The sequence below is a fragment of the Castellaniella sp. genome (assembly GCF_049650445.1).
Lineage (GTDB): Bacteria > Pseudomonadota > Gammaproteobacteria > Burkholderiales > Burkholderiaceae_B > Castellaniella.
This window is the reverse complement of record NZ_JBASAD010000026.1, coordinates 1-56,658: the sequence shown is the minus strand read 5'-3', so window position 1 is coordinate 56,658 and position 56,658 is coordinate 1. Positions and strand designations below refer to the sequence as shown.

General features: G+C 65.9%; 54 protein-coding genes (1 of these 54 only partly in view). 16 read left to right on the top strand and 38 right to left on the bottom strand.

Translation table 11 applies throughout. The annotated features are described in order from the left end of the window. A protein-coding gene (kdsA, locus tag WA983_RS09230) for a 3-deoxy-8-phosphooctulonate synthase (protein ID WP_424311939.1) crosses the window boundary here: on the bottom strand, positions 1-606 show its 5' portion. It extends 249 nt beyond the left edge of the window; the window shows 606 of its 855 coding nt (coding positions 1-606); its start codon is at positions 604-606; its stop codon lies beyond the left edge, outside the window. Between the two features lie 24 nt (positions 607-630). Next, entirely contained in the window at positions 631-2,298 is a 1,668-nt protein-coding gene (locus WA983_RS09225; protein ID WP_424247518.1) for a CTP synthase, read from the bottom strand. Between the two features lie 174 nt (positions 2,299-2,472). On the opposite strand from WA983_RS09225, the gene yghX reads away from it, so the two are divergent. Next, the gene (yghX, locus tag WA983_RS09220) at positions 2,473-3,360 is read left to right on the top strand and encodes a YghX family hydrolase (protein ID WP_424247520.1); all 888 of its coding nucleotides are present in this window, start codon (positions 2,473-2,475) and stop codon (positions 3,358-3,360) included. Between the two features lie 14 nt (positions 3,361-3,374). Here yghX and WA983_RS09215 read toward each other — a convergent pair whose 3' ends face one another. The 4 genes from WA983_RS09215 to WA983_RS09200 are packed head-to-tail and all read right to left on the bottom strand — an operon-like array spanning position 3,375 to position 7,033. Next, complete coding sequence (locus WA983_RS09215; protein WP_424311938.1) at positions 3,375-5,183, bottom strand: aminopeptidase P family protein; 1,809 nt, start codon at positions 5,181-5,183, stop codon at positions 3,375-3,377. Between the two features lie 11 nt (positions 5,184-5,194). Further along, on the bottom strand, positions 5,195-5,848 hold the full coding sequence (locus WA983_RS09210; protein WP_424251338.1) for a CoA transferase subunit B: 654 nt from the start codon (positions 5,846-5,848) through the stop codon (positions 5,195-5,197). Positions 5,849-5,859: 11 nt separating this feature from the next. After that, positions 5,860-6,555 (bottom strand): CoA transferase subunit A, encoded by a 696-nt coding sequence (locus WA983_RS09205; protein ID WP_424251336.1) that lies wholly within the window; start codon positions 6,553-6,555, stop codon positions 5,860-5,862. 40 nt (positions 6,556-6,595) lie between these two features. Then, positions 6,596-7,033 carry an acyl-CoA thioesterase gene (locus WA983_RS09200; RefSeq protein WP_424251334.1) on the bottom strand — a complete coding sequence of 146 codons (438 nt, stop codon included), beginning with the start codon at positions 7,031-7,033 and terminating at the stop codon, positions 6,596-6,598. 132 nt (positions 7,034-7,165) lie between these two features. Here WA983_RS09200 and WA983_RS09195 point away from each other — a divergent pair, with 132 nt between their 5' ends. Continuing rightward, the gene (locus tag WA983_RS09195) at positions 7,166-8,812 is read left to right on the top strand and encodes an electron transfer flavoprotein-ubiquinone oxidoreductase (RefSeq protein WP_424251332.1); all 1,647 of its coding nucleotides are present in this window, start codon (positions 7,166-7,168) and stop codon (positions 8,810-8,812) included. A 77-nt stretch (positions 8,813-8,889) separates the two neighbouring features. Further along, positions 8,890-9,546 (top strand): MarC family protein, encoded by a 657-nt coding sequence (locus WA983_RS09190; protein ID WP_424251330.1) that lies wholly within the window; start codon positions 8,890-8,892, stop codon positions 9,544-9,546. 226 nt (positions 9,547-9,772) lie between these two features. Here WA983_RS09190 and acs read toward each other — a convergent pair whose 3' ends face one another. From acs to WA983_RS09175, 3 genes are all read right to left on the bottom strand, one after another. Beyond that, the gene (gene acs / locus WA983_RS09185; protein ID WP_424251328.1) at positions 9,773-11,752 is read right to left on the bottom strand and encodes an acetate--CoA ligase; all 1,980 of its coding nucleotides are present in this window, start codon (positions 11,750-11,752) and stop codon (positions 9,773-9,775) included. A 77-nt stretch (positions 11,753-11,829) separates the two neighbouring features. Then, positions 11,830-13,134 carry an MFS transporter gene (locus tag WA983_RS09180; protein WP_424251326.1) on the bottom strand — a complete coding sequence of 435 codons (1,305 nt, stop codon included), beginning with the start codon at positions 13,132-13,134 and terminating at the stop codon, positions 11,830-11,832. A 14-nt stretch (positions 13,135-13,148) separates the two neighbouring features. Next, positions 13,149-15,035, bottom strand: a complete 1,887-nt coding sequence (locus tag WA983_RS09175) for a propionate--CoA ligase (RefSeq protein WP_424311937.1) — start codon at positions 15,033-15,035, stop codon at positions 13,149-13,151. A gap of 379 nt (positions 15,036-15,414) precedes the next feature. On the opposite strand from WA983_RS09175, the gene WA983_RS09170 reads away from it, so the two are divergent. Next, positions 15,415-16,263, top strand: a complete 849-nt coding sequence (locus WA983_RS09170; RefSeq protein WP_424311936.1) for an NlpC/P60 family protein — start codon at positions 15,415-15,417, stop codon at positions 16,261-16,263. A 22-nt stretch (positions 16,264-16,285) separates the two neighbouring features. Here WA983_RS09170 and WA983_RS09165 read toward each other — a convergent pair whose 3' ends face one another. Beyond that, entirely contained in the window at positions 16,286-16,684 is a 399-nt protein-coding gene (locus WA983_RS09165) for a DUF2325 domain-containing protein (protein ID WP_424246882.1), read from the bottom strand. Positions 16,685-16,930: 246 nt separating this feature from the next. On the opposite strand from WA983_RS09165, the gene WA983_RS09160 reads away from it, so the two are divergent. The 5 genes from WA983_RS09160 to WA983_RS09140 are packed head-to-tail and all read left to right on the top strand — an operon-like array spanning position 16,931 to position 21,514. After that, positions 16,931-18,148, top strand: a complete 1,218-nt coding sequence (locus WA983_RS09160; RefSeq protein WP_424246884.1) for an amino acid ABC transporter substrate-binding protein — start codon at positions 16,931-16,933, stop codon at positions 18,146-18,148. A gap of 30 nt (positions 18,149-18,178) precedes the next feature. Beyond that, positions 18,179-19,042, top strand: coding sequence for a branched-chain amino acid ABC transporter permease (locus WA983_RS09155; protein WP_424246886.1), 864 nt, complete (start codon positions 18,179-18,181; stop codon positions 19,040-19,042). Then, positions 19,039-19,986: a branched-chain amino acid ABC transporter permease gene (locus tag WA983_RS09150; protein WP_424311935.1), complete on the top strand. Its 948-nt coding sequence runs from the start codon at positions 19,039-19,041 to the stop codon at positions 19,984-19,986. Before WA983_RS09155 ends, WA983_RS09150 begins: the two co-directional genes overlap by 4 nt. Before the next feature lie 50 nt (positions 19,987-20,036). Continuing rightward, positions 20,037-20,771: an ABC transporter ATP-binding protein gene (locus WA983_RS09145; RefSeq protein ID WP_424246897.1), complete on the top strand. Its 735-nt coding sequence runs from the start codon at positions 20,037-20,039 to the stop codon at positions 20,769-20,771. After that, a complete protein-coding gene (locus WA983_RS09140) occupies positions 20,768-21,514 on the top strand; it encodes an ABC transporter ATP-binding protein (protein WP_424246889.1) in 747 nt (248 codons plus the stop codon). Before WA983_RS09145 ends, WA983_RS09140 begins: the two co-directional genes overlap by 4 nt. On the opposite strand, the gene WA983_RS09135 is transcribed toward WA983_RS09140, so the two are convergent. From WA983_RS09135 to WA983_RS09125, 3 genes are all read right to left on the bottom strand, one after another. After that, a complete protein-coding gene (locus WA983_RS09135) occupies positions 21,511-22,473 on the bottom strand; it encodes a CysB family HTH-type transcriptional regulator (RefSeq protein ID WP_424246891.1) in 963 nt (320 codons plus the stop codon). The genes WA983_RS09140 and WA983_RS09135 overlap by 4 nt on opposite strands. 183 nt (positions 22,474-22,656) lie before the next feature. Next, entirely contained in the window at positions 22,657-24,150 is a 1,494-nt protein-coding gene (locus WA983_RS09130; protein WP_424246893.1) for a CoA-acylating methylmalonate-semialdehyde dehydrogenase, read from the bottom strand. A gap of 41 nt (positions 24,151-24,191) precedes the next feature. Then, complete coding sequence (locus WA983_RS09125; RefSeq protein WP_424246899.1) at positions 24,192-25,352, bottom strand: ABC transporter substrate-binding protein; 1,161 nt, start codon at positions 25,350-25,352, stop codon at positions 24,192-24,194. A gap of 192 nt (positions 25,353-25,544) precedes the next feature. Between WA983_RS09125 and WA983_RS09120 the strand changes: the two genes are divergently transcribed. Further along, positions 25,545-26,528, top strand: a complete 984-nt coding sequence (locus WA983_RS09120; protein ID WP_424246895.1) for a LysR family transcriptional regulator — start codon at positions 25,545-25,547, stop codon at positions 26,526-26,528. 16 nt (positions 26,529-26,544) lie between these two features. Here the strand turns inward: WA983_RS09120 and lptF are convergent, their stop codons facing one another. Next, the gene (lptF, locus tag WA983_RS09115; protein WP_424311934.1) at positions 26,545-27,669 is read right to left on the bottom strand and encodes an LPS export ABC transporter permease LptF; all 1,125 of its coding nucleotides are present in this window, start codon (positions 27,667-27,669) and stop codon (positions 26,545-26,547) included. 72 nt (positions 27,670-27,741) lie between these two features. On the opposite strand from lptF, the gene WA983_RS09110 reads away from it, so the two are divergent. The 3 genes from WA983_RS09110 (at position 27,742) to WA983_RS09100 (ending at position 30,579) form a co-directional block, all read left to right on the top strand. Next, a complete protein-coding gene (locus WA983_RS09110) occupies positions 27,742-29,247 on the top strand; it encodes a leucyl aminopeptidase (protein ID WP_424311933.1) in 1,506 nt (501 codons plus the stop codon). A 1-nt stretch (position 29,248) separates the two neighbouring features. Continuing rightward, on the top strand, positions 29,249-29,710 hold the full coding sequence (locus WA983_RS09105; RefSeq protein WP_424311932.1) for a DNA polymerase III subunit chi: 462 nt from the start codon (positions 29,249-29,251) through the stop codon (positions 29,708-29,710). 167 nt (positions 29,711-29,877) lie between these two features. Continuing rightward, positions 29,878-30,579 carry a Bax inhibitor-1/YccA family protein gene (locus WA983_RS09100; protein WP_424251564.1) on the top strand — a complete coding sequence of 234 codons (702 nt, stop codon included), beginning with the start codon at positions 29,878-29,880 and terminating at the stop codon, positions 30,577-30,579. A gap of 39 nt (positions 30,580-30,618) precedes the next feature. Here WA983_RS09100 and rarD read toward each other — a convergent pair whose 3' ends face one another. The 20 genes from rarD to WA983_RS09000 form a co-directional block, all read right to left on the bottom strand. Further along, positions 30,619-31,530, bottom strand: coding sequence for an EamA family transporter RarD (gene rarD / locus WA983_RS09095; protein ID WP_424251566.1), 912 nt, complete (start codon positions 31,528-31,530; stop codon positions 30,619-30,621). A gap of 17 nt (positions 31,531-31,547) precedes the next feature. Then, a complete protein-coding gene (recO, locus tag WA983_RS09090; RefSeq protein WP_424251568.1) occupies positions 31,548-32,138 on the bottom strand; it encodes a DNA repair protein RecO in 591 nt (196 codons plus the stop codon). Further along, positions 32,131-33,030 (bottom strand): GTPase Era, encoded by a 900-nt coding sequence (gene era, locus WA983_RS09085; RefSeq protein ID WP_424251570.1) that lies wholly within the window; start codon positions 33,028-33,030, stop codon positions 32,131-32,133. Before era ends, recO begins: the two co-directional genes overlap by 8 nt. Next, complete coding sequence (gene rnc / locus WA983_RS09080) at positions 33,027-33,803, bottom strand: ribonuclease III (RefSeq protein WP_424311931.1); 777 nt, start codon at positions 33,801-33,803, stop codon at positions 33,027-33,029. The genes era and rnc overlap by 4 nt, the downstream gene beginning before the upstream one ends. After that, a complete protein-coding gene (gene lepB / locus WA983_RS09075) occupies positions 33,803-34,690 on the bottom strand; it encodes a signal peptidase I (protein WP_424249822.1) in 888 nt (295 codons plus the stop codon). Before lepB ends, rnc begins: the two co-directional genes overlap by 1 nt. Positions 34,691-34,732: 42 nt before the next feature. Continuing rightward, positions 34,733-36,526 carry a translation elongation factor 4 gene (lepA, locus tag WA983_RS09070; RefSeq protein ID WP_424249820.1) on the bottom strand — a complete coding sequence of 598 codons (1,794 nt, stop codon included), beginning with the start codon at positions 36,524-36,526 and terminating at the stop codon, positions 34,733-34,735. Between the two features lie 73 nt (positions 36,527-36,599). After that, positions 36,600-38,087: a DegQ family serine endoprotease gene (locus WA983_RS09065; RefSeq protein WP_424249818.1), complete on the bottom strand. Its 1,488-nt coding sequence runs from the start codon at positions 38,085-38,087 to the stop codon at positions 36,600-36,602. 26 nt (positions 38,088-38,113) lie between these two features. Beyond that, positions 38,114-39,097 carry a MucB/RseB C-terminal domain-containing protein gene (locus tag WA983_RS09060; RefSeq protein ID WP_424249816.1) on the bottom strand — a complete coding sequence of 328 codons (984 nt, stop codon included), beginning with the start codon at positions 39,095-39,097 and terminating at the stop codon, positions 38,114-38,116. Then, positions 39,097-39,603: a sigma-E factor negative regulatory protein gene (locus WA983_RS09055; RefSeq protein WP_424249815.1), complete on the bottom strand. Its 507-nt coding sequence runs from the start codon at positions 39,601-39,603 to the stop codon at positions 39,097-39,099. The genes WA983_RS09060 and WA983_RS09055 overlap by 1 nt, the downstream gene beginning before the upstream one ends. Before the next feature lie 9 nt (positions 39,604-39,612). Then, complete coding sequence (rpoE, locus tag WA983_RS09050; RefSeq protein ID WP_424249813.1) at positions 39,613-40,212, bottom strand: RNA polymerase sigma factor RpoE; 600 nt, start codon at positions 40,210-40,212, stop codon at positions 39,613-39,615. Between the two features lie 15 nt (positions 40,213-40,227). Then, positions 40,228-41,457 carry a beta-ketoacyl-ACP synthase II gene (gene fabF / locus WA983_RS09045; RefSeq protein WP_424249811.1) on the bottom strand — a complete coding sequence of 410 codons (1,230 nt, stop codon included), beginning with the start codon at positions 41,455-41,457 and terminating at the stop codon, positions 40,228-40,230. A gap of 253 nt (positions 41,458-41,710) precedes the next feature. Next, on the bottom strand, positions 41,711-41,950 hold the full coding sequence (gene acpP, locus WA983_RS09040) for an acyl carrier protein (protein ID WP_043680887.1): 240 nt from the start codon (positions 41,948-41,950) through the stop codon (positions 41,711-41,713). A 187-nt stretch (positions 41,951-42,137) separates the two neighbouring features. Further along, a complete protein-coding gene (gene fabG, locus WA983_RS09035) occupies positions 42,138-42,878 on the bottom strand; it encodes a 3-oxoacyl-ACP reductase FabG (RefSeq protein ID WP_424249809.1) in 741 nt (246 codons plus the stop codon). 1 nt (position 42,879) lies between these two features. After that, positions 42,880-43,812: an ACP S-malonyltransferase gene (fabD, locus tag WA983_RS09030; RefSeq protein WP_424249807.1), complete on the bottom strand. Its 933-nt coding sequence runs from the start codon at positions 43,810-43,812 to the stop codon at positions 42,880-42,882. Positions 43,813-43,822: 10 nt separating this feature from the next. Further along, positions 43,823-44,797: a beta-ketoacyl-ACP synthase III gene (locus tag WA983_RS09025; protein ID WP_424249805.1), complete on the bottom strand. Its 975-nt coding sequence runs from the start codon at positions 44,795-44,797 to the stop codon at positions 43,823-43,825. 22 nt (positions 44,798-44,819) lie between these two features. Further along, entirely contained in the window at positions 44,820-45,857 is a 1,038-nt protein-coding gene (gene plsX, locus WA983_RS09020; RefSeq protein ID WP_424249803.1) for a phosphate acyltransferase PlsX, read from the bottom strand. A gap of 31 nt (positions 45,858-45,888) precedes the next feature. Then, positions 45,889-46,071, bottom strand: a complete 183-nt coding sequence (gene rpmF, locus WA983_RS09015; RefSeq protein ID WP_376812810.1) for a 50S ribosomal protein L32 — start codon at positions 46,069-46,071, stop codon at positions 45,889-45,891. A 66-nt stretch (positions 46,072-46,137) separates the two neighbouring features. Further along, the gene (locus tag WA983_RS09010) at positions 46,138-46,638 is read right to left on the bottom strand and encodes a YceD family protein (protein WP_424249801.1); all 501 of its coding nucleotides are present in this window, start codon (positions 46,636-46,638) and stop codon (positions 46,138-46,140) included. A gap of 94 nt (positions 46,639-46,732) precedes the next feature. Further along, positions 46,733-48,604, bottom strand: a complete 1,872-nt coding sequence (locus tag WA983_RS09005; RefSeq protein ID WP_424311930.1) for a sensor histidine kinase — start codon at positions 48,602-48,604, stop codon at positions 46,733-46,735. 112 nt (positions 48,605-48,716) lie between these two features. Next, positions 48,717-49,451: a response regulator gene (locus tag WA983_RS09000; RefSeq protein ID WP_424311929.1), complete on the bottom strand. Its 735-nt coding sequence runs from the start codon at positions 49,449-49,451 to the stop codon at positions 48,717-48,719. 197 nt (positions 49,452-49,648) lie between these two features. Here WA983_RS09000 and WA983_RS08995 point away from each other — a divergent pair, with 197 nt between their 5' ends. Then, positions 49,649-50,251 (top strand): Maf family nucleotide pyrophosphatase, encoded by a 603-nt coding sequence (locus WA983_RS08995; RefSeq protein WP_424249795.1) that lies wholly within the window; start codon positions 49,649-49,651, stop codon positions 50,249-50,251. Next, a complete protein-coding gene (locus WA983_RS08990; protein WP_424249793.1) occupies positions 50,248-50,958 on the top strand; it encodes an SAM-dependent methyltransferase in 711 nt (236 codons plus the stop codon). The genes WA983_RS08995 and WA983_RS08990 overlap by 4 nt, the downstream gene beginning before the upstream one ends. Before the next feature lie 91 nt (positions 50,959-51,049). On the opposite strand, the gene WA983_RS08985 is transcribed toward WA983_RS08990, so the two are convergent. Genes WA983_RS08985 through WA983_RS08970 form a run of 4 tightly spaced genes read right to left on the bottom strand, consistent with a single transcriptional unit; the run spans position 51,050 to position 54,404 of the window. Beyond that, positions 51,050-51,700, bottom strand: a complete 651-nt coding sequence (locus WA983_RS08985) for a sulfite oxidase heme-binding subunit YedZ (protein ID WP_424249791.1) — start codon at positions 51,698-51,700, stop codon at positions 51,050-51,052. Next, complete coding sequence (gene msrP / locus WA983_RS08980) at positions 51,700-52,662, bottom strand: protein-methionine-sulfoxide reductase catalytic subunit MsrP (protein WP_424249789.1); 963 nt, start codon at positions 52,660-52,662, stop codon at positions 51,700-51,702. The genes WA983_RS08985 and msrP overlap by 1 nt, the downstream gene beginning before the upstream one ends. 57 nt (positions 52,663-52,719) lie before the next feature. Further along, positions 52,720-53,448 (bottom strand): HAD family hydrolase, encoded by a 729-nt coding sequence (locus tag WA983_RS08975; protein WP_424249787.1) that lies wholly within the window; start codon positions 53,446-53,448, stop codon positions 52,720-52,722. Further along, entirely contained in the window at positions 53,445-54,404 is a 960-nt protein-coding gene (locus tag WA983_RS08970) for an RluA family pseudouridine synthase (RefSeq protein WP_424249785.1), read from the bottom strand. The genes WA983_RS08975 and WA983_RS08970 overlap by 4 nt, the downstream gene beginning before the upstream one ends. A gap of 483 nt (positions 54,405-54,887) precedes the next feature. Between WA983_RS08970 and WA983_RS08965 the strand changes: the two genes are divergently transcribed. Further along, the coding region (locus WA983_RS08965; protein WP_424311928.1) for an Rne/Rng family ribonuclease at positions 54,888-56,658 on the top strand (1,771 nt) is incomplete at its 3' end.

The following is a 56,658-nucleotide window of genomic DNA, read 5'->3' as shown; positions in this document are numbered from 1 at the left end:
CGAATGGGTGGCGTCGAACACCACCGGGCAGCCCGTGCCGCGCATGATCGCCAGCGAACGCATGTCCGACACCAGGTTGTGATAGCCAAAGGATGCGCCGCGTTCGCAGACCAGGATGTTGCTGCCGTCGCCGCCGGCCTCCAGGGCCGCCGCACGCGCCTTGGTCACGACCTGGACCATGTCTTCCGGCGCCAGAAACTGGCCCTTCTTGATGTTGACCGGTTTCAACGTGGCCGCGCAGGCCTGGATGAAATCCGTCTGACGGCACAGAAAGGCCGGCGTCTGCAGCACGTCGACCACGGCGGCGACCTCGCGGGCCTGACCGGTCTCGTGCACGTCGGTCAGGACCGGCACGCCCAGTTGGCGACGCACGTCGTCCAGAATCTTCAGGCCCTCGTCCATGCCCGGCCCCCGGAACGAAGTGCCGGAACTGCGGTTGGCCTTGTCGAAGGAGCTTTTATAGATGAAGGGAATCCCCAGCGCCCGGGTCATTTCCTGCAGCACCCCCGCCGTCTCGAAAGCCAGTTCGCGCGATTCGATGACGCAGGGGCCGGCGATCAGGAACAGGGGGTGTTCGATACCGGCCTGGAAATGACACAGTTGCATGGGGACTCCTTGAATGGGCCGGACTCAGGCCTGTTTCGTCTGGGGCAGTTCCGACTGGCGCCGCTGATAAGCCAGCGCGGCCTGAACGTAGCTGGTGAACAGCGGATGCCCGTCGCGCGGCGTGGACGTGAATTCCGGGTGGAACTGCACCCCCATGAACCACGGATGCGCGGGAATCTCCATGATTTCCGGCAGGTTTTCCGTGGGCGTGCGGGCGCTGATCACCAGACCGGCTTCTTCCAGGCGGTGGACGTAGACGTTGTTGACCTCGTAGCGGTGGCGGTGACGTTCGTTGACCTCTGCGCCGTAGATCTCAAAGGCGCGCGTGCCCGGCTTGACGGGGCAGCGCTGGGCGCCCTTGCGCATGGTGCCGCCCAGATCGGAGCCCGAGTCGCGTTTTTCGACCTTGCCCTCGCGGTCCTGCCATTCGGTGATCAGCGCCACCACCGGGTGTGCCGCCGAAGGATCGAATTCCGTGCTGTTGGCCCCGCCCAGACCGGCGACGTGGCGGGCGAATTCCACCACCGCCAGTTGCATGCCCAGGCAGATGCCCAGGTAGGGGATGCCGTTCTCGCGAGCGTAGCGGATCGCCTTGATCTTGCCCTCGGTGCCGCGCTTGCCGAAACCGCCCGGCACCAGGATGGCGTCCAGACCGGCCAGGCAGGCCGTGCCCTGGCTCTCGATTTCCTCGGAATCCAGGTATTCTATGTGGACCCGCGCATGCGTGTGGATGCCCGCGTGGACCAGGGCCTCGGACAGGGACTTGTAGGATTCTGTCAGATCGACGTATTTGCCCACCATGCCGATGGTGATGGCGTCGCGCGGGTTTTCCAGATCGTGCACCAGGCGGTCCCAGACCGTCAGGTCGGCCGGCGGCGGGGTCAGGGCGAGCGCATCGCAGACCAGGCTGTCCAGGCCCTGCTGGTGCAGCATGGCGGGGATCTTGTAGATCGAATCCGCGTCCCAGACCGAGATCACGGCATCCAGGGGCACGTTGGAGAACAGCGAAATCTTGGCGCGTTCGTCGTCGGGGATCGGCCGGTCGGCGCGGCACAGCAGCGCGTTCGGGTAGATGCCGATTTCGCGCAACTTCTGCACCGAGTGCTGGGTCGGCTTGGTTTTCAGTTCGCCCGCCGAAGCGATGAAGGGCACCAGCGTCAGGTGCACGAAGGCGCACTGGTTGCGGCCCAGGCGCAGACTCATCTGGCGCGCGGCTTCCAGGAAGGGCAGCGATTCGATGTCGCCCACCGTGCCGCCGATTTCCACGATGGCCACATCGGCCTGGCCGTCGAAGGCCGCCTTGGCGCCCCGGGCGACGAAGTCCTGGATTTCGTTGGTGATGTGCGGGATGACCTGGACGGTCTTGCCCAGGTAGTCGCCCCGGCGTTCCTTGCGCAGGACCGATTCGTAGATCTGGCCGGTGGTGAAATTGTTGACCTTGTGCATCCGGGCGGACACGAAGCGCTCGTAGTGGCCCAGATCCAGGTCGGTTTCCGCGCCGTCCTCGGTGACGAAGACCTCGCCGTGCTGGAAGGGGCTCATGGTGCCCGGGTCTACGTTGATGTAGGGATCCAGCTTGAGCATCGTGACCCGCAGCCCGCGGGATTCCAGGATCGCAGCCAGGGAGGCCGCGGCAATGCCCTTGCCCAGGGAGGAAACCACGCCCCCTGTGACGAATACGTATTTGGTCATTTCATAGGTGCCCGGTGTACGGGCGCAGCGGGAAATTTGGATTATAACCGCTCGGTCCGGGTCTTCGGGCCGTCCCGGGCCGCCCACAGCTTGCCTCGTTTGTTGCTTTACCACGCCGCCCGTCCCGCCTACCATGGGTTCTGCGCCCGCTCAGGGGCGATCCGGGAGGACAGCATGTCCAGATTGACCGCCAGGGACTTCGCGCCCGAACTGCTGGAACTCTACGACTTTTACGCGCATGGGCTGATCGACCGGCGCGAATTCCTGAACCGGGCATCCCGCTACGCCGTCGGCACCCTGGGCGCGGCCTCGATCCTGGCCGCGCTATCCCCCGATTACGCCCTGGCCGAGCAGGTGTCCTTCACCGACCCGGACATCCTCGCCGAATACGTGACCTATCCCTCGCCCCGGGGCAACGGCGCGGTGCGCGCCTATCTGGTACGACCGGCCAAGGCGGCGGGCAAGGTGCCCGGCGTCGTGGTGGTCCATGAAAACCGGGGCCTGAATCCCTACATCGAGGACGTCGCACGACGCCTGGCGAAGGCCGGCTTCATGGCGCTGGCGCCCGACGGGCTCAGTTCCAGGGGCGGCTACCCCGGCAACGACGAGCGGGGCCGGGAACTGCAGCAGCAGGTCGACCCGGAAAAACTGATGAACGATTTCTTCACCGCCATCGAATGGCTGCCGACCGTGGCCGGATCGACGGGCAAGATCGGAATCATCGGCTTCTGCTACGGCGGCGGCGTGGCCAACGCGACCGCCGTCGCCTACCCCGAACTGGCGGCGGCCGTGCCGTTCTACGGCATGCAGCCGCGCCCCGAGGACGTGCCCCGCATCCGGGCACCTCTGCTGCTGCACTACGCGGGACTGGACACCCGGGTCAACGCCGGCTGGCCGGCCTACGAGACCGCCCTGAAAGCCGGCGGCAAGACCTACGAAGCCTACGTCTACCCGGGCGTGAACCACGGCTTCCACAACGATTCGACTCCACGCTACGACAAGGACGCCGCCGAACTGGCCTGGAGCCGCAGCATCGCCTGGTTCAGGCGCTGGCTGGCGTAGGCGGAGAAATTCGACTACAGCGGCTCAGTCCGCTCCAGCAGCCAGTCGCGCGCGGCGCCGTCCACCAGGGGCAGCAGGCGGTCCCGCACCTGGGCATGGTAGGTGTTCAGCCACGCGATCTCGTCGGCGGACAGTCGTTCCTGCACGATGCAGCGTGTGTCGATGGGGCACAGGGTGACGGTCTCGAACGCCAGGAACGTGCCGAACTCCGTGCGTTCAACCGGCACGGCCAGGACCAGATTCTCGATCCGGATGCCCCAGTGTCCGTCACGGTACAGCCCGGGCTCGTTGGAGGTCAGCATGCCGGCCTTCATGCCCTGATGGGGCCGCGCATGGCCGCGCACGGAGATCGACTGCGGACCTTCGTGAACATTCAGGAAATAGCCCACGCCATGGCCGGTGCCGTGACCGTAGTCCAGACCCCGGCGCCACAAGGGCTGGCGCGCCAGCATGTCCAGCACGGAAGACGGCGTGTCTTCCGGGAAGCGCGCGCGCGCCAGGGCGATGTGGGCCTGCAACACCGTCGTGTAATCGGCGCACTGTTCGGCAGAGGGCGTGCCGATGGGCACGACCCGGGTGATGTCGGTGGTGCCGCCCAGATACTGCCCGCCGGAATCGATCAGCAACAGGCCGTCGCCCTGGATCGTCGCATGGGACGCGTCGGTGGCGCGGTAGTGCGGCATGGCGCCGTTGGCGTTGAAGCCGGCGATGGTGGCGAAACTGAGGCTGACGAAGTCCGGGCGTCGGGCGCGCGCCGCGGACAGATGGGTATCGACGTCGATCTCGGTGATCCGTTCGCCCGCAGCCTGGGCAGCCTCGAACCAGGCGAAGAAAGCGCACAGGGCGGCGCCATCCTGCGCCATCGCGGCGCGGATGTTGCCGGCCTCGGCCGCGTTCTTGACGGACTTCAGCAATTGGGACGGATTCAGGGCCTCGATGCGTCGCGCGCCGGGCACGTGGGACAAGGTGCCCGCCGTGACGCGCGCCGGATCCACCAGCAAGGCGGCACCGGCAGGCAAAGCCGCCAGGTCGGCGGCCAGCGCGGCGTAATCGCGCAGCACCACGCCATCGGCCGCCAGGCGGGCGGCCAGCGCGGCATCGATCTTGCCGGGCGCAACAAACAGGCGCACGCCCTCGGCGTCCAGCAGCGCATGCGCCAGGAAAACCGGGTTGTAGTCCACGTCGGCGCCGCGCAGGTTCAGCAGCCAGGCGATGTCGTCCAGCGAGGACAGCAGATGCCAGGCCGCGCCGTGCTCGCGCATCGCGGCCCGCACGGCGGCCAGGTTGTCGGCCCGCGTCCGGCAGGCGTGCGGCGGCAGGTGCTCAAAAACCCGGGCCTCGGGCAAGGCCGGCCGGTCGGACCAGACGGCACCGACCGGGTCCTGATCCAGCACCAACGCCATACCGGCGCCGTCCAGGCCAGACCGCCAGCGGCGTGCCGCCGCCAGATCCAGCACCCGGCCATCGACCGCAATCCGGTCGCCATGCGCCAGATGCGCCAGCACCCAGTCCAGCATGTCGGGCACCTCGGGCGCGCCGGCCCGCATCAGGACAATGCCCGAGCCCCGCAACTGGGCCTCGGCCTGCACCCAATAACGGCTATCGGTCCACAGGCCGGCGAAATCCGCCGTGACCAGGAGGCTGCCCGCCGAACCGTCGAAACCCGACAGCCAGGTGCGCGCGGCCCAATGATCCGGCAGGTATTCCGACAAGTGCGGATCGGCCGTCGGCACCAGGCAGGCGGCCAGGCCGGACTGCGCCAGCCGCCCACGCAGGGCGGCGACGCGTTCGGCGGACGTCGCCGGAGGATGTTGCAGAGTCACGGCAGAGTCCCTCAGGCGACGGCGGACACGTCCAGCTTGGCAGAGGTCTTGGCGCGGATATCGTCCACCGTCACCCCCGGGGCCAGTTCAGTCAGACGCAGACCGTCGTCGGTGACTTCCATCACCCCCAGGTCGGTGATGATGAGGTTCACCACCCCTACCCCGGTCAACGGCAGCGTGCAGGCAGGCAGCAGTTTTTGCGATTCAGTGCCGTCCTTGGCTCGGGCGACGTGCTCCATCAGCACCACGACCTTGCCCACCCCGGCCACCAGATCCATGGCGCCGCCCATGCCCTTGATCATCTTGCCGGGAATCATCCAGTTGGCCAGATCGCCCTTTTCGGACACCTGCATGGCCCCCAGGATGGCCAGATTGATCTTGCCGCCCCGGATCATGGCGAACGAATCCGCCGAGGCAAAAATCGAGGAGCCCGGCAGCGTCGTCACGGTCTGCTTGCCGGCGTTGATCAGATCAGCGTCGACCTCGCTGTCCTTGGGGAAGGGGCCGATGCCCAGCAAGCCGTTTTCCGATTGCAGCCAGACTTCCATGCCCTGCGGCACGTAGTTGGCCACCATCGTGGGCAGGCCGATGCCCAGGTTGACGTAGAAGCCGTCCTGCAGTTCCTGCGCGGCACGCGCCGCCATCTGTTCGCGATCCCAAGCCATGATCTGCCTCCTTATTGACGGGTCGTGCGTTGTTCAATGCGCTTTTCGGGATGCGCGTTCAAGACGATGCGGTGCACGTAGATGCCCGGCAGGTGGACCTCGTCGGGGTCGAAAGTGCCGGTGGGCACGATTTCCTCGACTTCGACGATGGTGATGCGGCCCGCCATGGCGACGTTGGGGTTGAAATTACGTGCCGTGCGGCGAAACTGCAGGTTGCCGCTCCGGTCGGCCTTCCAGGCCTTGACCAGGGACACGTCCGGCACCAGGGAACGTTCCATGATGTAGGTACGGCCATCGAATTCACGGGTGTCCTTGCCTTCGGCCACCACAGTGCCCACACCGGTGGCGGTGTAGAAGGCTGGGATGCCGGCACCGCCCGCGCGCAGTTTTTCGGCCAGCGTGCCCTGCGGCGTGAATTCCAGTTCCAGTTCGCCCGCCAGGAACTGGCGTTCGAATTCCTTGTTCTCACCCACGTAGGACGCGATCATCTTGGTGATCTGGCGCGTGGACAGCAACTGCCCCAGGCCAAAACCGTCGACCCCGGCATTGTTGCTGATGCAGGTCAGGTTGCGCACGCCGGAGTCCCGCAGCGCCGCAATCAGGGCTTCCGGGATACCGCACAGCCCGAAACCGCCGACGGCGATCATCTGATTGTCGGCCACGACACCGCGCAAGGCGGTCTCGGCACTTTCGTAGACTTTATCCATACAACGTCCCTTCGTTAAATGAACAGAAATCGGTGATGCGTCAGGCGGCGAAGCAGCGATCCATCGCCCGCCGGTCGTCGTCGGTCCAAGGCACAGGCCGGCCCGTGGCGCCATCAGCGCACACCAGCACGTTGCGGCCGCGCGCATGCAGCGTCTCCGGGTCCCCGGCGTCCGCAATCCAGCAGTCCAGCTCCAGGCTGGTCCGGCCGACGCGCACGCACTTCATGCCGACGGTGACACGGGCAGGATACATCAGCGGTTTGAGAAAATCACACGAGGCATGGGCCAGCACGCCATAGCGGTTCGCAGCCCCGTCCAGCCCCATCGCAAAAAACAAACGGACCCGGGCATCTTCGAAATAACGGAAGTAGACAGTGTTGTTGACGTGGCGCAGCGCGTCCATCTCGCCCCAGCGGACGTCGATCTGGGTTTCAAACGTCCCCGAAGGTGTTTGAATATCAAGGGATTCCGAAGACACGCATGGGCTCCTTGCGCCCGGCTGACAAGGGCCGGCGACTCAGGTGCAGTATAACGATCTGCAATACAATGGCCCGCATCATGGCGGGGTCCGGCCTCGTCCAACGCTCATCAAGCAACGGGAACTGCACCCATGACTGAACGTGAATCGATGGAATACGACGTCGTCGTCGTCGGAGGCGGGCCCGCCGGGCTTTCGGCGGCGATCCGCCTGAAACAACTGGCCGCCGAACGCGGCCAGGACGTCAGCGTCTGTGTACTGGAAAAGGCCGCCGAACTTGGCGCCCACATCCTGTCGGGCGCCGTGATGGACCCCCAGGCCCTGAGCGAACTGATCCCCGACTGGAAGGAACGCGGCGCCCCGCTGGACGTGGCGGTCACCGACGACCGTTTCCTGTTCCTGACCGAATCGGGTGCGCGCGCCACCCCGGCCTGGCTGCTGCCGGACTGTTTCAAGAACCACGGCAATTACATCGTGCGCCTGGGTCACGTGACCCGCTGGCTGGGCGAACAGGCCGAGGCCCTGGGTGTGGACGTGTTCCCCGGCTTTGCCGCCGCGCAGATCCTCTATACCGAGTCCGGCGCCGTGCGCGGCGTGCTGACCGGCGACATGGGCGTGGCGCGCGACGGCAGCCACACCGACGCCTACCAGCCCGGCATGGAACTGCTGGCGCGCTACACGATCTTTGCCGAAGGCTCGCGCGGCCACCTGGGCCGCCAGCTGATCGAAAAATACCGCCTGGACGCCGGCCGCGATCCGCAAAGCTACGCCATCGGCATCAAGGAACTCTGGGAAGTCGATCCCGCCCAGTCGCGCCCTGGCACGGTCATGCACACGGCCGGCTGGCCGCTGGACTCGGACACCTACGGCGGCTCCTTCCTGTATCACCTGAACGACAATCTGGTGGCCGTGGGCCTGGTCGTGGGCCTGGACTACGCCAACCCGTGGCTCTCGCCCTTCGAAGAATTCCAGCGCTACAAGACGCACCCGGCGATCCGCACTACCCTCGAAGGCGGCAAGCGCATCGCCTACGGCGCGCGCTCGCTGACGGCGGGCGGGCTGCTGTCCCTGCCCAAGCTCTGCTTCCCCGGCGGGGCGCTGGTGGGCTGCGAAGCCGGCGTGCTCAACGCCTCGCGCATCAAGGGCAGCCATTCGGCCATCAAGACCGGCGCCCTGGCCGCCGAAGCCGCCTTCGACGCCCTGGCCGCCGGCCGCAGCCACGACGAACTGACCGCCTACCCGGCCGCCTTCGAGCGTTCCTGGCTGCATGCGGAACTGAACAAGTCGCGCAACTTCAAGCAATGGTTCAAGAAGGGCCGCACCGTCGGCACGCTGATGACCGGCATCGAGCAATGGCTGTTCAAGGGCAAGATGCCCTGGACCATCCACCGCACCAAGCCCGATCACGCCTGTCTGCAGCCGGCGGCCGAATGCGCGCGCATCGACTACCCCAAGCCCGACGGCAAGCTGACCTTCGACCGCCTCAGTTCGGTGTTCATCTCCAACACCAACCACGACGAGAACGAGCCCGTCCACCTGACGCTGAAGGACGAATCCGTCCCGGTCGCCATCAATCTGGCCAAGTTCGGCGGACCGGAAGCGCGCTTCTGCCCGGCCGGGGTCTATGAATTCGTCAAGACCGAAACCGGCGAAGACCGCCTGCAGATCAACGCCCAGAACTGTGTCCACTGCAAGACCTGCGACATCAAGGATCCGACGCAGAACATCGTCTGGGTGACGCCCCAGGGCGGCGAAGGACCGGTCTACAACGGCATGTAAAATGCGCTTCCCGGGCACCGCACGCAACGGTGCCCGATTCCGATCATGTGGGTCTGCCGGGCGGGAGCCCATCGACGATGGATATCGCTTTTGCCACCAAGTTCCTGGGCGCCTTGTTCGCCATCATGAACCCCTTCATCACCCTGCCCCTGTTCCTGGCGGTCACGGCCAACAAGACCGTGGCCGAGCAGCGCAGTCAGGCGACGGCGATCCTGCTCTACACCTTCGCGATGTGCGTCATCATCTCGCTGGCCGGCAGCCAGATCATCCGCTTCTTCGGCGTCAGCCTGGATTCGTTCCGCGTGGCCGGCGGCCTGGTGCTGGGCGGCATCGCCTTCTCCATGCTCAATGGTCAGCCGATCACCTCGCACGAACGCGCCACCCAGGAAAAGAACGTCGGCGGCCTGGCCGCCCGCTCCGAGGTCGAGGACAACCCCTCGTTCTACCCGCTGACCTTTCCCATGATCGTCGGCCCGGGCACCATCGCCACGCTGATCATCTACGGCGCCCAGGCCCATCAGTCGAAGCAGTACCTGGCCTTCAGCGCCGTGTTGCTGATCGTCCTGGCGGCGCTGTTCGCCGTGCTGTTTTTCGCCGCTTCCATCGGCAAGATGCTCTCGACCAAGATGCGCGTCATCATGGCTCGCATCATGGGCATGATCCTGGCGGCCATCGCCGTGGAAATGATCTTCGCCGGCATCCGGGCGCTGCTGCCGGGGCTGGCGGCGCACTGAGCCGCGAACGGATCACACGCCTGACCTGGGCGGCTCGGCCTACGAACACATTGTCGACGCGCCGGGGGAACGCCTGGACGCAGTCAAGGCCCAGCGTGATCTGGCCTGCTCCGTCGATCACGCCGGCTGATCAGCCCGCAAACACTCAATAAAAAGGGGCGGGAATGTATCCCGCCCCTTTGGCTGTGTCCGGTGCCCTGGATCACAGGGCATCGTTCAACACTCGTTACCGCACCTGGGCCAGTTGATCCAGGATGCCGGGGTTTTCCAGGGTGGAGACGTCCTGGGTGATGGGTTCACCCTTGGCGACCACACGCAGCAGACGGCGCATGATCTTGCCGGAGCGCGTCTTGGGCAGGTTTTCGCCGAAGCGGATCTCGCGCGGCTTGGCGATGGGGCCGATTTCCTTGGCCACCCAGTCGCGCAGTTGCTTGGCCACGACGGCGGCCTGGTCGCCTTCCGGCATGGGGCCGTTGAGCACCACGAAGGCCACCACGGCCTCGCCGGTCGTATCGTCCGGACGGCCGACCACGGCGGCCTCGGCCACCATTTCGTGCGCCACCAGAGCCGATTCGACTTCCATGGTGCCCAGACGGTGGCCCGAGACGTTCAGCACGTCATCGATGCGGCCCATGATCCAGAAATAGCCGTCCTTGTCGCGCTGCGCGCCATCGCCCGCCAGGTAGTAGCCCTTGAGTTCTTCGGGGAAGTAGGTCTTCTTGAAGCGTTCCGGGTCGCCCCAGACCGTCCGGATCATCGAGGGCCACGGACGGCGGATCACCAGGAAGCCGCCCTTGCCGCGCTCGACCTCTTCACCGGTCTCGTCGACGATGGCCGCGTCGATGCCGGGCAGCGGCAGCGTGCAGGAACCCGGCTTGAGCGGGGTGACGCCCGGCAGCGGCGTGATCATGTGCGCGCCGGTTTCCGTCTGCCACCAGGTGTCGATCACCGGGCAGCGTTGACCACCGACGTTGTTGTAGTACCAGACCCAGGCTTCGGGGTTGATGGGCTCGCCCACCGAGCCGATGATGCGCAGGCTGCTGAGATCAAAGGATTTCGGGTGGACCTTGGCATCGGCCTCGGCCGCCTTGGTCAAGGAACGGATGGCCGTCGGCGCCGTGTAGAAGGTCGTGACCTTGTGTTCCTGGATCATCTTCCAGAAACGACCGGCGTCCGGATAGGTCGGCACACCTTCGAAGACCACCTGGGTCACGCCGGCGGCCAGCGGACCGTAGGTGACGTAGGAGTGGCCGGTGACCCAGCCCACGTCGGCGGTGCACCAGAACACGTCGGCCGGCTTGGCGTCGAAGGTCCACTTCATCGTCATCAGCGACCACAGCAGGAAGCCGGCGCTGGAATGCTGCACGCCCTTGGGCTTGCCGGTGGAACCGGACGTATACAGGATGAACAGCGGGTGATCGGCATCGACCGGCACCGGCGGGCAGTCCGTGGACTGCCCCTGAATGGCGTCGTGCCACCACAGGTCGCGGTCGGCGTGCCACTGCACGTCGGACCCGGCACGCTTGTAGGTGATGACCTTGCGCACGGCCTCGCAGCCGCCCATGGCGATGGCCTCGTCCACGGCATCCTTCAAAGGGATGGCCTTGCCGCCGCGGAATTGTGCGTCAGCCGTGATCACCAGCGTAGCGCCGACGTCCACGGTGCGCTCGTGAATGCTCTTGGACGAAAAACCGCCGAACACCACGGAATGGATGATGCCCAGGCGGGCGCAGGCCTGCATGGCCACCACGGCCTCGATGGACATGGGCAGGTAGATGATGGCGCGCTCGCCAGCCTGATAGCCCAGGGATTTGATCGCATTGGCGAACTGCGACACGCGCGCGTGCAGTTCTTTATAGGTGACCTTGGTCACCTTGCCGTCGTCGGCCTCGAAGATGATGGCGGTGCGGTTTTCCGCCGGCGTGCCCAGGTGCTTGTCCAGGCAGTTGGCCGAGACGTTCATCTGGCCGTCGGCGTAGAACTTGTAGAACGGCTTGTTCGATTCGTCCAGCACTTGGGTGAACGGTTTGGACCAGACCAGGTTTTCATTGGCCAGACGGGCCCAGAAAGCATCGGGATCGCGCTTGGCTTCGTCGCACAGGGCCTGGTAGCCCTCCATCCCCGACACATTGGCCTGCTTGACGAGGTCCGCCGGTGGCGGAAACACCCGGTTTTCCACCAAGATGGATTCAATTCCCGTGGTCATGGCTCGCTCCTGAGTTTAGTGATGTTTAGTGATGCATTCACTTTATGTTTGAATGTTGCAACCGTACCGCACGATGCTTACTCGACACTGACAAATGCAACCCGGTCCCGGGCGCGCATGCCGCGTTCGAAATCCAGACGCCCCAGCAGCGCCAGCCCCGCCAGGAAAAACAGGCCGGTCGCCAGCAGGGCCGCACGATGGTTGCCCTCGGTGGCCCAGACCAGCACCCCATAGGACAGCGGCCCGACGACGGCTGCCAACTGCACGGCGAACGTCCACAAGGCAAAGAATTCCGCCGGGCGGTCAGCCGGCGCCAACACCCCGACCATGGCCCGGCCCGCGCTCTGGCTGGTCCCCATGCACAGCCCCGCCAAGGCGGCAGCCGACCAGAACACCGGTAGTGAACGGGCCGAGACCGCAAGCAGCACCATGACGATCCAGCCCAGCAGGGTCAGGGCCAGCGCCTTGCGGTGGCCGATGCGGTCCTGCAGATAACCGAAGCTGAAGGCGCCGACGGCGGCACCGATATTCACCAGGAACACGAGCAGCATGGTCTGCTGCATGCCAAAGCCCATGACCTCGGTGGCGTAGACGGCCGACAGTGTGATCACCACCGCGATCCCCGCCTGATAGCAGGCAATGCACAGCAACAGACGGCGAAAGTCGGGAAAGTCGCGCCGGGTCTCGCGCCACGCCGCCCGCAACTGGGCAAACATCGCGACCGGCTGGCGGTCCGTCCCGGCGCCCGGTTCGCGCAGCCACAGAAAGGCCGGCAGCGCCGCCGCCGCGAACAGCACAGCCGTCAGCCCCATGATCCAGGGCACATAGGTCTGGGCCGGCAAACCGTCGGCCTCCGCCGTGGCGGCCACCCACAAGGCCAGCCCCAGCGCCAGCATGCCGCCGAAATAACCGAAACTCCAGCCCCAGCCGGACACCCGCCCCATGGCCTCGGGCCGGGCCAGCCCCGGCAAAAACGACGCCACCGCCGATTCGCCGATGCAATAGCAGATATTGGACAGCGCCAGACACAGCAGCCCCCAGGCGATGTCGCCCGGCCCCACGCTGGCCAGCGTCGCCGTGGCCAGCACGCAGCCGGTCGTGCTGAGGAACAGCAACCGGCGATGGCCGGCGCGGGCGTCCGCACGGGCCCCCAAGCCCGGCATCCACAGCATCACCACCAGATAGGACAGCGACAGCGCCATCGTCAGTGCCAGGGTGCCCCAGCTTTTTCCGGCGGCCACCACGCCGACGAAATAGGCGTTGAACACCGTCGTCAGCACTACGGTGGTGTAGCCGGAATTGGCGAAGTCGTACATCGCCCAGGACCAGACCTCGCGCCGCCCCACCCCGGGCCGCAGCGGTGAATCGGTGCGGCCCGACATGCCCCGTCCTGCGTTCACAGCGCCTCGCGGATCTGTTCGAGCGCGGTCGGGTCCTCGATCGTCGTCAGATCGCCCGGGTCGCGACCTTCGCACAGCGCCACGATGGCCCGGCGCAGCACCTTGCCCGAGCGCGTCTTGGGCAGGCTGTTGACGAACAGGATGCGCGCCGGGCGAGCCACCGCACCGTTACGCTGCTCGATGACGCGCTTGATCTCGGCCTCAAGACGGTCGCGGGCACCGGGCTCGTCCAGCGCGGCCGGGTTGCGCAGCACGGCAAAGGCCATGGCTTCCTGGCCCTTGAGCTGATCGGCCACCCCCACCACGGCCGATTCCGCCACGGCCGGGTGCGTATTGACCGATTCTTCGATCTCACGCGTGCCCAGGCGGTGTCCGGCCACATTGATCACGTCATCGGTGCGGCCCAGGATGTACCAGTAGCCGTCCTCGTCCACCAGTCCCCAATCGGAGGTCGAATAGCAGAGGCGCCCGGGAAAGGACTGAAAATACGTGCGGACGAAGCGTTCGTCGTTGCCCCAGATCGTGCTCATCGCACCCGGGGGCAGCGGCGGCTCGATGGCCACGACGCCCTTCTGGTTCGGACCGCTATCCTGGCCGGAGGCCTCATCGACCACCCGCACGTCATAGCCATAGACCGGAAAGGACGGGCTGCCGAAACGCGTGGCGACTTCTTCGACCCCGGGCTGGGCCGAGAGGATCGGCCAGCCGGTTTCGGTCTGCCAGTAATTGTCGATCACCGGTTTGCCCAGGGCCTCGGACAGCCATCGGCCGGTCAGTTCGTCCAGCGGTTCGCCCGCCAGATAGATGTGGTCCAGGCTGGACAGATCGTGGCGGCTCAGCAGGGCCGGATCGTGTTTTTTCAGGACACGAATCGCCGTCGGCGCGGAGAACAGCGTATTGACGCGATAGGTTTCCACGATGCGCCAGAGGATGGCGGCGTCGGGTCGCACCGGCGTACCCTCGTACATGACGGTGGCCTGGCCATTGAGCAGCGGCCCATAGATCACATAAGAGTGTCCCACCACCCAGCCTACGTCGCTGCTGGAAAAATAGACGTCGCCCGGTTTGCCGCCGTAGATGTATTCCATGGACGCACACAGCGCCACCGCATAGCCGCCGACGTCGCGCTGAACGCCTTTGGGATTGCCGGTCGTGCCCGAGGTATACAGGATATAGCTGGGCTCGTTGGACTCCAGCCAGACCACCGGCACCTGGGCATCCAGGTGCCGCGCGCGCAGTGGCGCGTAGTCCAGGTCGCGGCCCGCCGTCAGGTCCATGGGCGCCAGGCCCCGGTTCACCAGCACGACGCGCTCCGGCGCGTGGGACGCCTGGGCGATCGCCTGGTCCAGCAGCGGCTTGTAGGCAATCGGCCGCCCGCCACGCGAACCCGCGTCGGTGGATACGATCACTCGCGGCTGGGCATCATCGATACGCTGCGCCAGATTGTGCGCGGCAAAGCCGCCGAACACCACGGAATGGATGGCCCCGAGCCGGGCACAGGCCAGCATGAAGAAGGCCGCCTGGGGAATCATGGGCAGATAGATCAGCACGCGGTCGCCCTGGACGACCCCGAGTTCCTGCAGGGTGGCGGCGGCGGCGTTGACCTCGCGCGCGAGGTCGGCACGGGTATAGACGATTTCCTGATCGACTTCCGTGGACACCCAGATCAGGGCGGGCTGGTCGCCCTGGGTATCGAGCCAGCGATCGACGGCGTTGTAGCACAGGTTGGTGCGCCCACCGACGAACCAGCGCGCGAACGGCGGTCGGGAATAGTCCAGCACCTGAGTAAAGGGGGTTTCCCAGTGGATGCGCTGGGCTTCACGCGCCCAGAAGGCCTCCCGGTCCTGGATCGACTGGCGATGGAACTCGCGGACTTTCTGCATGGGTTCGTCTCCGGTGCCACCCTGCGCCCCCAGAGGAACGCGGGTGTTTCTATAGGAAATGGATGGGTGACATGCTACACCCGGACTCGAAGTTACAAGGTCATCCTGACGCGAGGCTGACAAATGGTCGCCCCCACGCTGCGCAGCCTTACGGCCGCTCGCTGCCCCCCAAGGGGGCGCTTTCCGAAAGTGTTACGGGCACTTTACTCAACCCGATCGATCCACTAAACTCGGAGAGTTGTCCGCAGGGCGGGCAACCCTCCAGATCAACCCGACGTCCGGTATCCGGTCAGTCTGCGACCCGTAGTGTGTTTGTGTCATTCAAGCACTACGGCCACGCGAGACGACTGCGGGCGACGACATCCGCAGCCATCCGCCCATGCTACCGCCTCATTCCGCCCCAGTTCAGCCGAATCCACCCCGCCCTCTGGCGATCCGTTCCCTGAAACTGCTGCTGTGCGCGGGCCTCGTGGCGCTGGCCGGTTGTGCCACCCAGCCTGGCAAGACGGCCAACGCCGACCTCAATTCCAATCACCTGCTGCGCGACAGCTACCTGCTCAGCACTCAATCCGACCCGCTGGGCGCCTGGCTTGGCAACAAGCGCAGCCTGGCCATCGACTACCCCGAATCAGAAAGCTACAACGCCAGCCAGGCGCCCAAGACCATGGTGTCCACCGCCATGAAGTTCCTGGGGGTCAAGTACCGTTACGGGGGCGACGCCCCTGGCGAAGGCTTCGATTGCAGCGGTCTGGTCGCCTATGCGGCCGAAAGGTCTCTGGGCCTGAAACTGCCCCGCCGGGCGCGTGACCAGGCCGAACAGGGCATCTCCGTGGACCGCGAAGAACTGCGGCGCGGCGATCTGGTGTTCTTCAACACCCTGGGCCACCGTTTCTCGCACGTCGGCATCTACCTGGGCGACCGCAAATTCGTGCACGCACCGCGCAGCGGCGCCAACGTCCGCGTCGAAAGCATGGACATCGCCTACTGGCGCAAACGCTATAACGGCGCCCGACGCCTTCAGGCCAAGGCCGATGCCAGCGCGCTCGCCGAGGCCGGCGCGCGCGCAGCCGAGTCGGCCGTCGAGCCGGCAGCCCGCAAGCCGGCCGCTCACAGGCGGGCGGCCGCCAAACCCACGACGGCCAAGCCCGCGACCGCCAAACGCACAACGGCCAAATCCTCTGCGCCAGCCAAGCACTCCAACACCAGGCGCGTGGCCGCCAAGCGCTGAAACGGCGCTGCGCCCCGGCGCATTACTGCAGCACCAGCCCGCCCCGGGCGCCCCGCCCCTTGAACGGCGCACGCACCGTAGGCCGCACCTCGTTTTCTTCGCGCAGCGGACACGTCTTGCAGTAGCCGCACTGGTCCAGTGCCTGCTGCATGCTGCACACCGATCGCCGGCACACCAGCACGCGGATGCCGGCTCGCTGCGCCGCCAGCCGAAAGGTTTTCATCACGTTGTGCCCCAGGAAATCCGTCAGCAGAATGACCAGTTCCGTGCCGGAAGGCAGCGCGGGCGTCTTCTTCTGATGCGCAGGATCGCGGCCACTGATGTGATGGCGGATGGCGATATTGTGATCACGCAATAGATCGGGGATATTACCCAGCCGATCCGCGCCGACGATCAATGCACTGACTTGGGACTGCGCCATGGTGTGGACTCCTGGAGGTGGACCGGCACATGAAGATTGGCGTGCGATCATTGTTTTGATAGTTAATGATAATCATTACTATTAACAAACGCAATCAGATCGCATGTAAAAATATGCGCCGCCCGCCAGAGGGCCTCAGGCGTCCCGCCCTCCCGTGAGGATTCAGCCTTTCGTCAATTTCCGTTCAGATCGTTGTTACCGGACACGGCGCACACTCCATCAAACAACCATCAACGGAGACACATCATGTCCACTCTGTTGCGCAACGGGCTGCCCTGTGCGGCCCTGGCCCTGGCCCTGAGCCTGGGCAGCCCCGTCAGCCAGGCGGCCGACCATGAGATCGTCCTGGGCGCCTCGGTCCAGTTGACCGGCCCCGTGGCCAACACCGGGCGTTACTACCAGGACGCCTACCAGTTGGCGGTCGATCAGATCAACCGCAAGGGCGGTGTTCAGGTCGGCGGCAAGAAATATACGCTGGCGCTGAAGATCTACGACAACCAGTCCGACGTGAACCTGAGCGTACGCCAGTACACGCAACTGGTGTCCCACGACAAGGTGAACTTCCTGCTCGGCCCCTTTGCCAGCAACTTCGCCCTGGCTGATTCCGCCGTGTCGGAAAAATACCAGGTCCCGATGGTCCAGGGCGGCGGCGCCTCGGACCAGATCTTCTCGCGCGGTTTCAAATACGTGTTCGGCACCCTGGCGCCGGCCAGCAACTACTTCGGCAGCACGATTGCCATGTTCAAGCAGCTCAAGCCGGTCCCCGCCCAGGTCGCCCTGCTCTACGCGGACGATGCCTTCGACGTGTCCGTGGCCAAGGGCACCCGCCCCCTGCTGGAACAGGCGGGTCTGAAAACGACGATCGATGAGCGCTACAGCAGCAACGCCAGCGACTTCAACACCCTGCTGTCGCAGATCAAGGCCAAACAGACCGATGCCGTGCTGGTCGCAGGACACGAGACCGAAATCCTGAACTTCATCCGCCAGGCCAAGAGTCTGGACGTTTCACCCAAGCTCTATTCCTTCACCGTGGGCGTGCCCAGCGAGGACTTCCGCAAGGCTCTGGGCACGGACGCTGAATACGCCTTCGGCATGTCCGCCTGGCTGCCCAGTGACACGCTGAAGGACGACTGGTTCGGCGACGCCACCCAGTTCGCCAAGACCTGGAACGCCCGGTATCACTACGAACCCGACTACCATGCCGCCTCGGGCGTGGCCGACGTCGAGACGATCGTGAAGGCCATCGAAAAAGCCGGCACGCTCGACCCCAAGGCCGTGCGCAACGCCCTGGCCGCCAGCGACTTCGACAGCCTCTACGGGCACATCGCCTTCGCCGACAACGGCCAGATCCATCTCGACCAGATCGTGATCCAGGTGCAGGATGGCCAACCGGCGGCCGTATTCGACGGCCACGCGTTCCTGCGCGACGCGAAATACCCGATGCCCGACTGGTCCAAGCGCTGACCCCCCGTCAATATCCCGAGGGAGCCCGCCTTGGACCTCCTGCTGCAAGTCCTCGTCAACGGCATCCTGCAGGGCGGGCTGTACGCCATCATGGCGCTCGGCCTGGCCCTGGTCTGGGGCGTGCTGAACATCGTCAACCTGGCCCACGGCGCCTTCATCATGCTGGGCGCCTATATTTCCTGGTACAGCTTCACCTGGCTGGGCCTGGACCCATTTCTCGGACTGCCCCTCACGGCAGTCCTGATGTTCGGCGTCGGCTACGCCGTCCAGCGCGGCATCCTGAATCTGGTCGCCCGGGCGCCCATGTTCAACACGCTGCTGATCACCTTCGGCCTGGAAGTCGTTCTGACCTATCTGGCGCAACTGGTGTTCTCGGCGGATTTCCGCACCATCAACCCGGCCTACTCCGGCCGGAACATCAACGTCCTGGGCCTGACCATTCCGCTGGTCCGCCTGGCGGCCTCGGGCGTGGCCATCCTGCTGACGCTGGCCATGTGGCGCTTTCTGCTGCACACCCGGCTGGGCCGGGCGATCCGCGCGACCGCTCAGAACCTCTCGGCGGCACGCCTGCATGGCGTCGAGCCGCGCCACCTGTACGCCGTGACCTTCGGCCTGGGCCTGGCCCTGGCCGGCGCGGCCGGCGGCCTGTACGGCACCGTCTCGCAGATCAATCCCTACATCGGCGCAACGCTGACCGCCAAGTCCTTCGCCATCGCCATCATCGGCGGGCTGGACACGCCCCTGGGCGTGATCGCCGGCGGACTCGTGCTGGGCCTGATCGAGGCCCTGACCACCCTGTACGTGGGCCCGACTTTTGCCGACGTGGCCAGCTTCGGCGTCCTGGTGCTGGTGCTGATCGTGCGTCCCAGCGGCCTGCTCGGGAGGACCGCATGAACGCCCCGCGCCTCTTCCTGATCCTGCTCGTTCTGGTCGCGCTCGCGCTGCTGCCGCTGTACGGCTCGGACACGCTCATCCAGTTCGGCATCAGCACCCTGCTGCTGGCCGTGCTGGCCCAGGGCTGGAACATCATCGGCGGCTATGCCGGCTACCCGTCCTTCGGCAACTCCGTGTTCTACGGCCTGGGCGCCTACGGCGTGGGCATCGCCATGGTGCAATGGCAACTGCCCTTCGCCGCCGGTCTGGGCTTTGGTGTCGTCCTGGCCGTGGCCTTTGCCATCTGCCTGGGCATCCCGGTGCTGCGCCTGAAAGGCCATTATTTCGCCATCGCCACCCTGGCCCTGGCCCAGGTCATGGCCGCCATCGTCTCCAATGTCCCGCTGGCCGGCCAGAACATCGGTCTGGTGCTGCCGCCGCTGAACGACGACGCCCTGTTCTACGAACTGTCCCTGGGCCTGCTGGTCGCGGCCACCCTGACGGTCTGGTGGCTGACCCGCAGCCGCTTCGGCTTCGGCCTGATCGCCATCCGCGAGAACGAGGAAGGCGCGGTCGTGATGGGGGTGGACACGACGCGCTACAAAGTCCTGGCCTTCGCCCTGGCCGGGGTGTTCAGCGCCCTGGCCGGCGGCATCCACGCCTACTGGATCACCTTTCTGGACCCGGAAAGCGCCTTCGACATCACACTGAACGTGAAGATGATCATCATGGCGGTCTTCGGCGGCCCGGGCACGGTCCTGGGTCCGCTGGTCGGTTCGCTCATCCTGTCGGCGATCTCCGAGTTCCTGTCCAGCGAGGTCACCAGCATCGCCGGCCTGTTCTTCGGTGCCGTCATCGTCATCGCCGTAGTGCTGATGCCACGCGGCCTGGCCGACGTGGCGCGGCGCTACCGCCAGGCGGGCTGGCGCTATTTCATCGAAAACATCCGGATGCATCGGCTATGAGCACGCTGGACCGCGCCACACGCGCATCGCCCTCCGAAGACGCAAGCGGCCTGCGCCCGATCCTCGAGGCCCGCAGCCTGACGCGCCGCTTTGCCGGACTGGTGGCCGTGCACGACGTCAGCTTCACACTCGCGCCCGGCGAAATCCTGGGCTTCATCGGCCCTAACGGTGCGGGCAAGACCACCCTGATCAGCCTGCTGAGCGGCACCCTGGAGCCCACCGAGGGCGAGGTCTGGTTCGACGGCCGACGGATCGACCGCCTGGCGGCCTTTCGCCGGGCGCGCCTGGGGATCGGCCGCACCTTCCAGATCATGCAGCCCTTCCCGGGCCTGCCGGTGCTGGACAATGTGGCGGTCGGCGCCCTGTTCGGCCGCGGGCAGGGCCAGGCCAATCTGGCGCTGGCGCGCGAAAGCGCCCGCGAGTGCCTGCGCTTCGTCGGCCTGGACAAGCACGTCGATCACCGCGCAGAAGATCTGGGTGGCCCCGACCGCAAGCGCCTGGAACTGGCCAAAGCCCTGGCCATGCAGCCACGCGTACTGCTGTGCGACGAGGTCATGGCCGGCCTGAACCTGGTGGAAATCGATGAAGTCATCGACATCATCCGCAAAGTGCGCGACACCGGCATCAGCATCATCGTCATCGAACACGTCATCAAGGCGATCCGCACGCTGTCGGACCGCATCATGGTGCTGCACCACGGCGAGAAGATCGCCGACGGCCCGCCCGACAGTGTGCTCACCGACAGCCGCGTGGTCGAAGCCTATCTCGGGAAGAAACGCGCATGAACGCCGTCACGCCCCAGCCCGCCGCACCGGATGTGCTGCTGCGCATCCGCAATCTGTCCGCCGGCTACGGCCTGGTCCAGGTGCTGGACTCGGTGTCTCTGGACGTCCGCCCGGCCGAGTTCCTGGCACTGGTGGGCAGCAACGGCGCGGGCAAGACGACCCTGCTGCGCACGATCTCGGGTCTGCTGCCGGTCCAGGGGGGTACGATCGAATGGAACGGCAGCCAGCCCATCGAGGGACGCACACCCGATGCGATCTTCCGTCTGGGCATCGTGCAGGTGCCCGAGGGCCGCCAACTGTTCCCCCGCATGTCGGTCCAGGACAATCTGCTGATGGGCGCCTACCGGCGCGACGACCGGGCAGACGTGCGGGCCGACCTGGACCGGATCTACGGCCTGTTCCCCCGCATGGCCGAGCGGCGGCGTCAATTGGCCGGCAGCATGTCCGGCGGCGAGCAGCAGATGTGCGCCATGGCGCGCGCGCTGATGGCCCGGCCACGCCTGCTGCTGGTCGACGAGATGAGCCTGGGTCTGGCGCCGATCATCGTCGATCAGTTGATGGAGAACCTGACGGCCATCCGCGATCAGGGCGTCACCATCCTGCTGGTCGAACAGGACATCCACCTGGCGCTGGCCGCAGCCGACCGGGCCTACGTGCTGGAAACCGGCCGCATCGTGCGCGAAGGGCCGGCCCGCGACCTGATCGAAGACCCTGAATTGAAACGGGCTTACCTGGGGGTCTAGGCGGCGTCCCGCACCGCAGGGGCAGGCTGCGCAGCCGCCTCGGCCACCACGTCACGCGACAGTTCGGGCGCCAGCATCTCCATCAGCACGTAGACGAAATCGCGCAGGAACACCCCGCGCTTGATCGCCACGCTGGTGGTGTGCCGGCCAAACAGGTGGCCTGCGGGCAGGCCGACCAATCCTTTGTCGCGACGCGGGTCGAAGGCCATGCCGGCGATGATGCCGATCCCCAGGCCAATGTCGGCATAGGTCTTGATCACGTCGGCGTCGATGGCCTCCAGCACGATGTCGGGCGTGATCCCGGCCTGCTCGAAAGCCGCGTCAATGGCGCACCGGCCCGAGAAGGCCCGGTCGTAGGTCACGATGGGATAGCGGGACAGATGCTCCAGCGACAGATTGCGGGCTGCGCTGGAGGTCAATTCCGTCAGGGGATGATCGGGCGGCACCACCAGCGTATGTTCCCAGGTGTACACGGGCAGGGCCACCAGGCCCGGGGTCCGGGCCAGGGTCTCGGTGGCAATGGCCAGATCCGCCTGTTCATGCAGCACCAGCTTGGCCAGATGTTCGGGATTGCCTTCGGCCAGGGACACGTGGACCTTGGGGAAACGCGCGCGGAACGCCGGAATCACGCGCGGCAGCAGGTAGCGTGCCTGGGTGTGGGTGCAGGCGATGACCAGCGCGCCTTCGTCGCGCTGGGCGAATTCGTCGCTGACCTTCTTCAGGTTGTCGACCTCGCGCATGATGCGGTCGATGACCACGGACACGGCCTGGCCCGGCTTGGTCAGGCCCTTGAGGCGCTTGCCATGGCGCTCGAAGATCCGCACGCCCAGTTCGTCCTCGAATTCAATGATGGCCTTGGACACCCCGGGCTGGGACGTGTACAGCGAGCGGGCAGCCTCGGTCAGGTTGAAGTTGCGCCGGATCGTTTCGCGGACAAATCGGAATTGCTGCAGGTTCATGTCTAAGGCCCTATAGGAAGATCCATTATATGGAATATAGAACCTATTCAATATGACTTTTTGTTATTTATTTAGGTGCAGCAGCCTCAGCACCCCAGGCAAGGTCCGCATCCTGCCCGTCCAGGCTTGTCCACACCCGGACTTCGACGCCCGCCGCCCCCGCGCACGGGAGCGGGGGGCCGGTCACTTCATCGAGATCGTCGTATTGATCTCGCGCGGGTGTGCCTGCCAGCGGGCGGTCACGGTCTTGGTCTGGGTCCAGAAGTAGATCGACTGGCGGCCGTTGGGCCCCAGATCGCCCAGTTTCGAGGCCCGCGAGCCCGTGAAGCTGAACCAGGCCACCGGCACCGGGATGGGGATGTTGATCCCCACCTGGCCGACGTCGATGTTGTTCTGGAAGTAGCGGGCGTGGCCGCCGTCCTGCGTGAAGATCGAGGTGCCGTTCCCATTGGGGTTGGCATTGATGAATTCCACCGCTTCTTCCAGCGTGTCCACCATGACCACGGACAGCACAGGTCCGAAGATTTCCTCGCGGTAGATGCTCATGCCGGCCTTCACGCCGCTGAACACCGTCGGGCCGACGAAGTTGCCCTTTTCGTAGCCGGCGACCTGGACGCCACGGCCGTCGAGCAGCAGTTCGGCGCCCTCGTCCACGCCCTTCTGGATCAAGCCCTCGACGCGCTGCCTGGCGGCGGGCGAGATCAGCGGGCCCAGATCCGCCTGGCGGTCGGTGCCGACGTTGATCTTCAGCTTGCGCGCGCGCTCGACGAAGTCGGGCAGCCATTTCTGCGCTTCGCCCACCAGCACCAGCACGGAAATCGCCATGCAGCGCTCGCCGGCCGCGCCAAAGGCCGCGCCCAGCATCGAGTTCAGGGCGGCCTCGCGATCGGCGTCGGGCATGATGACGCTGTGGTTCTTGGCGCCCATCATGGCCTGGCAACGCTTGCCGGCATTCGAGGAACGGCGGTAGATCTCCGTGCCGACGCGAGTCGAGCCGATGAAGGACACCGCCTTGATGTCAGGGTGATCGCACAGAGCGCCGGCGACGTCGGGGCCGCCGTGCACCACGTTCAGCACGCCCGGGGGCAGACCGGCTTCCAGGGCCAGTTGCGCCACCATCAGCGAAGCCGTGGGGTCCTGCTCGGACGGCTTGTAGACGAAGGTATTGCCGCAGGTCACGGCAATCGGAAACATCCAGCACGGCAGCATCACGGGAAAGTTGAAGGCCGTGATCCCGGCGCACACGCCCAGGGGCTGGATGACTGAATAGACGTCGATGCCGGTGGCGGCGTTCTCGGAATAGTCGCCCAGTTGCAGGGTGTTGGCCGACACGGCGTGATCGACGCCTTCCAGGCCGCGCGCGACTTCGCCCTCGGCGTCGGGCAGGGTCTTGCCATGCTCGCGGGAAATGGCCTCGGCGATCTGCGGGGTGTGTTCGCGCAAGAGCTGGGCAAAATCCACCATGATCTGGCGGCGCTTGGCCTGGCTGACGTTGCGCCAGGTCTTGAAAGCCTCTTTGGCATCAGCCACCGCCCGCTCGACTTCGGCCGGCGTGGCAAAGGGCACCCGGGCGACCACTTCCTGGGTAGCCGGATTGATGATGTCGCGCCATTCCTTGGTTTCGGACTGGACGAGTTTCCCGCCGATCAGCAGCGGGACGCGTGGGATGTCGCTCATTCAAATCTCCTGAGTAAATTCAGTGAAAGCGGAAACCGGAGTCAATGCTTGACCAGCGGGCAGGTCGAGGCCGACAAGGGCTGGAAGGCGTCCTTGGCCGGGATCGTGGCGACCAGCCTGGACAGGTCCCATTCGCCCTTGGACTCGGCCGGCGTTTTGACCTCGTACAGGTACATGTCGTGAATCACCCGGCCATCGGCACGAATGGAGGCGTTGTGCATGATGGGGTCCTGGATCGGGATCTCGCGCATCTTCGCCGCCACCGTATCGCCCTGGGTGGAACCCGTGGCCGCCACGGCCTTCAGATAGTGCCGCACGCTGGAATACACCCCGGCCTGCGTCATGGTGGGTTTCTTCCCCTGAAAAGCCTGGGCGAAGCGGGCGGACCAGGCGCGCGAAGCGTCGTCAAAATCCCAGTAGAAGCCGTCCACGTAGCTCAGGCCCTGGGCGTTTTCCAGGCCCAGCGCGCGCAGATCGGACAGAAACACCAGCAGGGACGCCAGGCGCTGGCCGCCCTTGACGATACCGAATTCGCGCGCCTGCTTGATCACGTTGACCGTATCCTGGCCGCCATTGGCCAGCGCCACGACCTGAGCGCCGGAACTTTGCGCCTGCAGCAGATAGGAAGCGAAGTCGGGTGCGTTCAGCGGGTGCGGGACGGAGCCCTTGACCGTGCCCCCCAGGGCCTTGACCATGTCGGACGCGCCCTTTTCCAGGGAATGGCCGAAGGCGTAGTCCACCGTGATGAAGAACCAGGATTTGCCGCCCTTGTCGAACATGGCCTTGACGCCGCCGATCGACTGAGAATAGACGTCGAACATCCAGTGGAAGCCCACCGGCGAGCAGCTCTTGTTGGTCAGGTCCGTGGTGGCCGGACCGGAGAACATCACGACCTTGTTCTTTTCGCGGGCAATGTTCTGCACCGCCAGGGCCACGGCGGAATTGGTCAGGTCGGCGATCGCCGTCACCCCGTCGCGGTCGAACCATTCGCGGGCACGCGCCGCCCCCACATCCGCCTTGTTCTGGTTGTCGGCCGACACCAGCTCGATCTTCATGCCCTTGCACTCGGCCTTCAGGCAGTCGTCGATGGCCAGTTGCGCCGCCGACACCGACCCCATGCCGCCCATGGACGCGTAGGTACCCGACATGTCGGTCAGCACCCCGATCTTGACGGGCGGGGTCGCCGCCTGAGAAACGGACATGGACAGCACGGTGGCGCACAGCGCGCCCCCCAGGGTCAGCGTGAATTTCTGCATGGTCTTGTCTCCGTTGTCGTTTTCTGGCTTGCCCTCTATGAGGCGCCGGGGAATTCTGATCCCCGACCCAGTTTAGTTGTGTAAAAAACTTATTACCATGAAAATGTTTGCACATTCGTTGACGATATTTGCACAACCATGACCGACTGGGACGCGATCCGTTATTTTCTTGAAGTCGCCCGCACGCAGCGGGCCAGCGCCGCCGCCCAACGCCTGGGGGTGCGGCACAGCACCGTGACGCGGCGCATCCGCGCGCTGGAACAGGCCCTGGGGGTGACCCTATTCGAAAAGTCCCGCGCCAGCGGCTACACCCCGACCGAAGAAGGGCTGCGCTTCTTCAACCATGCCGAACAGGTGGAAAGCACCCTGCTGGCGGCCCACGAAGCCCTGTCCGGCGCCGCCCAGACGCCCTCCGGCCACCTGCGGATCGGCTCCACCGAGGGGTTTGGCAGCACGGTCCTGACGCCGCTGATGGTGGATTTCCAGCGCCGCCACCCGGCGATGACGCTGGACATCATGCCGGTGCCACGCTTCATCAGCCTGTCCAAGCGCGAGGCCGACATCGCCATCGCACTGGAACGCCCCCAACGCGGTCCCTATCTGTGCACCAAACTGACCGACTACAGCCTGCGGCTGTACGGCACCCGCGACTATCTGGCCCGCCACACGCCGATCCGGCGCCAGACCGACCTGGGCAGGCACACCTTCATCGGCTATGTGGACGAACTGCTGTTCAGCGACCGGCTACGCTACCTGGACGGCCTGGTGCCGCCCTCGCGGGTGGTGTTTCGCAGCACCAGCGTACTGGCCCAATACCAGGCGGCCCTGGGGGGCCAGGCGCTGGCGGTCCTGCCCTGCTTTCTGGCCGCCCAGGACGAGCGCCTGGAGCCCGTGCTGGCCGATTCGGTCCTGATCACGCGCAGTTTCTGGATGTACTGCCACGAAGACCTGCGCCGCACGCGCCGGGTCATGGCCCTGTGGGACTATCTGAAACAGGCGGTGGCGCTGAACCACGACCTGCTGCATGGCCGCGCCCGGGCCCTGCATACCCCGGCCGGGGACTGGACGCCGTCCTATGCCCTCCGGGGAACAGCGTCCCCAACCCGAAAGACAACAACCTGAACGGCCACCGGGAAAATCAGGACGCCCTGGCTTGCTCAGCCTTGCGCTGCTTGGGCTTGGGCATGCGGATCCGCCGCCACAGCAGCCCCAGGCCCAGGGCCAGGAACACCGCGTGCACCAGCGACAGCCCGACGCCGAAGGACAGCACGCCGCTGCCGATCCAGCCGCGCGACAGATTGATCAGGTTCATGTACAGCAGCGCCAGCAGACCGGCGATCAGCAGGTCGCCCGAGCGGCCCAGGCGCGGATTCACCGCCCCCAGCGGCAAGGCGATCAGCGCCAGATTCAGGACCGCCAGCGGCAGCGACAGCCGCCACATCAATTGAGACATGGATTCGAGATCGCCCTGGGCGACCAGGTCCAGGGTCGGGCGCGCCTTGATCTGCTGCAGCGCCTGCTGACGCCTGGCCTCTTGTGCCCCGGGATCGCTGCGGCTTTCGATGCGCACACCGTAGCGATCGAAATCCAGCAGGCGCATTTCGGGTGAGTCCGGCTTCAAGTCATAGCGGTGCCCCGGCCCCAGCACCAGAAAACGGTCGCCATTGGCCTCGGTGCGGATCGCCGCGCTTTCGGCCGTGACCACGCTGAGCCAGTCGGGTTCGATGATGCGGGCCACCACCCGGCCCAGTTCGTCGTCCGGCCGGGCAGGCGATTCGGCGAAGAAAACCCGCCGCCCGTCATCGGTCTCGATGAACTGTCCGGCCGTCACCTTGGACAAATCGGAACGCTGTTCGAAACGCTGACGGTATTCGGCGATCTGGCCATAGGCCCAGGGCGAGGCCGACAGAGTCAGCACCGCCACCACGGCCGCCATCGGCAGGGCGAAGCGCATCACCGGCCACAGCCACTGGACCAGCGACAGGCCGCTGGCGAACCAGACGGACATCTCGGATTCGCGGTAGCTGCGCGTGACGGTGGTCAGTACCGCCACGAACAAGGTGACGGACAGGATCACCGGCAGCGCGGTGATACTGGAAAAGGCCGCCAGGCCCAGCACGACGTTCGCGCCGATATCACCGTTGGCGGCCTCGCCCAGCAGGCGCACGATCAGCACGCTCAACCACACCACCAGCAGCGTGGAAAACACGATGCCGGCATGGCTGGTGATCTCGGAAAAGACGGCGCGCTTGAACAATGTCATGGAAAATGCGGAATAATGGACCGTTCAGAGGTGCTTTACCTCGCTGGAATTCACCGGACCCAAGGAAAACGAATGGAATTTAGCACAACGACGTCGGCCTCTCTGCAGACGCTGAAAACCCAGGCCCTGGCCGTGGGCGTGTTCCAGGACGGAGTCCTGAGCCCTGCAGCCGACGCCCTGGATCAGGCGACCAAAGGCGCGATCCGAGCCGTCGTCAAAGCAGAATTCGATGCCGCCCCCGGCGCCCTCCTGACGCTGCATGCACCCGCCGGCATCACCGCCGAACGCGTCATTTTACTCGGCCTGGGCGCCCAGGACAGCCTGAAGGCGGCGACGCTGGCGCGTGCCCACGAAGCGCTGGCGGCCTATTGCGTCCGCGCCGGAGTGGGCCATGCGGTTTCCACCCTGTGCGCCCTGCCCTGCACGGACGCCGACGTCGCAGACAACGCCCGCTCGGCCGCCCGCCTGATCAGCGCCGCCACCTACCGCTACGACGCCACCTTCAGCAAACCCAAACCCGCAGCCAAGCTGCGCACCTTCGTCCTGCACCTGAGCCGCGCCCAGGTCGCGCGCGCGCGCGCAGGCCTGGATCAGGGCGCGGCCATCGGCGCCGGCATGAACCTGACCCGCCTGCTGGGCGACCTGCCCCCAAACGTCTGCACCCCGACCTACCTGGGCAAGACGGCGCGCGACCTGGCCAAGCAGTTCAAGACCCTGAAAGCCGAAGTCCTGGACCAGAAAAAGATCGAGGCCCTGAAGATGGGTTCGTTCCTGTCGGTGGCGCGCGGCTCGGCCGAACCGCCGGCCTTCATCGTCCTGCGCCACACGCCGACCGGGGCTCGCGCCCGCAAAGCGGCCCCCATCGTGCTGGTCGGCAAGGGCATCACTTTCGACGCCGGCGGCATCTCCCTCAAGCCCGGCCCCGGCATGGACGAAATGAAGTTCGACATGTGCGGCGCCGCCAGCGTGCTGGGCACGATGCGCGCCGTGGCCGAACTGAACCTGCCGCGCGAGATCATCGGCATCATCCCCAGTTGCGAAAACCTTCCCAGCGGCACTGCCATCAAGCCCGGCGACATCGTCACCAGCATGTCGGGCCGCACCATCGAAATCCTCAACACCGACGCCGAGGGCCGCCTGATCCTGTGCGACGCCCTGACCTACGCCGAACGCTTCAAACCCGCCGCCGTGATCGATGTCGCCACCCTGACGGGTGCCTGCGTGATCGCCCTGGGTCACGTCAACAGCGGCCTGTTCACCCAGGACGAGACCCTGGCGACGGACCTGCTCGCCGCCGGCCGTCAGGCGCTGGACCCGGCCTGGCGCCTGCCCCTGGAAGACGCCTACCAGGACCAGCTCAAATCCAATTTCGCCGACATGGCCAACATCGGCGGGCGTCCTGCCGGATCGACCACCGCCGCCTGCTTTCTATCGCGCTTCACCGGCAAATACCCCTGGGCGCACCTGGACATCGCCGGCACGGCCTGGCTGGAAGGCAAGCAGAAGGGCGCCACCGGCCGCCCCGTGCCTCTGCTGATGAGCTATCTGCTGGGGCAATGCGGAGCCAAGGCCCAGTAACATGACGCGGGTCGATTTCGCCTACGGCGCGGCCCACCGGCTGCGCATGGCCTGCGGCACGGCGGCACGCCACGTCGGTGCGGGCCGCCGGCTGCTGGTGTACTGCACCGACGAGCGCCGCCTGCGGCGCTTCGATGCCCTGCTGTGGGAATTCGAGCCGGCCAGTTTCATCCCGCATGTCCTGGCCGGCGATCCCCTGGCGGATCAGGCCGACGTGGTCCTGGTGGCTGACGCCGCGACCCTGACCGGCACGCCGCCCCTGGGCTGGCTGCTGAACCTGGACCTGGACTGCCCGCCAGGGGCCGAACGCTTCGAGCGCATCCTGGAAATCGTCTCCGGCCACGAGGCCGACATCCAGGCCGCCCGCAAGCGCTGGGCCCAGTACCAGCAAGCCGGCCACGACGTGCGGGGCCACCGTCTGCCGGCCGACCATCCCGCCGTCGGGAACCAACACGGCGCCTGAGTGTCCAACACAAGGACCGTCATTGCACACGCGACGGCGCCGGCCCGGAATTCCCCGGGGATGTGCCGTTTCTTCGCCCTGATAGACGATATTGTTCAGCTTGTTGTAAGATTGATCTCATTCTGGCCAATGCCGTGCATCGGCCCCACGCACTATAGGAAACCGCCATGTCCGACTTCCGCCATACCCTGCCCGACACCAGCGCCTATGCCGCGCCGGCTGCCGCCCGCAACCGCGTCCTGCGCAACACCTACTGGCTGCTTGCGCTGTCGCTGATCCCCACGGTTCTGGGGGCCGCCGTCGGTCTGTCCTTCGGCATGAATCAGGCCATGGCCACCAGCCCCGGTGTCAGCACGATCGTGTTCCTGGTGGGCGCCATCGGCCTCATGGTCCTGATCGAACGCAACAAGAATTCCTCGCTGGGCGTCGCCCTGCTGCTGGGCTTTACCTTCTTCATGGGCGTGATGCTGTCGCGGCTGCTGGGCCACGTGCTGGGCATGGGCAATGGCGCTCAGCTCGTCATGCTGGCCTTTGGCGGCACGGCGGCGGTCTTCGGCGTCATGGCCACCGTCGCCACCACGACCAAGCGCGATTTCACCCACCTGCAAAAATTCCTGTTCGTGGGCGTGGTCCTGCTGCTGGTCGCCATGGTGGCCAACATCTTCCTGCAGATCCCGGCCCTGATGCTGACCCTGTCGGTACTGGCCATCGGTATCTTCTCGGCCTTCCTGCTGGTCGATCTGCAGCGCGTTGTCCAGGGCGGCGAAACCAACTACGTGTCCGCCACCCTGGCGGTCTACCTGGACCTGTACAACATCTTCTCCAACCTGCTGATGCTTCTGGGCATCTTCGGCGGGAATCGCGACTGATCCCCTGGCAGGGACACAAAAATAGCGGGCTTCGGCCCGCTATTTTTTTGCCACCGTATCGTCCTCAGGTGACCCGGCCCTCGTTTTCAACTTCCTCGCCCCTTCCACCGCCACCAGCCCCACCGCGATCCAGATCGGGATATAGGTCAGCCACTGCGCCGGCGCCACGGGTTCGCCCATCAGCAGGAACGCCACCCAGAACAGCAGCACCGGTTCCACGTAACTCAGCAGGCCGAACAGACTCAAAGGCAGGATCCGGCTGGCCGCCAGGTACATGGCCAGCGACACCGCACTCAGCAGGCCAAGCACGGGGACTTGCAGGATCAGACGCGGATAGGTGGCGAACTGGCGCACGACCTCGGCCCCCTGAGCCTGCAGGACCAGGACGGCCGCCGGCAGCAGGAAAAACATGTCGAACCACAGGCTGGTCAGCGCGTCGACCCGCAGCCGGCGACGCAGCATGAAGTACGGCGGATAACCCAGGGCGACCAGCAACGTCGTCCAGGACACCGTCCCCAGACGCCACCACTCGTGCCCGACGCCCAGCGCGGCGAACGCCACCGCCCAGACCTGCCAGGTGCTGAGCTGCTCGCGATAGAACAGCCGCCCGACCAGCACCATCACCAGCGGCAGCAGGAAATAGCCCATGGACACGTTCAGCGCATGGCCGTGCAACGGCGCCCACACGAACAGCCACAACTGCACCCCCAGCAGGAGCGAGCACACGATCATGGCGCCCAGGAACTTCCCCCGGGAAAAATCCCGGGCGGCCTGGCGCACCGCCCCCCAGCCGCGCGCCCGCTGCACGACCAGCGCCAGCATCGGCAAGCCCATCAGGATCCGCCAGGCGAACACGACGTCACCATCGAAAGGCTGCATCAGCGTCGCGTAGTAATACATCGTCGCGAACAGCGCCGAGGACGCCACCGACAGGAGGATGCCTGTTTTCATAGAGTGATCTTTCGATTTCAGTAACGCTGCAGATCCATCAGCACCTGGCGCGTGCGCAGGGGCGCGTCCAGCAGCTCGTCCAGGCGCTCCCGCAGCGCCTGGCGCAGACCCGGCTCGGCGCCCGCCTGATCGAAATCCGGCATCGGAGCATCCAGCCCGTAACCGGCCTGCTCCAGCAGCAGCCATTCGAAGCGGCGCAGCACGGCGGCGTGGGGGCGGCCGCGCGTCTCGGCCAGCACGTCCAGCGCAGTCTCGTAGGCGTCGAACACGCCCGGGTGCGGGTCTTCGCGCGCCAGCAGGCGCAGGATCAGCTCGTTCATGTACCAACCCGACATCATCGACCGGCCGTCGAGCAGGCGTACCGGGCCGGATTCGGCGCGCGTCAGGGTGTGGACCTCGGCGGAGCCGGTCCAGGACAGCCACAACGGCTGAAAACCGACCAGTACCGGGCGCAGCGCCGAATACGGGCGCTTGGCGCCCTTGGCCACCAGGGCGACGCAGCCGTGGTCGCGGGTGAAGGCCTGAATGATGAGGGAAGTTTCACGCCAGGGATTGGCATGCAGCACGTAACCACGCGCATCCTGGATGCGCTGGCTGCGTTTACTCATACCCCAGGTCTCGCAGGGCCGCCTCGCGATCCGACCAGCCCTTGCGAACCTTGATGTAGACGTCCAGAAAAACCGGCTTTTCGAGCAGTTTGACGATGTCCTGGCGGGCTTCGGTGGCGATGCGCTTCATGTGCTGGCCGCCCGCCCCCAGCAGGATGGGCCGGTGGCTGTCGCGCTCGATCACGACGCAGGCGGCGATGCGCGCGCCTTCGGCGTTTTCTTCCCACTGCTCGATGACCACGGTGCAACCATAGGGCAGTTCGTCACCCACCAGGCGGAAGATCTTTTCCCGGATCAGTTCAGCCGCCAGGAAGCGCATCGGCCGATCCGTCAGGGTGTCGGCCTCGAACATGTGTTCGCCCTCGGGCAGGTAGCGGCCGATCTCCTGGAGCAGCGTATCGAGCTGCACGTCGCGCAGCGCACTGACCGGCACCACGGCCGCGTAAGGGAATTCTTCCATCAGGCGCGACACGTAGGCGAACATCGCGTTCTTGTCCTTGATCGCGTCGACCTTGTTGACCGCCAGGATGACCGGGCGGTTACTGGGCAGCAGCGGCACCACGCCGGCGTCGCCCGCCGACCATTTCCCGGCCTCGACCACGTGGACCACGACATCGACTTCCGCCAGGGCCTGGGTGACCACCCGGTTCATCATGCGGTTCATGGCACCGCCATGCCGCGTCTGGAAGCCGGGCGTATCGACGAAGATGAACTGGTCCTGGTCGCGCGTCAGCACGCCATGGATGCGGTGGCGGGTGGTCTGGGCCTTGCGCGAGACGATGGACAGCTTGGCCCCGACCAGGGCATTGCCCAAGGTGGACTTGCCCACATTGGGACGGCCCACGATGGCGACGAAACCGCAACGGCTGGGGCTGGGGCTGGGAGCGTTCATTTCTTGTCCTGGGTCTGGTCCTGGGATTCGCCCTGCGCCACGGCCACGGGCAGGGAGAGCTGCGCCGGCTTGCGGCGGCGCGCCGACCGGCGCGCCGGCCCCAGGGATTCAATGGCGGCAATGGCCCGGCCGGCGGCGGCCTGCTCGGCTGCCCGCCGGCTGCTGCCGGACGCCTGTTCACGGATGCCGAGCGGAGCGACTTCGCAGACCACGTCGAACATCTGGTCGTGCGCCGCGCCCCGGGTGGCCAGGACCTCGTAGTGCGGCAAGGGATGGCCGCGCCCCTGGACGAGCTCCTGCAGCAAAGTCTTGGGGTCCTTGCCGAAGGTCCGCAGATCGATATGCGACAGAATCGGCCGGTACAGGCGTTCGATGACTCGACTGATTTCGGGAAATCCGCCGTCCAGGTATACCGCGCCGAAGATGGCTTCGAGCGCGTCAGCCAGGATCGAGGGCCGGCGGAAACCGCCGCTTTTCAGTTCGCCCTCGCCCAGGCGCAGATGAGTCGACAGGGACAGGGTCTGGGCAATGTCGGCCAGGGCGGACTGCTTGACCAGATTCGAGCGCACCCGCGACAGATCGCCCTCGTCCATTTCGGCGTGCTCGGCGAACAGCAGCGTGGAGACGACGAAATTCAGCACGGAATCCCCCAGGAATTCCAGGCGCTCGTTGTGCGGCATGCCGTGGCTGCGGTGAGTCAGCGCCTGTTCCAGCAGGCCCATGTCCCGAAAACGGTAGTCCAGGGCGGACTGCAGGGATTCCAGGGAGGCCATTACTTGAATCCGCCGATCCGGCTGGGCGAACCGAAGTTCATCCAGATGAAGAAGGCACGCCCGACGATGTTGCGGTCAGGCACGAAGCCCCAGTAGCGGCTGTCCAGGCTGTTGTCGCGGTTGTCACCCATCATGAAGTACTGGCCGGCCGGCACCGTGCAGCGCACGCCGTCGGGCAGATAGGTGCACGCCTGGAAATCCGGAAAGCGCGTGATCGGCATCAGGTCCTGCGGCACCTGGACATTCAGCAGGATGCGGTGCGCCACGTCGCCCAGTTGTTCCTGGTACTGCCCCACATAGGACGCGCGGTCGGGTTCGTAGTAATCGCCGTCGCGGCTGCGCGGCACCGGCGTGCCGTTGATCGACAGGACCTTGCCACGGTATTCGATCACGTCACCCGGCTCTCCGACCACCCGCTTGATGTAGTCCACCGAGGGATCGACCGGATAGCGGAAGACGACCACGTCACCCCGCTTGGGCGAGCCCAGGTCCAGAATCTTGCGGTCGACCACCGGCAGGCGGATGCCGTACTCGTACTTGTTGACCAGGATCAGGTCGCCGTTTTCCAGCGTCGGCAGCATGGAGCCCGACGGAATCCGGAAGGGTTCGACCACGAAAGAGCGCAGCACGAACACGAACAGGATCACTGGAAAGAAACTGACGCAATATTCGACCCACCAGGACGGGCGGCTGGCCCGCTCAAACGCCTGGTCGCATTCGACCTGCAGGGCGGCCGGGTCGAGCCCGGCGGCGTTGTTGCGGCAGGCCAGCGCAGCCGCTTCGGCACGGGCCCGGCGCCGGCCGCGCAGCACGACGACGTCCAACAGCCAGACCAGTCCCGTCGCGACCAGGGCGATGAACAGCAACAGGGCGAAATCCCAGCTCATGCGGTGTGTCCTTGCTAACCTTGCTTACGCGTGATTGATGCTTTATTTGTCTTCGACCTGCAGAACGGCCAGGAAGGCTTCCTGCGGAATTTCCACGTTACCGACCTGCTTCATGCGCTTCTTGCCGGCCTTCTGCTTTTCAAGCAGCTTCTTTTTACGCGAGATGTCGCCGCCATAGCACTTGGCCAGCACGTTCTTGCGCAAGGCCTTGACGTTTTCGCGGGCGACGACCTCGGCACCGATGGCGGCCTGGATGGCGATGTCGAACATCTGGCGCGGGATCAGGCCACGCATGCGCGTGACCACGTCCCGACCCCGGGGCCGGGCATTGGCACGGTGCACGATCATGGACAGGGCATCGACCCGGTCGCCGTTGATCAGCAGGTCCACGCGCACCACGTCGGCCACGCGGTATTCCTTGAACTCGTAATCCATGGACGCATAGCCGCGCGACACGGATTTCAGGCGATCGAAGAAGTCCAGCACGATTTCCGCCAGGGGGATCTCGTAGCGCAGATGCACCTGGCGGCCGTGGTAGCTCATGTCCAGTTGCACGCCGCGCTTGGCGGTGCACAACGACATGACCGGCCCCACGTATTCCTGGGGCATGAACAGCGTCACGGTCATGATGGGTTCGCGGATTTCCTGGATGTGGCCGACTTCAGGCATGCGCGAAGGGCTGTCCACCATCAGCAGTTCGCCGTCGCGGTTCAGGACCTCGTAGACCACCGACGGCGCGGTGGTGATGATGTCCATGTCGAATTCACGTTCCAGCCGCTCCTGGACGATGTCCATGTGCAGCAGCCCCAGGAACCCGCAGCGAAAACCGAAACCCAGGGCCTGAGAGACCTCGGGTTCGAACATCAGCGAAGAATCGTTGAGTTTCAGTTTTTCCAGGGAATCGCGCAATTGGTCGTATTCGCTGGATTCGACCGGATAAACCCCGGCGAACACCTGCGGCTTGACCTCTTTGAAGCCCGGCAGGGGCGCGGTGGCGGGCTTGCCGGCCAGCGTCAGGGTGTCGCCGACCTTGGCGTGTTCCAGTTCCTTGATGCCGGCGATGATGAAACCGACCTCGCCGGCCGACAACTGATCGCGCGGCTGGGACTTGGGCGTGAACACGCCCAGTTGTTCGCACAGGTGGGTGGCGCCGGTCGCCATCAGCAGGAGCTTGTCCTTGGGCCGCAAGGTGCCGTTGACGATACGCACCAGCATCACCACGCCGACGTAGTTGTCGAACCAGGAATCGATGATCAGGGCCTGCAGCGGCGCGGCCGGGTCGCCCTGGGGGGGGGGCATCCGGGCCACGACCGCTTCGAGGATCTCGTCGATGCCCAGGCCGGTCTTGGCGCTGGCCTGGATGGCGTCGGTGGCGTCGATGCCGATCACGTCCTCGATCTCGGAGGCGGCGGCGTCCGGGTCGGCCGAGGGCAGGTCCATCTTGTTCAGGACCGGTATGACCTCGACACCCAGTTCGATCGCGGTGTAGCAGTTGGCCACGGTCTGAGCCTCGACGCCCTGGGTGGAATCGACCACCAGCAACGCGCCCTCGCAGGCCGACAGCGAGCGGCTGACCTCGTAAGAGAAGTCCACGTGGCCCGGGGTGTCGATCAGGTTCAGCGCGTAGACGCGGCCGTCGGCCGCCTTGTAGCTCAGCGCCGCCGTCTGGGCCTTGATGGTGATGCCGCGTTCGCGCTCGATGTCCATCGAATCCAGGACCTGAGCTTCCATTTCACGGTCCTGCAGACCCCCGCAACGCTGAATCAGGCGGTCGGCCAGAGTCGATTTGCCGTGATCGATGTGCGCAATGATGGAAAAGTTACGGATGTGGTCCATAGGATAGAAAGAAAAAAATTGAAAAGGGAACGCCGCAGGGCGTCCCCTTCTCGTTCAAGCCGCATTTTAGCTTTTATTGAGGCTTGATGATCACCCACTGGGACTGCTGATCGCGGCTGACCAGCAGCACGACAGGACGGGACTTGTCCAGGCCCTTGACGACCTGAGCGTATTGCTTCGGGTTGGTGATGTCGGTGTCGTTGATGCGCAGGATCACGTCGCCCGGCTCGATCCCGACGTCCGCCGCCGCGCCTTCGGCCTGCTCGACCACCACGCCCTGGTCTCCGGCGTCGGCCGGCAAGGCCTTGACCTTCAGACCCAGGCGGTCGGCCGCTCCACCGGGGGACGGCGTCTCGGCGCTCTGATCCGTGGCGGCCTTGTCATTGAGCTCGGCGACCGTCGTCTTGAGCTCCAGCGACTTGCCCTTGCGCCAGACCTGGACCGTCGCATCCGTACCCGGGCGGGTTGCCCCCACCAGGCGCGGCAGATCGGTCATGTGCTTGATGGTCTGGCCGTTGAAGGCCGTGATCACGTCACCCGGATGCACGCCCGCCTTCGCGGCCGGGCCGTCGGCTTCGACGCTGCTGACCAGGGCGCCCTGACCCTTGTTCAGCCCCAGGGCCTGGGCGACTTCGTCCTGGACCTCGGTGATCTGCACCCCGATACGCCCGCGCGTGACTTTGCCATGGGCCTTGAGCTGCTCGACCACACGCATCACCTCGTCGATGGGGATGGCCAGGGAAATGCCCATGAACCCGCCGCTGCGCGAGACGATCTGGGAGTTGATGCCGACCACCTGACCCTGCAGATTGATCAGCGGACCACCGGAATTGCCGGGATTGACGGCCACGTCGGTCTGGATGAACGGCAGGTAGTCACCCGTGTCGCGGTTGATCGCGCTGACGATACCGGCCGTGACGGTCGAGTCCAGCCCGAAGGGCGAACCGATCGCCAGCACCCACTGGCCCTTGCGCAGCTTGTCCGAATCGCCGATGGCGAGCGGCTTCAGGTCGTTGGCCTCGATCTTGATCAGGGCGATGTCGGTGCGCGCATCCGTGCCGATGATCTTGGCCTTGTATTCCTTGCCGTTGGTCATGGTGACGAAAATGCCGTTGGAATTATCCACGACGTGGTTGTTCGTCAGGATGTAGCCGTCGGCGGAGATCACGAAACCCGAGCCGATGCCGCGCGGCACCGTGCGCTCGCTCTGGGGCGGAGCGGGCGGCTGCTTGGGCCGGGCGCGCGGACCCTGCTGGCCGGGCTGGCCAGAGCCGGGGGGCATGAAGTCCGGGCCGAAGAACCAGCGGAACAGATCGGAGGGATCGCCCTCGCCAGGCCCCATGGGCGAACGGCGCACCGGCACGGCCTCGGTGGTGCGGATGTTGACCACCGAGGCCTCGGTGGCCTCGACCACCTGGGTGAAATCGGGCAACGCGGCGCTGGGGGCGGCCACCGCCTGTGCCTGGGCCACGCCGACAGGCAGGGCGACCATCAGCGCCAGGCTGACGGCGGCACCCGCCGCCGCGCGCGACGCGGCGGTATATGGCAGATGAAAAGCCATGGAGTTCTCCTTGGAGGATATGAAGATCAGTGGGCGGCCTGAGGCAGGTATTGCACGGCGTGAGCCAAATCATGTACGGTCTGCGCAGGCACCTCGCCGACCGCGGTCAGCCAGAAAGAAGCCAGCCGCATACGGTAGACGCTGATCGCGCCCTGCCGCAAGCCGCCCTGTCTGATGCTTTGATCGCGTTTCGGATCAAAGGTTTCAATGAAGATCGAAATTGCTGCCAATCCGTCGGACAACACCAATTGATCCACCGTATGGCCGGGCCCCATCTGGCGCGTCAGTTCGGCGATGGGCTGAAATCCGGCGGGCAGCGTGAACCGCCAGCCCTGCGCGGCCAGATTGGCCGGCTGGCTGGATTCGGTACGCAACTGCCAGTCGCGCGTGTCCCAGCGCGAGGCCAACGAACCGGCGGGCACTTCGGTGCCGACGTGGACGCGACTGAAGGCCACCTGGTCCACCAGACGATCCTGGGCGTCCAGCGTCTGGCTCTTGAGCAGCAGATGGTTCTTCAGATCCGTGCAAATCCGGTAGCTGTAGCGCAAAGCGTCGCGCGCCCGCAATTCGGACACGGCGCATTCGCGCCCAGCGACGCGGTAAGTGCGGCCCAGGGGCTTCCAGTCGTAGTGCCGGGCAATCGTCGCGCCCTCGCCCAGCAGCAGCGCCGGGAAATGATCGCTGTGTGCGGGCCGCGTGATCACCAGCCGGTGTTCCGGCAGCAGGCATTCTTCCATGCCGTACTGCCGCAGGCATTCCTGGGGCGAGCCGTCCAGGACTTCCTGGCGTTCCCGTTCGCCGGTGCCATCCACCTGATGAACCAGATGCGTGGCCTGCAGGGTGTGTCCCTGCTGGTAGACGGTGATGCCGGCATAGTCCAGGGTGCGAGCGGCATCCTGGACCTGCCGCAGAAAGGTCAGCGGGTCGGCCTCGGCCGCACCTGCGGCAGCGGTCCACGCAAAAACCAGGCACAACCCCGCCCGGCATCCGGCCCGCGCCCAGGTCAGCATCAGCGCGCCCCCATCCCATCCAGAGAAACCTGGCGCACCGCGCCGGCACCCGCCATCGACTGATGCGCGGCCATGTAATCAGCCAGCCCCGGATCGGCGGCCTCGGGCTCGTCGGCCTGGGCCATGACCGGCGTGGTGGTGAGCGGTGCGTCCGGGGCCAGGAAGAACGGACGAGCCATCCAGACGACGGACGCCACGGCCGCCGCGACCGCCAACCCCGACAGGCCGTTGCGCAGCAGATGGCGCCGGGCCAGCGGCAACGGCGCGACAATGGCCGGCTCCGCGTCGAGAGCGGCCGACACACGCGCATAGAAGCGTTCGGACGGGCGGATCGCCAGGTCCGGACTGCGCATGACGTCGCCAATCAAGTGGTAAGTGTCCCAGAGCTGGCGCCCATAGGGGGTGTCGAGATCTTCGGAGCGCAGCTCGGCCTCTCCGTCCACCCAGGAAGACACTGAGGCCTCCCAGGCGCGCTCTGTCACGGCAGAATCAGGTTTGGCATTCATGACGGCTCCTTACCAACGGCGATCCGTATCACGTTCCATGACCGGTCGCAGGCGAGCCGCGATGGCTTCGCGGGCGCGATAGATACGCGAACGGACCGTACCGATGGGACATTGCATGGTGCTGGCGATTTCTTCATAACTCATCCCTTCGATTTCCCGCAGCACGATCGCGGCGCGCAAATCGTCCGGCAGTTCATCGATGGCCTCGTTGACGGCCTGGGCGACCTGCCGGCTGGCCATCAACGATTCAGGGGTGCTCTGATCGCTTAGGCCATCAATCTGGTCAAAAGTTTCACCATCCTCATTTTCCAGAGGTGTCACAGTGGCGGGCCGGCGAAAACTGGCCGCCTGCCAGTTGCGGGCGGTGTTCAGGGCAATCCGGTAAAGCCAGGTGTAGAAGGCGCTTTCGCCCCGGAACTGGGGCAAGGCGCGGTAGGCCTTGATGAAGGCCTCCTGGGCGACGTCCTCGATATCGGCCGGGTCGTGAATCAGGCGCGACAGCAGCCGCATGATCTTGCGCTGGTATTTGATCACCAGCAGATCAAAGGCGTGGCGTTCGCCGCGCCTGACGCGCTCGACCAGCGCGAGATCGACCTCGCGCTCAGTCATGATGCGGCCGGGGGGTCAGAGGCGCCCCACCAGCATCGAGCCATTGGTGCCACCAAAGCCGAAGGAATTGGACAACGCCACATCGATCTTCAGGTCGCGCGCCTGATTGGCGCAATAATCCAGGTCGCATTCGGGATCCTGGTTGAACAGATTGATGGTCGGGGGCGAAATCTGGTGGTACACCGCCAGGGTCGTGAAGACCGCCTCGATACCGCCCGCCGCGCCCAGCAAGTGCCCGGTCATGGACTTGGTGGAATTGACCACCAGCTTGTATGCATGGTCGCCGAACGCCAGCTTGAGCGCCGCCGTCTCGTTCTTGTCGCCCAGAGGGGTCGAAGTGCCGTGGGCGTTGACGTAGCTGATCTGGTCGGGGTTCACGCCGCTGTTGCGCAACGCGTGCAGAATGCCCCGGCGCGGACCGTCCTGGTCCGGGCTGGTGATGTGATGCGCGTCGGAGCTCATGCCAAAGCCCAGGAATTCGCCGTAGATGCGGGCGCCGCGGCGGCGGGCATGTTCGTATTCTTCCAGGACCAGCACGCCGGCGCCCTCGCCCAGGACGAAGCCGTCGCGGTCGCGGTCCCAGGGACGCGAAGCGGTCTCGGGATCGTCGTTGCGGGTGGACAAGGCACGCATGGCGGCAAAGCCCCCCATGCCCAGGGGGGACACGGAGCTTTCGGCCCCGCCGGCCACCATGATGTCGGCGTCGCCGTACTCGATCAGGCGCGCGGCATCGCCGATACAGTGCAGGCCGGTCGTGCAGGCCGAAACCACGGCGTAGCTGGGGCCTTTCAGACCCAGCATGATGGACAACTGACCCGAGATCAGATTGATCAGCGAAGCCGGCACGAAAAACGGCGAAATGCGCCGGGCGCCCCGCTCCAGGTATTCGATCTGGGTTTCTTCGATGCGCGGCAGACCGCCAATGCCCGAACCAATGATGGTACCGATGCGATCGGCGTCCTCGGCGGCGATGTCCAGCCCCGAATCACGCCAGGCCTGGATGCCGGCCGCCACGCCGTAATGGATGAAGGAATCCATCTGCTTGGCTTCCTTGGCCCCCATGTAATCGGTCACATTGAAACCCTTGACCTCGCCCGCGATCTGGCTGTTGAGCACCGAGGCGTCGAAACGCGTCACGCGGCCGATGCCCGAACGACCGTGAATGAGGTTGTCCCAGGCGGATTGCACATCGTTGCCCACGGGCGACACGATGCCCAATCCGGTTATGACGACACGTCGTTTCACTGACTCGGCTCCTGAAGCTGAAAAATAAATGAAAGAAGGCCCCCACGCTGCGCCTTCGGCTTGCTGCCCCCCGAGGGGCGCTTTTCATCTTGGGGCGGCCCTGCGATGAAAAAAGGGCGACCCGTGACGGGCCAATGCGGCAGGCTGTTTCAGCCTGCCGATGGTACCCGCCGCGAACCGCCCCGGCGCCTGTCCGGCTTGGTGCGACAGGCCGTCCAGCCCTGGTGCGGCAAGCCGCAACAGGGTGGTGAGATTACTGCTTGCTGTGCGAGGTGATGTAGTCGACCGCCTGTTGGACCGTCGTGATCTTCTCGGCTTCCTCGTCGGGGATCTCGGTTTCGAATTCGTCTTCGAGGGCCATCACGAGCTCGACCATATCGAGCGAGTCGGCACCGAGGTCGTCAAGGAAGGAAGATTCGTTCTTGATCTCAGCTTCGTTGACGCCGAGTTGCTCAGCGACGATCTTCTTGACGCGCTGTTCGATGCTTTCCATGCATATCTCCAGTAAGGAAAAATCCCGCGAATTATAGCCAATGAGGCCAACGGAACTGCGGGTTCATATCAAAAAAAACAGTCCCGGCCGTCGGACGGCTTCCGTGAGGGAAACACGATCACGACCGGGCCTGCCTGCTGAGGTTGAACGGATTTTACCTTAGACAGGCCGGCTCCGTTCCCGATGCCTACATATACATACCACCATTGACGTGCAGCGTCGTCCCTGTTACATAGCCGGCCTGGGGGCTGGCCAGGTAGGCGACCGCGTGGGCGATCTCTGCGGCCGAACCCAATCGCCCCAGGGGAATCTGCCCCAGGATGGCGGCAGTCTGGGTTTCGTTCAGGGCACGGGTCATGTCGGTATCGATGAAGCCCGGGGCCACGCAGTTGACCGTAATGCCCCGGCTGCCCAGTTCGGCCGCCAGAGACCGCGACAGGCCGGCGACGCCGGCCTTGGCGGCGGCGTAGTTGGCCTGACCGGGGTTGCCGCTGTAGCCCACCACGGACGTGATGTTGATGATGCGGCCCCAGCGGGCCTTCATCATGGTCTTGGCGACACCGCGCGACAGACGGAACACGGACGACAGATTGGTGCCCAGCACAGCGGCCCAGTCCTCGTCCTTCATGCGCAGGATCAGGCCGTCGCGGGTGATCCCGGCATTATTGACCAGGATATGCGGTCCGCCCTGGCCGGCCAGTTCGGCCAGCAGCGCGTCGCAGGACGCCGCGTCATTGACTTCGAGCACCGCGCCGCGCCCGCCTTGCGGCGCCAGGGCTTCGGTGATGGCCTGGGCGCCGGCCTCGGACGTCGCCGTCCCTACGACCGTGGCACCCGCAGCCGCCAATTCCAGCGCAATGGCACGGCCAATACCGCGCGAAGCGCCCGTTACGAGGGCGATCTTGCCCGCCAGTACAGCTTCCGACATGTCAGCCTCCCAGAGCTTCCAGCGTCGCCTGCAGGGACGCCGGATCGGTGATGTTGAACGTGTTGATTTCGCGGTCGATGCGCTTGACCAAGCCGGTCAGCACCTTGCCCGGCCCGCACTCGACGAGGTGGGTGACGCCGTCCTGCTTCATGGCCTGGATGGTTTCCACCCAGCGCACCGGGTGCCAGGCCTGGCGCACCAGCGCATCGCGGATGGCGGCCGGATCCGTCGGACGGGCGACATCGACGTTGTTGATCAAGGGCATGGCCGGAGCCACCAGGGCCACGTCCGCCAACGCGCCCGCCAGGACGGCAGCAGCAGGCTCCAGCAGGCGCGAATGGAAGGGCGCCGACACCGGCAGGGATACGGCACGCTTGGCGCCGGCTGCGCGCGCCCGTTCACAGGCGCGCTCGACCGCAGCCGTATGGCCGGCGATCACGACCTGGGCCGGGGCGTTGTAGTTGACGGCCTCGACGATCTGGCCTTCGGCAGCCTGGGCACAGGCCTGGCGCACGGCTTCGTCGTCCAGCCCCAGGATGGCGGCCATGCCGCCCTCGCCCACCGGCACGGCGGACTGCATGGCCTGGGCGCGCACGCGCACGGTACGTACCGCGTCCGCCAGGTCCAGGGAGCCGGCCGCCACCAGGGCGGAATATTCACCCAGGCTGTGGCCCGCCACCAGGGCGGGGGCCGCGCCGCCTGCCTGCCGCCAGGCGCGATACATCGCGACCGAGCACAGCAGCATGGCGGGCTGGGTGTGGGTGGTCAGGTTCAGGGTGTCGGCCGGGCCTTGGGCGATCAGACCGGAAAGGTCTTCACCCAGTGCCGCGCCGCCCTCGCGCAGCGTCGCCTGGACACCGGCGTCGTCCGCCCAGGCGTCCATCATGCCAACGGTCTGCGAGCCCTGGCCCGGAAATACAAATGCAATCTTCATGTCGTAGTCTTCAGATTTTCACGAGGACGGAGCCCCAGGTGAAGCCGCCACCCACCCCTTGCAGCAACACGGTCTGGCCGGCGCGGATGCGGCCATCGCGCCAGGCGACGTCCAGCGCCAGCGGCACGCTGGCCGCCGAGGTATTGGCGTGACGATCCAGGGTGACGATGAGCTTGTCTTCGGGCAGGTTGAGCTTGCGGCCGATGAAATTCAGGATGCGGATGTTGGCCTGGTGCGGCACCATCCAGTCGATGTCGGACACCTGGATGCCGGCCTCGTCGCAAACTTCGTGCGCGGAGCGCGTCAGGGAATTGACGGCCAGCTTGAACACGGCCTGACCGTCCATGCGCAGGAAGGGGTCGCCCGTGACCTGACCGCCCGCGACGTTGCCGGCGGCGCACAGGATATGTTGCTGGCGTCCGTCGGCGTTCAGCCGCGCGGCCAGGATGCCGGGCTCGTCGGAAGCGCTGACGACCACGGCCCCGGCGCCGTCGCCGAACAGCACGCAGGTACGGCGGTCGTTCCAGTCGAGGATGCCGGAGAAGACCTCGGCGCCAATGACCAGAGCATGACGCGCACGGCCGGCGCGCACGAAGGCGTCCGCAGTCGCCAGGGCGTAGACGAAGCCGCTGCACACCGCCTGGACGTCAAAGGCGGCACCGCCCCCCACGCCCAGATTGGCCTGCACCAGACAGGCGGTGCTGGGGAAGATGAAATCCGGCGTGGAGGTTGCGACGATGATCAGATCGATCTGGTCGGCCGTCAGGCCGGCGCTGTCCAGGGCCGCGCGCGCAGCCGCCGTGGCCAGCGTGCTGGTCTTGGTGCCGGGATCGGCGATGTGGCGCTGGCGGATGCCGGTGCGTTCGGTGATCCAGGCATCGGACGTTTCGATGCCGCGCGTGGCCAGATCGGCGGCCAGATCATCGTTGCTGACGACGCGTGGGGGCAAATAGCCGCCCGTTCCTGTGATCCTGGCGTAAGGCATATCGATTCCGGAAAAAGAAGGACTAGGCTGCCGGAGCGGGCGGTCGACCGCGCAAATCGTCGAGACGCTGGATGGTGCCCTCGAGGAGCCCGTTGAGCACGGCCTCGCGGGCCCGTTGCAGCGCCTGGCCGTAGGCATAGGCGTCGGCAGAGCCATGGCTCTTGATGACGATGCCGCGCAGGCCCAGCAGGGCCGCCCCATTGTAGCGGCGATTATCCACGCGGGCGCGGAACCGCTGCAGGACGGGCGTAGCGACCAGCCCCGCCGTCATGGTGAAGGCGTTGCGGCGGAACTCCTCGCGCATCATGGCGCCGATCATGCGCGCCAGACCCTCGACGGACTTCAGGACCACGTTGCCGACGAAGCCGTCGCAGACGACCACGTCCACCGTGCCCTTGAAGATGTCATCGCCTTCGACGTTGCCGTAGAAGTTCAGGCCGCTGCCGCGCAGCAGATCGGACGCCTGCTTGACGACTTCGTTGCCCTTGATGAGTTCTTCGCCAATGTTCAACAGGCCGACGGAGGGCTGAGCGCGATGATCCATGGCGGACACCAGCGCAGCCCCCATGAGGCCGAACTGCAGCAGGTGCTCGGCCGTGCAGTCCACGTTGGCGCCCAGGTCCAGGACCGTGGTCGCCCCACCCTTCTGGTTGGGCAGCGCCGTGGCGATGGCCGGACGATCGATGCCGTCCAGCGTCTTCAACACGTAGCGGGAAATCGCCATCCAGGCGCCGGTGTTGCCGGCCGACACGGCGGCGTCGGCGCGGCCGTCCTTGACGGCCTGGGCCGCCACCCGCATCGAGGAGTCTTTCTTGCGACGCAGGGCGATTTCCACCGAGTCGTGCATGGTGACGACTTCGGAAGCGTGCAGGATCTCGAACTGACCGGCGGCCGCCGCGTTCTGATGCAGGGTCTGGCGGATCAGGGCCTCGTCACCGACCAGCAGACACCGGGTATCCGGGTGTGCCTGGGCGAACGCCATTGCTGCCGGTACGGTGACCGGCAGGCCATGATCACCGCCCATGCAATCGATGGCGATGGTCGGATTGGAATGGGTCATCGGCGCGTGGGAGAACCGTGGCGCAGATGGCTTATTCGTCGTTCTTGGTCTTCAGGACCTTGCGGCCGCGATAGGTGCCGTTCGGGCTGATGTGGTGGCGCAGGTGCAGTTCGCCAGTGGTCGGCTCGATGGCCGTGGCGGGCGCCGTGAGGAAATCGTGCGAACGATGCATGCCGCGCTTGGACGGGCTCTTTTTGTTTTGCTGGACAGCCATGATGACTCCTGTGAATCGGGGCCGCTCATTTTAAGGTAAGCACGAGCCCGTGTGTTGAATGAAAATTCAGTCTTTCCCGAACCGTCCCAGGACTGCGAACGGCGAAGGCCGCCGAGGCGGTTCCGGCACATCCCCATCGCCCGGACACACCTCGTGACGGGGCGCATAGGGCAGCACCAAAATCAGCTCGTCCTCGACCAGGCCCAGCACGTCCAGGCGCGGGTCGGCGACGAGGTATTCGATCTCAGGACCCTGGCCTTCGGCTTCGAGCGCGTCCATGGCTTCTAGCTGCGCCTGGGTTTCCACCAGACCCAGCGTGCTGGATACCCGCAGCGTCAGACTGAAGGCCCCCAGGCAGCGCTGGCACATGACCCGCACCGGCCCGTCGGCCTCGACATCCAGCCAGGACTGCCCGGACGGCGCATCGAACCGGCCACGCACCTGCCAGCGGATTTCTCCATCCTGGGGTTCGGGCAGATCCTGGCACAGGCGCGTCAACTGCGCAGTAAGGACCCTGCCATCCAGGGCGCCGCCGGCCCGCGCGAACCCGGTCGCATCGATGACCATGAATTTTGTGATTCGGGAAAACTCTAGATGATACTGGATGGCATGGGGTGAGGTCAATCACTTGCCGCCGAGCCTCCGACAGGCGCGTGCTCAGTCAGGATATCCTGGCATCGCCCTCGACATCCTCTGCGCACGCGGACAATTCCACCCGTAGCGTCACGCACACGGTGGTGCCGTCGGGGCCGGATGTGACGGACAGCGAGCCGCCCAGACGTTCGGCGCGGGCGGCCATGCTGCGCATGCCCACGCTCAGGCCGGCGTGCTTGACGGCTTCGGGATCAAAGCCGCAACCATCGTCGGTGATGTCCAGTTGGAGCAGATCGGCCTGCGGTTGCACGCACTGCACCTGCACATGGCGGGCGCGGCTGTGTTTGATGACGTTGGCCAGGGCTTCTTCCGCAATGCGCATCAGGCCCAGGCATTGCAGGGTGCTGGGCGGGATGCGCCAGTGTTTGGCAATCCGCCAGCTTGAATCCACGCCCAGTTCGTCGAACAGCCGGGTAAAGCGATGGCGCAGCGGCGCAGCCCATTGCACCGGCGTGGCGGGCGTGACGACGCCCGCACTGGAGCCGTGGTCGATCACCTGGCGCAGGTCATCACGCAGGACTTTCAGCAAAGACAGCATGCGCTCGTTGGACAAGGGCGTGGGAGATTGTTCCACGAGCGCCATATTGCGCACCAGGCTGCCGCCCAGGCCGTCGTGCAGGTCGTGGACGAGGTGCATGCGTTCTTGCAGCTTGGCGTGCTTCAGCGCGTACTGGTGCTCGCGCCGCAGGACTTCGGAAAGTTCCGCACGGGCTTGGGCGACGTGATCCTGGAGTTCCCGATTGAAGTGTTCGGCGCGGCGGATGCTGGCGACCAATTGGGTGCCCATCAGCACCCCGATGAAAAGCGCGGCGATCGGCCCGGTGAGGGTGCTCCAGATCGTTTGTTCCTGCGTGCCGTGCGTCAGGACGTAGGCGTCATGCATGCCGGTGACCAGAAAGGCCAGATAGCACAGCGCCAGCAGCAGATGCATCGGCTGGCGGGTGCGCCAGGCGTGAAACTGGAATTGCAGACAGTTGGCCAGAAAGATCAGCACGGCGCCAAGCCAGACACTTTCGACTGCCGGGTAGGGCGCAAACAGCGCAACCGCCAGCCCCAGCGCCATGACCAGCCCAAGCCAGCGCTCCAGGCGCGGCAGGCGCTGCCCGCCAAAGCGCCAGGTGAACAGGCAAAAACACGCCACATAGATCAGGTAGCTGACGTGATTCAGGCGAGTATGCGCCAATGCCGTCTCGAAGGGCCAGGGCGTCAGGGCCAGCGCCGTAAAAAGATACAGCACCCACCAGAAGGTCATCAGGGCATACCAGCCAAACGCGCGCTCTGCGCGGCGCAAGCACCAGATCGTCAGGCAGATCAGGCCCATCGCACTGGACAGGCCGATGGTCAGGAACAGGACGGTGCGCTGAACCCAGGTGCGGCGCAGGTGGCTGGCTTCGATGTGATCGGCGGCCCCCAATTGCAGCGTACCCAGCCCCTGTGCCAGGCCTTCCGGGGCGAGGACGCGCACCCAGATCGTGTTGACGCCGTCACGCAACAGATCGTCGGGCAGCGGCCACCAGCGGGGCATGAGCCAACTGAGCGACAGCGGCTCCACCAGCGAGGCGTCGCGCCAGAGGAAATGATCGTTGATATGAATTTCGCCTGCGATGACGAGGCCATCCACCCTCAAGGCCAGCGGCGGACCGGTCGCACCAGGGGCGCAGCCGCGTTCCCAGTCAATGCGGTACCAGACTTCGCCCCGCAGGTCGGACCACGGGCGTTTGCGGATGTCGGGCAAGGTCACGGCTTGCCAGCCACTGGCGGGGCGCACGCCGCCAGAGCCGTGCGCCTCGGCTGAAGTCATGGACAGGATGCGCGGCAGGCAATCCGGCGCGGAGGCCGCATGGACGGGCAGGCTGATCAACCATACAGCCAGTGCCAACAGAACAATGGGCCACGAAAACGCCCCCACGCCGCACCTTCGGCTTGCCGCCCCCACGCAATCCGTGCGGATCCGTTTGAAGCGCGTGTCGACGGCCCCCAATCGAGTCCCTTTATTGGATCATCCCGCGCACCCGAGCGACACGGATCGCCATGGTGCGCGATGAGACGGCCAGTTTACGGTAGATGCGCTTGATGTGGCTTTCGACGGTATAGCGAGAGAGACAAAGCTGCGTGGCGATTTCCCGGTTGGTCAGGCCGTCCGCTACCAGACGCAGAATCTGCGCCTCGCGTTCGGTGAGCGTTTCGCCTGGATTCACGGCGGTCGCGGGGGCGTCACCCAGGCCGACAGTGGCAGGCGCCGGGCTCTGCTGTCCTGGCGGGACGGCATGGATCGGCAGCAGTTCCAGGATGCGCCGCGCGATGAACGGATCGATGGGCGCGCCGCCGCGCAGCACGCTGCGGATGGACATGGAAACCTCGATGTCGTCACGTTCTTTGAGCACGTAGCCGGTGGCCCCGGCCCGCAGCGCATCGAGGATGGCTTCTTCCGCGCTCCAGGCCGACACCACCAGGATGCCGAGTTCAGGATTGTCGGCGCGCATCTGCGCGATCAGTTCCAGCCCATTGCCGTCGGGCAGCATCAGATCGACCAGCGCCAACGCCATCGGCTGATTGACCAGATGAGCACGGGCCTCTGCAAGCGAACCGGCAAAGCACAGGGCTTCGTCGGCATATCCCAATTGCCGCAGCAAGGCGCCCAGCCGCTGCTGCAGCAAGGGTTCGTCCTCGACGATCAGGACGGGCGCGGGCAGCAGGTCGTGCGCGGGGGGCTGGGATTCAATCATGGGGGGGGATTCAGGCAACCGCAGCATCGCAGCGGCAGGGCGGCGGGTCTTGCGTGCCGGATGGCGACATCTTAAGCCAGGGGGCGCTGGCCGCCTATCCCTGAAAACAGTGAATGATGTTGAACGCGTCATGCGCAAGGACGAATGGCAGGGGTGGCAGCGCAGTAAACTGGCGCGCTGACCCCCTGGATCTTTCTATGCGCCTCATCCTGGCTTCCAGTTCACCCTACCGCCGCGCCCTGCTGCAACGGCTGAAGCTGCCCTTTGCCGTCGAATCCCCGGACATCGACGAAAGCCCGCGCCCCGGCGAATCGCCGCTGGCCCTGTCCCTGCGCCTGGCGCAGGAAAAAGCCGCCGTGATCGCTGCGCGCCACCCCGGCGCCCTGGTGATCGGCTCGGACCAGGTGGCCGTATTCGAGGGCGAACCCATCGGCAAGCCGGGCTCTTTCGAGGCTGCCCGCGCTCAGTTGCGTCGTTTCAGCGGCCGCGAGGTCCTGTTCCACACCGCCCTGTGCGTCACGGACGGCCGGCGCCCGCTGCTGGAGCAAGTGCCCACCGAATGCCGCTTCCTGACCCTGGACGATGTCCGGATCGAACATTATCTGCGCGTCGAACAGCCCTTCGACACGGCCGGCAGCGCCAAGGCCGAACAACTGGGCGTCGCGTTGATGGAACGGATGCGCAGCGACGACCCCACTGCCCTCATAGGCCTGCCCCTGATCGCCCTGTGCCGCATGCTGCGGGCCTTCGGCCTGGAGCCCCTGGCGTCCCATCCCGAGCTTCCCGAAATCCAATCATGACCACTACCCTGCATCTGATCCCCGTCGGCCTGGGCCAGGCCGACCCCGAACGCTGGCTGCCTCGGGCCGCCCGCGAAATCACCGCCACGCTGCGCTATTTCATCGCCGAAAACGCGAAAACGGCGCGCGCCTTCCTGAAGCAGATCGAAACCGCCATCCCGCTGCAGGAAATCACGATTCATACCCTGAAGCCAGACACGCAGGCGGGCGAAATCCGCGCCTGGCTGAACGCCGTGCCCGCCGGCCAGGACCTCGGCCTGGTGTCGGAGGCCGGCTGCCCGGCCGTGGCGGACCCCGGCGCCGGGGTGGTGGCTCAGGCGCACGCCGCCGGCATCCGGGTCGTACCCTGGACGGGACCGTCTTCCATCATGCTGGGCCTGATGGCCAGCGGCCTGCAGGGCCAGCGCTTCGCCTTCCATGGCTACGCGCCGGTCAAGGCGCACGAACGCGACGCCCAGTTGCGCGCCTGGGAATCGGTGTCGCACAAGCAGCAGCAGACCCAGATCCTGATCGAGACCCCCTACCGCAACGCCGCTCTGTTCGAAGCGCTGCTGCGTACCCTGCGCGATACGACGCGGCTGTGCATCGCCAGTGCATTGACCTGCGACGACGAGGCCATCGCCACGCGCACCGTCGCCCAGTGGCGCAAGGCCGGCCCGCCGGATTTCGAGCGCAAGCCGACCTTGTTTCTGTATCTGGCCGAGTAAAGGGCCCCCACGCTGCGCAGCCTTTGGCTGCTTGCTGCCCCCCGAGGGGGCGCGTTTTGCCTTGGGGCGGCCCGTCGGCAAAACAGGCCGATTACCGCGCCGCGCGCCAGGCACGCCACCATCCCGGCAGGCGCACGGCCAGCAGCAACACCAGGATCACGGCGTACAGGCGTGGCTCCAGAAAGTCGTTCTTGCCTGCCCGCATCCAGTCGAAATGCAGGGCCGACAGGATGGCGGCCGGATAGACCAGCGTGTGCAGGCGCTTCCAGTTTCGTCCCAGGCGCCGCATCCAGCCCTGGGTGGAGGTCGCCGCCAGCGGCACCAGGCACAGCACGGCCAGCGCGCCTACTCCAATGAAATCGCGCTGCCACAGATCCGTCCACATCGAAGCCGGCACCCATCCCCGGTCCCAGACTGCCCAGGCCAGAACGTGCAGTGCGGTATAGAAGAAGGCGTACAGCCCCAGCTTGCGCCGGTGGCGCAGCAGGCCGGCCCAGCCCAGCCGGCGCACCGGCGTCACGGCCAGGGTGGCCCACAGCAGGACCAGCGCCCAGATGCCGCTGGAACGCGTCAGGAATTCCTGCGGATTGACGCCCAGGCCCCCGGCCGTGCCCAGCGCGACCCAGCGCACCAGGGGAAACAGGCCGCAGGCGTGGACGCAGGCACCCAGAACCCGGCCACCGCCCGGCCGCAGGCGGCGCGCCGCCGCAACCCCATGGGCCCCTTCCGCACGCGCGCCCATCAGAAATTGCGCGCCAGATCCATGCCGGCGTACAGGCCGGCCACCGCTTCGGCGTAGCCGTTGAAAGGCTGGGTGGGCAGGCGCGGCGCGAAGAAACTCGTGCCGATGCGACGTTCGCTTGCCTGGCTCCAGCGGGGATGCGGGACCGCCGGGTTCACATTGGCATAGAAACCGTACTCCCGGGGCGCGGCGCGCATCCAGCTGGTGACCGGCGGTTCCGCCTGCAGGCGGATGCCGACCAGCGACTTGGCCGACTTGAACCCATATTTCCAGGGCACGATCACCCGTAGCGGCGCGCCGTTCTGCGGCGGCAGGGTGCGGCCGTAGACACCAAAGGTCAGCAAGGCCAGCGGGTGCATGGCCTCGTCCAGACGCAGGCCTTCGACATAGGGCCAGTCCAGCACGCCTTCGGCCACGCCCGGCATGGCCTCGGGCTGCAGCGTCGTCGTGAACACCACGTAGCGCGCATCCGCCGTCGGCTCGACCTGCCGCAGCAGATGGGACAGTGAATAGCCGGTCCAGGGCACCACCATGGACCAGGCCTCGACGCAGCGCAGCCGGTAGACGCGCTCTTCCAGGGGCGCCAGGCGCCGCAGCGCATCCAGATCCAGGGTCAGGGGCTTGCGCACGGCGCCATCGATCCGCACTGTCCAGGGCTCCAGCCGCATCCGCCCCGCATAGTGGGCCGGATCGCCCTTGCCGGTACCGAACTCGTAGAAATTGTTGTAGGTGGTGATGTCGGACCAGACATTGGGCGACTCGTCGGTCGACCAGCGGGCATCGCGCGGGGCTTTCAGCAGAGGACCTTCGGGGCCTTCGGCCTCGGCCGCCCGGGCCAGGCCCGCCGCGCCCAGCGCCAGAGAACCCACAGTGGCCTGCTGCAGCCAGCGTCGCCGCGACTGCCAGACGGGTTCGGGTGTGATTTCAGAGGGCCGGATGCCGATTTCCCAGAGTTTGCGCATGATGACCCGCCTGGAGGAAGACAATCCAGTTTAGACCGTCAGCACGCGGAAAAGTTCTCAGCCTGCCGCCCGCGCGCGGATCCAGGCCTGCATCTCGGGGACCGTGGCTGCCAGCGCCGTCGGCCGGGCGGATTCCAGCAGGGACGGCTTGTGAGCCCCGTAGGCGACCGCCAGACTGTCCACCCCCGCCGCCTGCGCCATCAGCACGTCGTGGGTAGTGTCCCCCACCATCAGCACCGTGCCCGGATCCAGATCCAGTTCGGCCAGCAACTGCAGCAGCATGTCCGGGTCCGGCTTGCCGCGCGCCTCGTCCACCGTGCGCGTGGCGCGAAACAGGCCCCGCAGATCCAGCCGCTCGATCGAATCATCCAGGCCGCGCCGGCTCTTGCCCGTGGCCACGCCCAGAATCGCACCACCTGCGTGCAGATCGCGCAATAGTTGCACCTGGCCTTCAAAAAAATGCATTTCGTGCTGCAAGGCCATGAAATGCGCGCGATAACGGTCCACAAACGCATCCTGGCGGTCGGCGCCCAGTTCCGGCACCAGGCGGTACAAGGCCGCCTGCAGCGACAGCCCGATCACCCAGCCGGCTTCTTCGCGGGACGGTTCACGCAGATCCAGATCCCGGCAAGCGCCCAGCAGCGCCTCGACGATGTGATAGGTGGAATCCAGCAGAGTTCCATCCCAGTCGAAAATCACGGCGCGGTACTGTTTGTCCGGCGCGCCGCCCATGCGGCTCGACGCCGTGGAAGTCGTGACCGGCGTGATGGGGGCTAGGGCGTTCATGAACGAGCATGCTCCAGTTGATCCAGCAGCGCCCGGCAGGCGGGCGGCAACGGTGATTCAAAGACCAGGGGCGCTCCGGATACCGGATGGGGGATTTCCAGCCGGTGCGCATGCAGAAACATGCGCCGGAAGCCCTGGGCGGCCAGGGCGGCGCGCACGGCGTCCGGCCCGTATTTCTCGTCCCCGGCGATCGGATGCCCCTGCGCCGCCAGGTGCACCCGGATCTGGTGGGTGCGCCCGGTGCGCAGTTCGGCCCCGACCAGGGAATAACGCCCGGCGTAACGTCGTTGCAGGGTGATGATGGTGTGAGCCGGCTTGCCCTGGGCATCGACGCGCACCCGGCGCTCGCCGTCCGGGGTCAGGTATTTCAGCAGGGGCAGGCGGATGTGCTGGCGATCGTTGACCCAATCGCCCACGACCAGCGCCAGATAGTGCTTGCGCCCCTGGCTTTCGCGCATCATGTCATGCAGGGCCACCAGGGCCTTGCGGCTGCGCGCCACCATCAGCACCCCCGACGTTTCCCGGTCCAGGCGATGGGCCAGTTCCAGCAGGCGCTCGTCCGGTCGCGCGGCGCGCAACTGCTCGATCACGCCAAAGGACACTCCGCTGCCGCCATGCACCGCCACCCCGGCGGGCTTGTCGATCACCAACAGGTGCTCGTCCTCGTACAACACGGGAAACGTGGCGGGCGGCGCCGGCGGCGTGACGCCGGGCGCGGGCAGGCGCAGCGGCGGCACACGCACCGTATCGCCGGATGCCAGGCGGGTCTCCGCCCTGCAGCGCCCCTTGTTGACCCGGACCTGGCCGTCGCGGATGGCCTTGTAGATATGGCTTTTGGGGACGCCCTTGCAGATCCGCAGCAGGAAATTGTCCAGCCGCTGCCCCTCATGCTCGGTCCCCACGAGCACCTGGCGGACGGCCGGCGGCGGGATAGGGGAATCAACTATTTTGCGCATAGGGAAAAGCGGCATATAATCGCAACAGCCCATAGAGGCTGGAAACCGCCGGACGTAGAGACGCAATGGATGCATCTCCGTCGGGCAAGCAGGGACTCCATTGTACTGCCTCACTTCCAGCCTCCTGGTCCTTGGTCGCCGGCTCCGTCCCGCTTCCCTCCCCCGCGCGCTATCGCCGGGCGCTGGAATCGACGTCAGGCCGCGTACGACGCCGCAGATTCTGCTCGCTCTTCCGCACCGGACGCGGCCCACCGCTCGCGTTCGCCGTTCCCAGCAATCTTTTCGTCAACCACACATCGTGCCCTTGACCTCCCTGCTGACCGAACCCCGCGCCTACCGGCGCACCGTGCCCCTTCCCCAGGAGACCGGCGCGGTCTGACTTCGTCAGCGCGCCGATCCCCTCGCAGACTGTCGCATCGCACACCGAGTGACCCGTGGCCGTGCGCCGAATCCGGCGCGCCCTGACTACGGAGAAACCCACTCATGAAACGCATGCTGTTCAATGCGACGCACCAAGAAGAACTACGCGTCGCGATTGTCGATGGCCAGAAACTGATCGACCTGGACATCGAGACTGCCGGGCGCGAACAGCGCAAAGGCAACATTTACAAAGGCGTCATCACCCGGATCGAACCGGGCCTGGAAGCCTGCTTCGTCAACTACGGGGAAGACCGCCACGGCTTCCTGCCCTTCAAGGAAGTCGCCCGCACGTACTTCAAAGAAGGCGTGGACGTGCGCAGCGCCCGCATCCAGGATGCCCTGTCCGAGGGCCAGGAACTCATCATCCAGGTCGAAAAGGAAGAGCGCGGCAACAAGGGCGCGGCCCTGACCACCTTCATCTCCCTGGCCGGCCGCTACCTGGTGCTGATGCCCAACAATCCGCGCGGCGGCGGCGTGTCGCGCCGGGTCGAAGGCGAAGACCGCCAGGAACTGCGCGACGCCATGGACCAGTTGGACATCCCGGCCGGCATGAGCATGATCGCCCGCACCGCCGGCATCGGCCGTGGTGTCGAAGAACTGCAATGGGACCTGAATTACCTGATGCAGCTCTGGACCGCCATCGACGGAGCCGCCCGCGAAAACAAGGCGCCGATCCTGATCTATCTGGAATCCAGCCTCGTCATCCGCGCCATCCGCGACTACTTCTCGCCGGAAATCGGTGAAATCCTGATCGATACGGACGACATCCACGATCAGGCGACCGCCTTCATGAGCGTGGTCATGCCGGACAACGTCAATCGCGTGAAACGCTACCGCGACGACGTGCCCCTGTTCTCCCGCTTCCAGATCGAACACCAGATCGAAACTGCCTACTCGCGTACGGTCACCCTGCCCTCGGGCGGCGCCATCGTGATCGATCACACCGAGGCCCTGGTTGCGGTCGACGTCAACTCCGCCCGCTCGACGCGCGGCGCCGACATCGAGGAAACCGCCCTGCGCACCAACCAGGAGGCCGCCGACGAAGTCGCCCGCCAACTGCGTCTGCGCGACCTGGGCGGCCTGATCGTGATCGACTTCATCGACATGGAGGACAGCAAGAACCAGCGCGCCGTCGAACAGCGCCTGCGTGATGCCCTGCACTTCGACCGCGCCCGCGTCCAGATGGGCAAGATCTCCCGCTTCGGCCTGATGGAACTGTCCCGCCAGCGCCTGCGCCCGGCCCTGAACGAGGGCTCGCACGTCACCTGCCCGCGCTGCACCGGCACCGGCGTGATCCGCGACGCCGAATCCAGCGCCCTGCACGTGCTGCGCCTGCTCCAGGAAGAAGCCATGAAGGAAGGCACGGCCGCCCTGCACGCTCAAGTGCCGGTCGACGTCGCCACCTTCCTGCTCAACGAAAAGCGCCGCGACATCGGCCAGATCGAATCCCGCCTGAAGGTCAATCTGGTCCTGATCCCGAACAAGTCCCTGGAAACGCCGCATCACCACATCGAGCGCCTGCGCCACGACGATCCGCGCCTGGACGAGAACAAGACCAGCTTCGAACTCGCGCAAGAACCCGAGGACAAGCTCGTCTGGCAGCCGAACAAGGCCCAGGAAGCCAAGATCCGGCCCGAAGCCCTGGTCAAGGGCATCCAGCCCGCCGAACCGGCACCGGCCCACGTGGAACGCGCCCCCCGCACCGCCGAGGCCGCCGCGCCCGCGGCGACACCGGCTGCGGCGCAAGGCGGCCTGCTCAAGCGTCTGTTTGGCTGGCTCACCGGCTCGACGGCTGAAACCGCCGCCCCCGCCGCCGAACCGGCCGCACCTACCC

Bases quoted from the DNA above. Each gene is read 5' to 3' on its own strand.
- WA983_RS09210 (WP_424251338.1), bottom strand. From the start codon at position 5,848: ATGGCTTGGGATCGCGAACAGATGGCGGCGCGTGCCGCGCAGGAACTG.
- WA983_RS09150 (WP_424311935.1), top strand. From the start codon at position 19,039: ATGAACGCCCCGCGCCTCTTCCTGATCCTGCTCGTTCTGGTCGCGCTC.
- plsX (WP_424249803.1), bottom strand. From the start codon at position 45,857: ATGACCCATTCCAATCCGACCATCGCCATCGATTGCATGGGCGGTGAT.
- WA983_RS09055 (WP_424249815.1), bottom strand. From the start codon at position 39,603: ATGAATGCCAAACCTGATTCTGCCGTGACAGAGCGCGCCTGGGAGGCC.
- lepB (WP_424249822.1), bottom strand. From the start codon at position 34,690: ATGAGCTGGGATTTCGCCCTGTTGCTGTTCATCGCCCTGGTCGCGACG.
- WA983_RS09125 (WP_424246899.1), bottom strand. From the start codon at position 25,352: ATGTCCGTTTCTCAGGCGGCGACCCCGCCCGTCAAGATCGGGGTGCTG.
- msrP (WP_424249789.1), bottom strand. From the start codon at position 52,662: ATGCGCAAACTCTGGGAAATCGGCATCCGGCCCTCTGAAATCACACCC.
- WA983_RS09100 (WP_424251564.1), top strand. From the start codon at position 29,878: ATGTCCGACTTCCGCCATACCCTGCCCGACACCAGCGCCTATGCCGCG.
- lepA (WP_424249820.1), bottom strand. From the start codon at position 36,526: ATGGACCACATCCGTAACTTTTCCATCATTGCGCACATCGATCACGGC.
- lptF (WP_424311934.1), bottom strand. From the start codon at position 27,669: ATGACATTGTTCAAGCGCGCCGTCTTTTCCGAGATCACCAGCCATGCC.
- WA983_RS09010 (WP_424249801.1), bottom strand. From the start codon at position 46,638: ATGGTCATCGATGCGACCGGGTTCGCGCGGGCCGGCGGCGCCCTGGAT.
- yghX (WP_424247520.1), top strand. From the start codon at position 2,473: ATGTCCAGATTGACCGCCAGGGACTTCGCGCCCGAACTGCTGGAACTC.
- WA983_RS09160 (WP_424246884.1), top strand. From the start codon at position 16,931: ATGTCCACTCTGTTGCGCAACGGGCTGCCCTGTGCGGCCCTGGCCCTG.
- WA983_RS08970 (WP_424249785.1), bottom strand. From the start codon at position 54,404: ATGCGCAAAATAGTTGATTCCCCTATCCCGCCGCCGGCCGTCCGCCAG.
- WA983_RS09165 (WP_424246882.1), bottom strand. From the start codon at position 16,684: ATGGCGCAGTCCCAAGTCAGTGCATTGATCGTCGGCGCGGATCGGCTG.
- WA983_RS09225 (WP_424247518.1), bottom strand. From the start codon at position 2,298: ATGACCAAATACGTATTCGTCACAGGGGGCGTGGTTTCCTCCCTGGGC.
- WA983_RS09190 (WP_424251330.1), top strand. From the start codon at position 8,890: ATGGATATCGCTTTTGCCACCAAGTTCCTGGGCGCCTTGTTCGCCATC.
- WA983_RS09060 (WP_424249816.1), bottom strand. From the start codon at position 39,097: ATGCTGACCTGGGCGCGGGCCGGATGCCGGGCGGGGTTGTGCCTGGTT.
- WA983_RS09120 (WP_424246895.1), top strand. From the start codon at position 25,545: ATGACCGACTGGGACGCGATCCGTTATTTTCTTGAAGTCGCCCGCACG.
- WA983_RS08995 (WP_424249795.1), top strand. From the start codon at position 49,649: ATGCGCCTCATCCTGGCTTCCAGTTCACCCTACCGCCGCGCCCTGCTG.
- WA983_RS09170 (WP_424311936.1), top strand. From the start codon at position 15,415: ATGCTACCGCCTCATTCCGCCCCAGTTCAGCCGAATCCACCCCGCCCT.
- rnc (WP_424311931.1), bottom strand. From the start codon at position 33,803: ATGGCCTCCCTGGAATCCCTGCAGTCCGCCCTGGACTACCGTTTTCGG.
- WA983_RS09025 (WP_424249805.1), bottom strand. From the start codon at position 44,797: ATGCCTTACGCCAGGATCACAGGAACGGGCGGCTATTTGCCCCCACGC.
- WA983_RS09175 (WP_424311937.1), bottom strand. From the start codon at position 15,035: ATGCAGAAAGTCCGCGAGTTCCATCGCCAGTCGATCCAGGACCGGGAG.
- WA983_RS09065 (WP_424249818.1), bottom strand. From the start codon at position 38,087: ATGGCTTTTCATCTGCCATATACCGCCGCGTCGCGCGCGGCGGCGGGT.
- WA983_RS09140 (WP_424246889.1), top strand. From the start codon at position 20,768: ATGAACGCCGTCACGCCCCAGCCCGCCGCACCGGATGTGCTGCTGCGC.
- acs (WP_424251328.1), bottom strand. From the start codon at position 11,752: ATGACCACGGGAATTGAATCCATCTTGGTGGAAAACCGGGTGTTTCCG.
- fabD (WP_424249807.1), bottom strand. From the start codon at position 43,812: ATGAAGATTGCATTTGTATTTCCGGGCCAGGGCTCGCAGACCGTTGGC.
- WA983_RS08990 (WP_424249793.1), top strand. From the start codon at position 50,248: ATGACCACTACCCTGCATCTGATCCCCGTCGGCCTGGGCCAGGCCGAC.
- rarD (WP_424251566.1), bottom strand. From the start codon at position 31,530: ATGAAAACAGGCATCCTCCTGTCGGTGGCGTCCTCGGCGCTGTTCGCG.
- rpmF (WP_376812810.1), bottom strand. From the start codon at position 46,071: ATGGCTGTCCAGCAAAACAAAAAGAGCCCGTCCAAGCGCGGCATGCAT.
- WA983_RS09135 (WP_424246891.1), bottom strand. From the start codon at position 22,473: ATGAACCTGCAGCAATTCCGATTTGTCCGCGAAACGATCCGGCGCAAC.
- WA983_RS09130 (WP_424246893.1), bottom strand. From the start codon at position 24,150: ATGAGCGACATCCCACGCGTCCCGCTGCTGATCGGCGGGAAACTCGTC.
- WA983_RS09105 (WP_424311932.1), top strand. From the start codon at position 29,249: ATGACGCGGGTCGATTTCGCCTACGGCGCGGCCCACCGGCTGCGCATG.
- fabG (WP_424249809.1), bottom strand. From the start codon at position 42,878: ATGTCGGAAGCTGTACTGGCGGGCAAGATCGCCCTCGTAACGGGCGCT.
- WA983_RS09000 (WP_424311929.1), bottom strand. From the start codon at position 49,451: ATGATTGAATCCCAGCCCCCCGCGCACGACCTGCTGCCCGCGCCCGTC.
- WA983_RS09110 (WP_424311933.1), top strand. From the start codon at position 27,742: ATGGAATTTAGCACAACGACGTCGGCCTCTCTGCAGACGCTGAAAACC.
- WA983_RS09195 (WP_424251332.1), top strand. From the start codon at position 7,166: ATGACTGAACGTGAATCGATGGAATACGACGTCGTCGTCGTCGGAGGC.
- WA983_RS09180 (WP_424251326.1), bottom strand. From the start codon at position 13,134: ATGTCGGGCCGCACCGATTCACCGCTGCGGCCCGGGGTGGGGCGGCGC.
- rpoE (WP_424249813.1), bottom strand. From the start codon at position 40,212: ATGACTGAGCGCGAGGTCGATCTCGCGCTGGTCGAGCGCGTCAGGCGC.
- recO (WP_424251568.1), bottom strand. From the start codon at position 32,138: ATGAGTAAACGCAGCCAGCGCATCCAGGATGCGCGTGGTTACGTGCTG.
- acpP (WP_043680887.1), bottom strand. From the start codon at position 41,950: ATGGAAAGCATCGAACAGCGCGTCAAGAAGATCGTCGCTGAGCAACTC.
- WA983_RS08975 (WP_424249787.1), bottom strand. From the start codon at position 53,448: ATGAACGCCCTAGCCCCCATCACGCCGGTCACGACTTCCACGGCGTCG.
- WA983_RS08985 (WP_424249791.1), bottom strand. From the start codon at position 51,700: ATGGGCGCGCGTGCGGAAGGGGCCCATGGGGTTGCGGCGGCGCGCCGC.
- WA983_RS09205 (WP_424251336.1), bottom strand. From the start codon at position 6,555: ATGGATAAAGTCTACGAAAGTGCCGAGACCGCCTTGCGCGGTGTCGTG.
- era (WP_424251570.1), bottom strand. From the start codon at position 33,030: ATGAACGCTCCCAGCCCCAGCCCCAGCCGTTGCGGTTTCGTCGCCATC.